55 protein-coding genes, 2 rRNA genes and 1 riboswitch (1 of these 58 running past the window's edge) are annotated in these 57,671 nt (G+C 42.0%); of the genes, 51 read left to right on the forward strand and 6 right to left on the reverse strand.

Going from position 1 to position 57,671, the window contains the following annotated elements; translation table 11 throughout:
- Together M3226_RS15565 and rrf are read left to right on the forward strand one after the other, a co-directional pair.
- Positions 1-173: ribosomal RNA gene (locus M3226_RS15565) — 23S ribosomal RNA — on the forward strand; the annotation flags it as partial.
- A gap of 206 nt (positions 174-379) precedes the next feature.
- Positions 380-496: ribosomal RNA gene (gene rrf, locus M3226_RS15570) — 5S ribosomal RNA — on the forward strand.
- A 257-nt stretch (positions 497-753) separates the two neighbouring features.
- Here rrf and M3226_RS15575 read toward each other — a convergent pair.
- Entirely contained in the window at positions 754-1,983 is a 1,230-nt protein-coding gene (locus tag M3226_RS15575) for a TolB family protein (RefSeq protein WP_251566632.1), read from the reverse strand.
- A 394-nt stretch (positions 1,984-2,377) separates the two neighbouring features.
- On the opposite strand from M3226_RS15575, the gene M3226_RS15580 reads away from it, so the two are divergent.
- The 13 genes from M3226_RS15580 to purD all read left to right on the forward strand — a co-directional run bounded on the left by M3226_RS15580 (position 2,378) and on the right by purD (position 15,575).
- Positions 2,378-2,575, forward strand: coding sequence for an NETI motif-containing protein (locus M3226_RS15580; protein ID WP_251566634.1), 198 nt, complete (start codon positions 2,378-2,380; stop codon positions 2,573-2,575).
- Between the two features lie 88 nt (positions 2,576-2,663).
- Positions 2,664-2,765: riboswitch (purine riboswitch) on the forward strand.
- Positions 2,766-2,887: 122 nt separating this feature from the next.
- Entirely contained in the window at positions 2,888-3,376 is a 489-nt protein-coding gene (gene purE / locus M3226_RS15585; RefSeq protein WP_251566636.1) for a 5-(carboxyamino)imidazole ribonucleotide mutase, read from the forward strand.
- Entirely contained in the window at positions 3,369-4,517 is a 1,149-nt protein-coding gene (gene purK / locus M3226_RS15590; protein ID WP_251566914.1) for a 5-(carboxyamino)imidazole ribonucleotide synthase, read from the forward strand. The genes purE and purK overlap by 8 nt, the downstream gene beginning before the upstream one ends.
- 4 nt (positions 4,518-4,521) lie before the next feature.
- Positions 4,522-5,820, forward strand: a complete 1,299-nt coding sequence (gene purB / locus M3226_RS15595) for an adenylosuccinate lyase (protein ID WP_251566638.1) — start codon at positions 4,522-4,524, stop codon at positions 5,818-5,820.
- 80 nt (positions 5,821-5,900) lie between these two features.
- Positions 5,901-6,614, forward strand: a complete 714-nt coding sequence (purC, locus tag M3226_RS15600; protein WP_251566640.1) for a phosphoribosylaminoimidazolesuccinocarboxamide synthase — start codon at positions 5,901-5,903, stop codon at positions 6,612-6,614.
- Positions 6,607-6,861 carry a phosphoribosylformylglycinamidine synthase subunit PurS gene (gene purS / locus M3226_RS15605; protein WP_160724240.1) on the forward strand — a complete coding sequence of 85 codons (255 nt, stop codon included), beginning with the start codon at positions 6,607-6,609 and terminating at the stop codon, positions 6,859-6,861. Before purC ends, purS begins: the two co-directional genes overlap by 8 nt.
- Entirely contained in the window at positions 6,858-7,541 is a 684-nt protein-coding gene (gene purQ / locus M3226_RS15610) for a phosphoribosylformylglycinamidine synthase subunit PurQ (protein WP_205179713.1), read from the forward strand. The genes purS and purQ overlap by 4 nt, the downstream gene beginning before the upstream one ends.
- Positions 7,525-9,741: a phosphoribosylformylglycinamidine synthase subunit PurL gene (gene purL / locus M3226_RS15615; RefSeq protein ID WP_251566642.1), complete on the forward strand. Its 2,217-nt coding sequence runs from the start codon at positions 7,525-7,527 to the stop codon at positions 9,739-9,741. Before purQ ends, purL begins: the two co-directional genes overlap by 17 nt.
- Entirely contained in the window at positions 9,726-11,129 is a 1,404-nt protein-coding gene (purF, locus tag M3226_RS15620; RefSeq protein ID WP_251566644.1) for an amidophosphoribosyltransferase, read from the forward strand. Before purL ends, purF begins: the two co-directional genes overlap by 16 nt.
- 12 nt (positions 11,130-11,141) lie before the next feature.
- Positions 11,142-12,176 (forward strand): phosphoribosylformylglycinamidine cyclo-ligase, encoded by a 1,035-nt coding sequence (gene purM, locus M3226_RS15625; protein WP_251566647.1) that lies wholly within the window; start codon positions 11,142-11,144, stop codon positions 12,174-12,176.
- Positions 12,173-12,775: a phosphoribosylglycinamide formyltransferase gene (purN, locus tag M3226_RS15630; RefSeq protein ID WP_251566649.1), complete on the forward strand. Its 603-nt coding sequence runs from the start codon at positions 12,173-12,175 to the stop codon at positions 12,773-12,775. Before purM ends, purN begins: the two co-directional genes overlap by 4 nt.
- Positions 12,750-14,288, forward strand: coding sequence for a bifunctional phosphoribosylaminoimidazolecarboxamide formyltransferase/IMP cyclohydrolase (gene purH / locus M3226_RS15635; protein WP_251566651.1), 1,539 nt, complete (start codon positions 12,750-12,752; stop codon positions 14,286-14,288). The genes purN and purH overlap by 26 nt, the downstream gene beginning before the upstream one ends.
- A 15-nt stretch (positions 14,289-14,303) precedes the next feature.
- The gene (gene purD / locus M3226_RS15640; protein ID WP_251566653.1) at positions 14,304-15,575 is read left to right on the forward strand and encodes a phosphoribosylamine--glycine ligase; all 1,272 of its coding nucleotides are present in this window, start codon (positions 14,304-14,306) and stop codon (positions 15,573-15,575) included.
- A gap of 84 nt (positions 15,576-15,659) precedes the next feature.
- Here purD and M3226_RS15645 read toward each other — a convergent pair whose 3' ends face one another.
- On the reverse strand, positions 15,660-15,953 hold the full coding sequence (locus M3226_RS15645; RefSeq protein WP_251566655.1) for a YgaP family membrane protein: 294 nt from the start codon (positions 15,951-15,953) through the stop codon (positions 15,660-15,662).
- A gap of 164 nt (positions 15,954-16,117) precedes the next feature.
- On the opposite strand from M3226_RS15645, the gene M3226_RS15650 reads away from it, so the two are divergent.
- The 18 genes from M3226_RS15650 (at position 16,118) to fosM (ending at position 39,161) form a co-directional block, all read left to right on the forward strand.
- Positions 16,118-17,863: an adenine deaminase C-terminal domain-containing protein gene (locus M3226_RS15650; RefSeq protein ID WP_251566657.1), complete on the forward strand. Its 1,746-nt coding sequence runs from the start codon at positions 16,118-16,120 to the stop codon at positions 17,861-17,863.
- 71 nt (positions 17,864-17,934) lie between these two features.
- Positions 17,935-18,987 carry a DUF3048 domain-containing protein gene (locus M3226_RS15655; protein WP_251566659.1) on the forward strand — a complete coding sequence of 351 codons (1,053 nt, stop codon included), beginning with the start codon at positions 17,935-17,937 and terminating at the stop codon, positions 18,985-18,987.
- A 26-nt stretch (positions 18,988-19,013) separates the two neighbouring features.
- On the forward strand, positions 19,014-19,325 hold the full coding sequence (locus M3226_RS15660) for a YerC/YecD family TrpR-related protein (RefSeq protein WP_251566661.1): 312 nt from the start codon (positions 19,014-19,016) through the stop codon (positions 19,323-19,325).
- A gap of 418 nt (positions 19,326-19,743) precedes the next feature.
- On the forward strand, positions 19,744-20,427 hold the full coding sequence (locus M3226_RS15665) for a heptaprenylglyceryl phosphate synthase (RefSeq protein WP_251566663.1): 684 nt from the start codon (positions 19,744-19,746) through the stop codon (positions 20,425-20,427).
- Positions 20,428-20,498: 71 nt separating this feature from the next.
- On the forward strand, positions 20,499-22,784 hold the full coding sequence (gene pcrA, locus M3226_RS15670) for a DNA helicase PcrA (RefSeq protein ID WP_251566665.1): 2,286 nt from the start codon (positions 20,499-20,501) through the stop codon (positions 22,782-22,784).
- A 47-nt stretch (positions 22,785-22,831) separates the two neighbouring features.
- Positions 22,832-24,838: an NAD-dependent DNA ligase LigA gene (ligA, locus tag M3226_RS15675; protein ID WP_251566667.1), complete on the forward strand. Its 2,007-nt coding sequence runs from the start codon at positions 22,832-22,834 to the stop codon at positions 24,836-24,838.
- A gap of 13 nt (positions 24,839-24,851) precedes the next feature.
- Positions 24,852-26,012: a CamS family sex pheromone protein gene (locus M3226_RS15680; RefSeq protein WP_251566669.1), complete on the forward strand. Its 1,161-nt coding sequence runs from the start codon at positions 24,852-24,854 to the stop codon at positions 26,010-26,012.
- 300 nt (positions 26,013-26,312) lie between these two features.
- Positions 26,313-27,860, forward strand: a complete 1,548-nt coding sequence (gene pruA, locus M3226_RS15685; RefSeq protein ID WP_251566671.1) for an L-glutamate gamma-semialdehyde dehydrogenase — start codon at positions 26,313-26,315, stop codon at positions 27,858-27,860.
- Between the two features lie 320 nt (positions 27,861-28,180).
- Positions 28,181-28,408 carry a hypothetical protein gene (locus M3226_RS15690; RefSeq protein WP_251566673.1) on the forward strand — a complete coding sequence of 76 codons (228 nt, stop codon included), beginning with the start codon at positions 28,181-28,183 and terminating at the stop codon, positions 28,406-28,408.
- A gap of 94 nt (positions 28,409-28,502) precedes the next feature.
- Positions 28,503-29,489 carry a hypothetical protein gene (locus tag M3226_RS15695; RefSeq protein WP_251566674.1) on the forward strand — a complete coding sequence of 329 codons (987 nt, stop codon included), beginning with the start codon at positions 28,503-28,505 and terminating at the stop codon, positions 29,487-29,489.
- 238 nt (positions 29,490-29,727) lie between these two features.
- On the forward strand, positions 29,728-32,151 hold the full coding sequence (nirB, locus tag M3226_RS15700) for a nitrite reductase large subunit NirB (protein ID WP_251566676.1): 2,424 nt from the start codon (positions 29,728-29,730) through the stop codon (positions 32,149-32,151).
- Positions 32,148-32,468, forward strand: coding sequence for a nitrite reductase small subunit NirD (gene nirD / locus M3226_RS15705; protein WP_251566678.1), 321 nt, complete (start codon positions 32,148-32,150; stop codon positions 32,466-32,468). Before nirB ends, nirD begins: the two co-directional genes overlap by 4 nt.
- A 24-nt stretch (positions 32,469-32,492) precedes the next feature.
- A complete protein-coding gene (cobA, locus tag M3226_RS15710; protein WP_251566680.1) occupies positions 32,493-33,947 on the forward strand; it encodes a uroporphyrinogen-III C-methyltransferase in 1,455 nt (484 codons plus the stop codon).
- Positions 33,944-34,561 (forward strand): NAD(P)-binding protein, encoded by a 618-nt coding sequence (locus M3226_RS15715; RefSeq protein WP_251566682.1) that lies wholly within the window; start codon positions 33,944-33,946, stop codon positions 34,559-34,561. The genes cobA and M3226_RS15715 overlap by 4 nt, the downstream gene beginning before the upstream one ends.
- Positions 34,562-34,800: 239 nt before the next feature.
- The gene (gene aceB, locus M3226_RS15720; protein ID WP_251566684.1) at positions 34,801-36,393 is read left to right on the forward strand and encodes a malate synthase A; all 1,593 of its coding nucleotides are present in this window, start codon (positions 34,801-34,803) and stop codon (positions 36,391-36,393) included.
- A 50-nt stretch (positions 36,394-36,443) separates the two neighbouring features.
- Positions 36,444-37,727, forward strand: a complete 1,284-nt coding sequence (gene aceA / locus M3226_RS15725; RefSeq protein WP_251566685.1) for an isocitrate lyase — start codon at positions 36,444-36,446, stop codon at positions 37,725-37,727.
- Positions 37,728-38,038: 311 nt separating this feature from the next.
- Positions 38,039-38,470 carry a YueI family protein gene (locus M3226_RS15730; protein ID WP_251566686.1) on the forward strand — a complete coding sequence of 144 codons (432 nt, stop codon included), beginning with the start codon at positions 38,039-38,041 and terminating at the stop codon, positions 38,468-38,470.
- A gap of 271 nt (positions 38,471-38,741) precedes the next feature.
- Positions 38,742-39,161: a FosM family fosfomycin resistance protein gene (fosM, locus tag M3226_RS15735; protein ID WP_251566687.1), complete on the forward strand. Its 420-nt coding sequence runs from the start codon at positions 38,742-38,744 to the stop codon at positions 39,159-39,161.
- 27 nt (positions 39,162-39,188) lie between these two features.
- On the opposite strand, the gene M3226_RS15740 is transcribed toward fosM, so the two are convergent.
- Positions 39,189-39,641 (reverse strand): OsmC family protein, encoded by a 453-nt coding sequence (locus M3226_RS15740; RefSeq protein ID WP_251566688.1) that lies wholly within the window; start codon positions 39,639-39,641, stop codon positions 39,189-39,191.
- 90 nt (positions 39,642-39,731) lie between these two features.
- Here M3226_RS15740 and M3226_RS15745 point away from each other — a divergent pair, with 90 nt between their 5' ends.
- Positions 39,732-40,217 carry a VanZ family protein gene (locus M3226_RS15745; protein ID WP_251566689.1) on the forward strand — a complete coding sequence of 162 codons (486 nt, stop codon included), beginning with the start codon at positions 39,732-39,734 and terminating at the stop codon, positions 40,215-40,217.
- 7 nt (positions 40,218-40,224) lie between these two features.
- Here M3226_RS15745 and M3226_RS15750 read toward each other — a convergent pair whose 3' ends face one another.
- Positions 40,225-40,884 carry a lysozyme family protein gene (locus M3226_RS15750; RefSeq protein ID WP_251566690.1) on the reverse strand — a complete coding sequence of 220 codons (660 nt, stop codon included), beginning with the start codon at positions 40,882-40,884 and terminating at the stop codon, positions 40,225-40,227.
- A 205-nt stretch (positions 40,885-41,089) separates the two neighbouring features.
- On the opposite strand from M3226_RS15750, the gene gatC reads away from it, so the two are divergent.
- The 3 genes from gatC to gatB are packed head-to-tail and all read left to right on the forward strand — an operon-like array spanning position 41,090 to position 44,293.
- On the forward strand, positions 41,090-41,383 hold the full coding sequence (gatC, locus tag M3226_RS15755) for an Asp-tRNA(Asn)/Glu-tRNA(Gln) amidotransferase subunit GatC (protein WP_251566691.1): 294 nt from the start codon (positions 41,090-41,092) through the stop codon (positions 41,381-41,383).
- 12 nt (positions 41,384-41,395) lie between these two features.
- Complete coding sequence (gene gatA / locus M3226_RS15760; RefSeq protein ID WP_251566915.1) at positions 41,396-42,853, forward strand: Asp-tRNA(Asn)/Glu-tRNA(Gln) amidotransferase subunit GatA; 1,458 nt, start codon at positions 41,396-41,398, stop codon at positions 42,851-42,853.
- A 12-nt stretch (positions 42,854-42,865) separates the two neighbouring features.
- Positions 42,866-44,293, forward strand: coding sequence for an Asp-tRNA(Asn)/Glu-tRNA(Gln) amidotransferase subunit GatB (gene gatB, locus M3226_RS15765; protein WP_251566693.1), 1,428 nt, complete (start codon positions 42,866-42,868; stop codon positions 44,291-44,293).
- A 740-nt stretch (positions 44,294-45,033) separates the two neighbouring features.
- Here gatB and M3226_RS15770 read toward each other — a convergent pair.
- Positions 45,034-45,465 (reverse strand): VOC family protein, encoded by a 432-nt coding sequence (locus M3226_RS15770; RefSeq protein WP_251566694.1) that lies wholly within the window; start codon positions 45,463-45,465, stop codon positions 45,034-45,036.
- A gap of 211 nt (positions 45,466-45,676) precedes the next feature.
- Between M3226_RS15770 and M3226_RS15775 the strand changes: the two genes are divergently transcribed.
- Positions 45,677-46,213 carry a DUF1697 domain-containing protein gene (locus tag M3226_RS15775; protein ID WP_251566695.1) on the forward strand — a complete coding sequence of 179 codons (537 nt, stop codon included), beginning with the start codon at positions 45,677-45,679 and terminating at the stop codon, positions 46,211-46,213.
- An 18-nt stretch (positions 46,214-46,231) separates the two neighbouring features.
- Positions 46,232-46,783, forward strand: coding sequence for a thioredoxin family protein (locus M3226_RS15780; protein ID WP_251566696.1), 552 nt, complete (start codon positions 46,232-46,234; stop codon positions 46,781-46,783).
- A 108-nt stretch (positions 46,784-46,891) separates the two neighbouring features.
- Here M3226_RS15780 and plsY read toward each other — a convergent pair whose 3' ends face one another.
- Complete coding sequence (plsY, locus tag M3226_RS15785; protein ID WP_251566697.1) at positions 46,892-47,521, reverse strand: glycerol-3-phosphate 1-O-acyltransferase PlsY; 630 nt, start codon at positions 47,519-47,521, stop codon at positions 46,892-46,894.
- Positions 47,522-48,046: 525 nt separating this feature from the next.
- Here plsY and M3226_RS15790 point away from each other — a divergent pair.
- The 12 genes from M3226_RS15790 to M3226_RS15840 form a co-directional block, all read left to right on the forward strand.
- Entirely contained in the window at positions 48,047-48,592 is a 546-nt protein-coding gene (locus M3226_RS15790; protein WP_251566916.1) for an RNA polymerase sigma factor, read from the forward strand.
- The gene (locus M3226_RS15795) at positions 48,589-49,125 is read left to right on the forward strand and encodes an anti-sigma factor family protein (RefSeq protein ID WP_251566698.1); all 537 of its coding nucleotides are present in this window, start codon (positions 48,589-48,591) and stop codon (positions 49,123-49,125) included. Before M3226_RS15790 ends, M3226_RS15795 begins: the two co-directional genes overlap by 4 nt.
- Complete coding sequence (locus M3226_RS15800; protein WP_251566699.1) at positions 49,122-50,207, forward strand: DUF6677 family protein; 1,086 nt, start codon at positions 49,122-49,124, stop codon at positions 50,205-50,207. Before M3226_RS15795 ends, M3226_RS15800 begins: the two co-directional genes overlap by 4 nt.
- A gap of 87 nt (positions 50,208-50,294) precedes the next feature.
- The gene (locus M3226_RS15805) at positions 50,295-51,212 is read left to right on the forward strand and encodes a hypothetical protein (RefSeq protein ID WP_251566700.1); all 918 of its coding nucleotides are present in this window, start codon (positions 50,295-50,297) and stop codon (positions 51,210-51,212) included.
- A 94-nt stretch (positions 51,213-51,306) separates the two neighbouring features.
- Positions 51,307-52,248: a diacylglycerol kinase gene (locus M3226_RS15810; protein ID WP_251566701.1), complete on the forward strand. Its 942-nt coding sequence runs from the start codon at positions 51,307-51,309 to the stop codon at positions 52,246-52,248.
- A gap of 84 nt (positions 52,249-52,332) precedes the next feature.
- The gene (locus M3226_RS15815; protein ID WP_251566702.1) at positions 52,333-52,878 is read left to right on the forward strand and encodes a cysteine hydrolase family protein; all 546 of its coding nucleotides are present in this window, start codon (positions 52,333-52,335) and stop codon (positions 52,876-52,878) included.
- 64 nt (positions 52,879-52,942) lie between these two features.
- Positions 52,943-54,412 (forward strand): nicotinate phosphoribosyltransferase, encoded by a 1,470-nt coding sequence (locus M3226_RS15820; RefSeq protein WP_251566917.1) that lies wholly within the window; start codon positions 52,943-52,945, stop codon positions 54,410-54,412.
- A 257-nt stretch (positions 54,413-54,669) separates the two neighbouring features.
- Positions 54,670-56,049, forward strand: a complete 1,380-nt coding sequence (gene rlmD, locus M3226_RS15825) for a 23S rRNA (uracil(1939)-C(5))-methyltransferase RlmD (RefSeq protein WP_251566703.1) — start codon at positions 54,670-54,672, stop codon at positions 56,047-56,049.
- Positions 56,050-56,278: 229 nt separating this feature from the next.
- The gene (locus tag M3226_RS15830; RefSeq protein ID WP_251566705.1) at positions 56,279-56,386 is read left to right on the forward strand and encodes a type II toxin-antitoxin system Phd/YefM family antitoxin; all 108 of its coding nucleotides are present in this window, start codon (positions 56,279-56,281) and stop codon (positions 56,384-56,386) included.
- Positions 56,387-56,565: 179 nt separating this feature from the next.
- Positions 56,566-56,778, forward strand: a complete 213-nt coding sequence (locus M3226_RS32745) for an IS1096 element passenger TnpR family protein (RefSeq protein ID WP_374110617.1) — start codon at positions 56,566-56,568, stop codon at positions 56,776-56,778.
- Positions 56,779-56,867: 89 nt separating this feature from the next.
- Positions 56,868-57,434: a DUF4256 domain-containing protein gene (locus tag M3226_RS15835; RefSeq protein ID WP_251566707.1), complete on the forward strand. Its 567-nt coding sequence runs from the start codon at positions 56,868-56,870 to the stop codon at positions 57,432-57,434.
- Between the two features lie 228 nt (positions 57,435-57,662).
- A protein-coding gene (locus tag M3226_RS15840; protein ID WP_251566709.1) for a macrolide family glycosyltransferase crosses the window boundary here: on the forward strand, positions 57,663-57,671 show its beginning. It continues 1,200 nt past the right edge of the window; 9 of the gene's 1,209 nt are visible here — the first part of the coding sequence; the start codon lies at positions 57,663-57,665; the stop codon falls past the right edge of the window.

A 57,671-nucleotide genomic window follows, 5' to 3' on the forward strand; every position in this document is an offset into this window, starting at 1 on the left:
TGCGGACGGGATAAGTGCTGAAAGCATCTAAGCATGAAGCCCCCCTCAAGATGAGATTTCCCATAGCGTCAAGCTAGTAAGATCCCTGAAAGATGATCAGGTTGATAGGTCAGAGGTGGAAGCATGGTGACATGTGGAGCTGACTGATACTAATCGATCGAGGACTTAACCAAAACGAAAAGCGAAGGCGACTGTTCAACTTCGACGAACGCTTACGAGCCGCGCTCTGCAAATCCTGGTTTTGGATTTGTAGGGACGGATCGAAACGGCCGAGAAGTTAGGAGCCGCAGCTAGCCAAGTTTTAAAGCGAATTAACTCGTTTTTACTTCTTCTATATATTATCTAGTTTTGAGAGAACGAACTTCTTTCAATTAAATAGTCTGGCAATAATGGCGAGAAGGTCACACCCGTTCCCATACCGAACACGGAAGTTAAGCTTCTCAGCGCCGATGGTAGTTGGGACGCGAGTCCCTGTGAGAGTAGGACGTTGCCAGGTACAAAAGACAGTCTTAAGTGACTGTCTTTTTTTGTCGTTAAGGAAATTATAAAATTTTAGCTTTTGGATAACTATTAAAAAGCGGACTACCGACGTCCAGCTCCTGCGCCTAGCCCCTTGATCCTCGATGGTCTACAGCCACTCTTGGAGGGAAAGGCAAAGAACGCCTTTCTTCCCTGAGCGTCTTATGCTTGTCGAAGCTGTTCAAGGCGCTTAAGCTTTTGTTCTTTTTCTCATGCAAATGATTCCAATGTTAATTAGCGACCGCTGTAAATACTAAACACCTCATCCCAATTCCAACGATCATAATAACTACTAGCTATATTTAAATTTTTAATCCACTTAACCCCGATTTTTTCATTTGACCTAAATACAGTGGCAGAATATTTATTGGTCCTTATCCAAACAAGTGTATCACCTATATAATGCGGAGCAAAATCTCCTTCTTGTATAGTCGGGAAGGATACCTGATTTTGCCGACCAGAGGAAAGAGTAATTTGATAAATACTGGGCAGTGGCCTTTTATGTAAATCGGCCTGAGTGTCTTCTTTGGCGCGGGTGACATAAATAACCTTGTTATTTTTCCATGAAATGTCTCTATCTACATAACCTTTTGGGGTAAGTAGGATTTTTTTCAGAGAAGGGACATTAGCAACCTCTATCTGCTTATTTAGATTGGCTTCCCTTCCAACGCCATTAACATACCCAAGAATATTTTTCGAAGGGGCCCATTGAAACCATTCTTCCTCTTTTAACATATTGGCTACCCTTTGAAAAGCTCGTCCATCCCTAGATAACAAACATAAGGTGTTACTATCAGCTGATAAAGACGCTGTCGGAATTAATAAAAAACTAAGCCATTTTCCATCGTATGACCATTTAAATGGACTTGTACTGACATAGTATTCATCTTCATTAACAGGAATAGTGTAAAGAGGCTTAACTACAGGTTTGGTTGTTTGACGAAGAATAATCTTTGATAAGATGAGATCCGAATGAATCTGCTGACTTATCTTTTGCGAAATTAGCATTTCATGACCATCTGGAAGCCAAGCGAAATTTTCAATATTTTCCGCTATTTCTGAAATTAAAAAGGGAATTGCAGGATCGAGGTGAAGCACGTATAATTCTTTATTAATTATAAAACTTATTCGATTATTATTCGGGGACCATTGGAAGTTGTTATCCACATTGGTTCTAACCTTATATTGATGATTGATTTTTAAGTTATACAACCAAAGCTCACACACCCCGTCTTTTTTATTTCCTTTTAAATAGGCGATCCAATTACCATCATGAGACCACTTAGGATAGCTTATCTGCTCTCCAACGGTAACCTGCTGTTCCTTATCTCCAGTTTTAATCCATAAATCGTGATTACGGATAAAAGCTGCCTTTAACTCTTTAGACGTGTTTTGGGCGTAAGCAGTGTGGCATGTGGGAATAATAATAATGAAGAGCATTAAAACTAGAATATTTTTTAACAAAGAAGACCCTCCTTTTTATGATTGTCTAGCTCCAGCGCCTAGCCCCTCGATGGTCTACAGCTTATCCAGTTGCGGCTCCTTGGGACTCGAGTCATAAGCCATCCCCTGAAGAAGGCAAAAAGCGCCTTCTTGCAGGGTACGTCTTAGCCTAGAGTCCCAGGACAGTCGCCTCCACATTTAGGACAATCCGTCCAAAAGGTTATATAGCAAACCTTTCGGCCGGCTCGTCTTATGCTTGGCTACTGAAAGCTATCGCTTTCTGTACGCATTAAGGGCGACTAGTCTTTGACCCTACTTTCGTCGGCAGTCGACAAGTCGCCCTATATCGGGGCTGACCAAGGCGCTTACGCTTTTCCTTGTATATTGTGTACAGAAATTAGAAAGAGGTTTTGATATGAGCAAAAAGAAACTGCAATTTGAGGTACAAGAAAATGAAAGTATTGAGGAGTGCCTGAATAGGATGAAACAGCAGGGATATGCTCCGGTCCGGCGGACAGAGAAGCCAATATTTCAAGAGGTAAAAATTGCCGGTGAAACCATTTATGAACCTATAGGCCGTCAAATTGTCTTTGAAGCAAGATTAATTGAGTAAAACACGAACATTATAGTTGTATTTAAAAATAATGTTCGACAAATTTATTGACATACTAAGGTGATGGTTGGTAAGATAAAGCTATCAGATCAAACACAATTTTTACCCTCGTATATCCATGGGAATATGGCCCATAAGTTTCTACCCAATAACCGTAAATTATTGGACTATGAGGGAAAGTCAATATGTTCGGAGTAAGGGCTTGTCCCTTTATTTCCAATGTGTCATCATGCCCGGACAAATGGCTTTCTCTTACAACGAGAAGCTATTTGTTACGGGCATTTTATTTTGCCTAATAAAGGGGGATCTAGGATGACTACACTTGTTGGTGTCATCATGGGAAGCAAATCAGATTGGGAAACCATGAAATATACATGTGAAGTTTTAGATCAGTTAGAGGTCGCCTATGAAAAAAAGGTCGTTTCCGCACATCGTACACCAGATTTAATGTTCACATATGCAGAAGAAGCTAGAAACAGAGGGCTAAAGGTGATTATCGCTGGAGCCGGCGGTGCGGCCCATCTTCCTGGAATGGTTGCAGCCAAAACAACCTTGCCGGTCATTGGGGTTCCTGTTCAAACCCAAGCGTTAAAGGGGATAGATTCCCTGCTGTCCATCGTCCAAATGCCGGGCGGTGTGCCAGTTGCCACTGTGGCAATTGGAAAAGCTGGTGCAGTCAATGCGGGATTACTAGCTGCACAAATTATCGCAACGGAAGACCAAGAACTTGCCGGCAGATTAGAGGCAAGAAGAGAAGCCACTAAACAAGAGGTATTGGAAAGTAGTGATCAACTTGGATAAGCAGACCATCTTACCAGGTGCAACGATTGGAATCATCGGCGGAGGGCAGCTTGGGAGAATGATGGCTTTAGCAGCAAGAGCACAAGGCTTTAGAATTGCGGTTTTAGAACCGTCATCGGATTCCCCGTGCGGACAAGTCGCTGATATAGAAGTGATCGGCGCCTACGATGACCGCGAGGCAATCAGCCGTTTGGCTGAAGTGAGTGATGTCATTACGTATGAATTTGAAAATATAGATGCAGATACGTTAAGCTGGATTTGTGAACAAGCCTATGTACCGCAGGGGCCAAAGCTGCTCACAATCACGCAGGATCGGATTAAGGAGAAGGCAGCCATCCAACAAGCAGGTGTGGAGGTGGCACCATATGCAGTCATTAGAACCTCTCAGGATTTATTTTTAAAAATAAACGAGATTGGGTATACAGCTGTGTTAAAGACGTCAAGGGGCGGTTATGATGGAAAGGGCCAGCTGGTCATTAGAGAAGAGCAGGACTTAGAGAAGGCCGCGCCGCTTCTAGCGCATGGTGACTGCGTGTTAGAAAAATGGATTCCTTTTGAAAAAGAGATATCAGTCATTGTCTCGCGGACGCTTGATGGAGAAACAGCGATTTTTCCAGTGGCTGAAAATATTCACAAAGAAAATATTTTGCATAAAACGATTGTTCCGGCGAGAATTTCGGAGGCAACTGAGATAGATGCGATTCAAAAGGCAAAGCAACTTGCGGATTCGCTAAAGGTTGTTGGGACACTGGCTGTCGAGATGTTTGTGAACAGCGATGGGACCATTTTTATTAATGAGTTGGCACCACGGCCTCATAATTCCGGCCATTATACAATTGAGGCCTGTGAAACGTCGCAGTTCGAGCAGCATATCCGGGCGATCTGCGGGTGGCCGTTAGGAAGTACAGAGTTGTTAAAACCGGCCGTAATGGTCAACCTATTAGGTGAGCATCTAGAGGACCTGTATAAGGAAATTCCGGACTTGAATGGCTGGAAAGTTCATTTGTACGGCAAAAAGGAAGCGAAGGTTAAACGAAAAATGGGCCATGTGACTATTTTACGTGAGAACGTTGAGGTGGCACTTAAGGAAATTGATGTAAGCAGCATCTGGGAAACTGCTAATGAAAAGATCGGGGGATAAATGAATGATTGATCGTTATACAAGACCAGAAATGGGAGCTATTTGGACAGAAGAAAATCGTTTTAATGCTTGGTTGGAAGTTGAGATTCTTGCTTGTGAAGCATGGGCTGAGTTAGGGGAAATCCCTAAGGAAGATGTAAAGAAATTACGTGAGAATGCTTCTTTCAACATTGACAGAATCAAAGAAATTGAAGAGGAAACAAGACATGATGTTGTGGCCTTTACCCGCGCGGTTTCGGAAACATTAGGTGAAGAACGGAAATGGGTGCATTATGGCTTAACTTCAACAGACGTGGTGGATACGGCGTTATCCTATCTTTTAAAACAGGCTAACACCATTCTTTTGAAAGATATCGAAAACTTTATTGAGATCCTAAAAAATAAAGCCATTGAACATAAATTTACGGTTATGATGGGCCGGACACATGGGGTTCATGCTGAGCCAACCACTTTTGGTTTAAAGCTTGCATTATGGTATGAAGAAATGAAGCGCAACCTTGAGCGTTTTAAACAGGCAGCTGCAGGGGTTGAATTTGGTAAAATTTCCGGTGCGGTCGGAACCTATGCAAACATTAATCCATTTGTTGAGCAATATGTTTGTGAGAAATTAGGAACGAGCCCCGCGCCAATCTCAACACAAACCTTACAGCGTGACCGTCATGCCCACTATATGTCTACGCTTGCTCTGATTGCGACTTCAATTGAAAAGTTCGCGGTTGAAGTTCGCGGCCTGCAAAAGAGTGAGACACGCGAGGTGGAGGAGTTCTTTGCAAAGGGTCAAAAGGGTTCTTCCGCAATGCCGCATAAACGGAATCCAATTGGTTCAGAGAACATGACAGGATTGGCACGCGTGATTCGCGGCTATATGATGACTGCTTATGAAAATGTGCCGCTATGGCATGAGCGTGATATTTCACATTCGTCGGCAGAGCGGATTATCCTTCCGGATGCGACGATTGCATTGAATTATATGTTAAACCGCTTTGGTAACATTGTGAAAAATTTAACGGTGTTCCCTGAGAATATGAAACGCAATATGGATCGTACGTTAGGGTTGATTTACTCTCAGCGTGTCCTATTGGCTTTAATTGATAAGGGGTTATCACGTGAAGAAGCGTATGATACGGTACAGCCAAAAGCGATGGAAGCATGGGAGAAACAAGTTCCATTCCGCGGTTTGATTGAGGCGGAGAATAAGATTACCTCATTGCTTTCACCAGAAGAGATTGCGGATTGCTTTAACTATAACTATCATCTTCAGCATGTGGATACAATATTTGACCGCTTAGGGTTAAACGGATAAAAAAAGTGGATAGGAAGGGCGCAAGTCAGCCCTTCCTATATCCCGAAGATTCCCAATATTAAGAATAGAGGTGCGTTAGGATGAGTGAAATGCTTTACGAGGGCAAAGCTAAAAAGATTTTTACAACCGACGATGAACAAGTTGTACTGGTTCAATATAAAGATTCTGCAACTGCTTTTAACGGTCAAAAGAAGGCGACTATTACCGGAAAAGGCCGTTTGAATAACGAGATTACTAGTTTGTTATTTTTAAAGCTGAAAGAGCAAGGCATTGACTCACACTTTATCAAGCGAGTCTCAGAAACCGAGCAGCTGGTGAAGAAAGTAACGATTATTCCTCTTGAAGTTGTTGTACGCAATGTCGCAGCAGGAACACTTTCTACTCGTTTAGGAATCGAAGAAGGAAAAGAACTGTCTACACCACTCGTTGAATTTTATCTTAAAGACGATGCTTTGGGCGACCCGCTTGTGACAGTTGATCACATTCTCGAACTAAAAGCAGCAACCGTCAAGGAACTTGAAATCCTAAAGAATAAAGCACTTGAAATCAATACAATTTTATCAAGCTTTTTCAATGAGCTCGGGATTCGCTTAATCGACTTTAAGCTTGAGTTCGGCAAAGACAATGAAGGGCAAATTTTACTTGCCGATGAGATTTCTCCAGATACCTGCAGACTGTGGGATAAAGAAACCAATGAAAAGCTCGATAAGGATGTATTCCGCCGGGATTTAGGAAGTTTAACAGAAGCCTATGAAACTATTTTAGCGAAATTGGGAGGACATCAGCATGTATAAAGTAAAGGTGTATGTAACATTAAGAGAGAGTGTATTAGATCCACAAGGTAAAGCCGTAACTCATTCCTTACATTCTTTAAACTATAAGCAAGTAACAGATGTCCGAATCGGAAAATTCATGGAGTTAACGATTGAAAAATCAGATCGTGACATTAATGAAGTCATTAATGAAATCTGTACGAACCTATTAGCCAATCCGGTTATTGAAGATTACCGTTATGAAGTAGAGGAGTGTGTGACACAGTGAAGTTTGCGGTGATCGTATTCCCAGGATCGAATTGTGACGTTGATATGTTTCATGCGGTTAAGGATGAACTTGGCGAAGAAGTAGAATATGTATGGCATGATGCTGATAACCTAGACGAGTTTGACGCCATCTTGCTGCCTGGAGGTTTCTCTTTTGGTGACTACCTGCGCACAGGCGCGATTGCCCGTTTTAGCCCCGTGATGAAAGAGGTTGTAAAAGCAGCGGAGGCGGGGAAGCCAGTCCTTGGTGTTTGTAATGGATTTCAGATTCTTCTTGAAGCAGGATTGCTTCCGGGGGGAATGAGACGGAACGAAAGCCTATCGTTCATTTGTAAACCCGTTGAGTTAAAGGTGGAAAATAATCAGACGATGTTTACAAACGCATATGGCGAAGGGGAAAGCATCATGATCCCTGTCGCACATGGAGAAGGAAATTATTATTGTGATGAAGAAACACTTGCTAAATTGAAAGCAAACAACCAAATTGCTTTTACCTATAATCAGAATCCGAACGGAAGTCTAGCGGATATCGCAGGAATCACGAATGAAAAAGGCAATGTCCTAGGAATGATGCCGCACCCAGAAAGAGCGGTTGATGAATTATTGGGCGGTGCCGATGGTTTAAAAATGTTTCAATCGATTGTAAAAGCTTGGAGGGAAGCACATGTTGTCAACGCTTGAACCAAATCCTACTCAGATTAAAGCAGAGAAAGTATATCAGCAAATGGGTTTGTCCGACGAAGAATTTGCACTGATTGAAAGTATTCTTGGGCGTACACCAAATTATACCGAAACGGGTCTTTTCTCGGTCATGTGGTCGGAACACTGCAGTTATAAAAATTCAAAGCCTATTCTAAAAAAATTCCCTATTACAGGTGAACGAGTTCTTCAAGGTCCAGGGGAAGGCGCAGGGATCGTTGATATCGGTGACGAACAGGCTGTTGTTTTTAAGATTGAGAGTCATAACCATCCATCCGCAATTGAGCCTTACCAAGGTGCAGCAACAGGTGTAGGCGGCATTATCCGTGATGTTTTCTCGATGGGAGCCCGTCCAATTGCAATGCTGAACTCACTGCGTTTTGGGGAACTAGATTCGGCACGCGTACGCTATTTATTCAAAGAGGTAGTTGCTGGGATTGCCGGCTATGGTAACTGTATTGGTATTCCGACGGTTGGCGGAGAGATTCAGTTTGATCCGTGCTATGAAGGAAATCCATTAGTTAACGCGATGTGTGTTGGACTCATTGACCATAAGGACATTAAAAAAGGCCAGGCACACGGTGAGGGCAATACGGTAATGTACGTAGGAGCAAAAACAGGACGCGACGGAATTCATGGTGCCACGTTTGCTTCTGAAGAGTTAACGGAACAATCTAATGAGGACCGTCCAGCCGTTCAGGTTGGTGACCCATTTATGGAAAAGCTTCTGTTAGAAGCATGTCTAGAATTGATTCATTCTGATGCACTTGTTGGTATTCAAGATATGGGCGCAGCTGGACTTATCAGTTCGTCTGCCGAAATGGCCAGCAAAGCTGGAATGGGACTTGAGATGAATTTGGACTTAGTTCCACAGCGGGAAACAGGCATGACTGCTTACGAAATGATGCTGTCTGAATCCCAAGAACGTATGTTGATTGTTGTTAAAAAGGGCAGAGAGCAAGAAATCGTTGATCTTTTTGAAAAGTACGGATTAGAAGCAGTAGGTATTGGAAAAGTTACTAGCGACAAACAGGTTCGCCTTTTCCATAAAGGAGAAATCGTGGCAGATGTTCCAGCTGATGCATTAGCGGAAGATGCACCGGTTTATCACAAGCCATCTAAAGAACCAAGCTATTTCGCAGAATTCCAAGCAATGGAGAATGAAGTTCCGCAAGTGGACGATTTGAAAGAAACATTAGTAAGTCTTTTAAGCCAGCCAACAGTAGCCAGCAAGGAATGGGTTTATGAGCAGTATGACTATATGGTTCGTACCAATACAGTTGTTGCTCCAGGATCAGATGCAGCAGTTGTTAGAATCCGTGGCACACGAAAAGCGCTGGCAATGACAACAGATTGTAATTCACGTTATGTCTATTTGGATCCGGAAGTAGGCGGAAAAATCGCCGTAGCTGAAGCAGCACGTAATATTGTATGTTCTGGTGCAGAGCCTTTAGCCATTACAGATAACCTAAATTTCGGTAACCCAGAAAAGCCAGAAGTGTTCTGGCAGATTGAAAAAGCAGCAGATGGCATGAGTGAAGCCTGCCGTGTCCTTGAGACACCAGTTATCGGCGGAAACGTTTCTTTATATAACGAAACTAGTGGAACTGCGATCTATCCAACACCAGTAGTAGGGATGGTTGGTTTAGTAACGGATCTTGACCATATTACAACACAGCACTTCAAACAAAACGGCGACCTTATCTATCTTGTAGGGGAAACGAAGGACGAATTTGGCGGCAGTGAGCTTCAAAAGCTTCTGAACGGACGTGTATTTGGTAAGGCACCTGAATTAGATGTAACAGTGGAAAAGGAAAGACAAAATCGAGTACTTGCGGCAATTCGTGCAGGAGTCGTGCAATCTGCCCATGACCTATCAGAAGGCGGTCTAGGTGTGGCATTAGCAGAAAGTCTATTCGCAAATGAAAGGCTTGGAGCAGAAGTAACGGTTGCAGGAAATTCAGTCTCTGCTTTATTCAGTGAGACACAATCACGTTTCTTATTGACTGTAAAACCAGAACATAAAGATGAGTTTGAAAGATTAGTAGAAGCAGTACAGATTGGCACTGTCACTGAAACCTCAACATTGGTAGTCAAAAATGATGATGCATCAGTGCTTGAAGCTTCAGTTGCAGAACTGAAAGCTGCCTGGAAAGGAGCTATCCCATGCTGCCTGAAATAAAGGGATTAAACGAAGAGTGCGGTATCTTTGGTGTCTTTGGACACCAGGATGCTGCACAGTTAACCTATTACGGACTTCACAGCCTTCAGCACCGCGGCCAGGAAGGAACAGGCATTGTTGTTTCCGATGGAAAAAAGCTTACAGGTGTAAAAGGTGAAGGGCTAGTATCGGAAATTTTTACAACTGAAGCAATGAAGGACTTAGAAGGTAGTGCTGCTATTGGGCACGTTCGGTATGCTACGGCAGGCGGCGGAGGCTACGAAAACGTCCAGCCGCTCCTATTTCATTCACAAACCGGAAGTCTGGCGCTTGCCCATAATGGTAATCTCGTTAATGCTAATTCCCTAAAGTACCAGCTTGAATCCCAGGGAAGTATTTTTCAAACAAGCTCTGATACAGAGGTTTTGGCTCATCTGATTAGAAGAAGCGGTTATCCTCATTTGAAGGATCAAGTGAAAAACGCTTTAGCGATGTTAAAGGGTGCTTACGCGTATTTAATCATGACAGAAACCGAGCTTATGGTTGCTCTCGATCCGCATGGTTTACGTCCTTTGTCCCTTGGCTGCCTGGGGGATGCTTATGTTGTGGCATCAGAAACCTGTGCCTTTGATGTAATTGGCGTTGAATATATCCGTGATATTATGCCTGGTGAACTTTTAATTATTAATGAAAATGGTTTAACATCCGAGCGGTTTGCCATCAGTACCACAAAAGCGATTTGTACGATGGAATATATTTATTTTTCAAGACCTGATAGTAACATTCAAGGAATCAATGTTCATACAGCCCGTAAAAATATGGGGAAACAATTAGCAGTAGAAGCACCATTTGAAGCGGATGTTGTGACCGGGGTTCCTGATTCTAGTATTTCAGCAGCCATCGGCTATGCAGAAGCAACAGGGATTCCATATGAAATGGGTTTAATTAAAAACAGATATGTCGGCAGAACCTTTATCCAGCCGTCGCAATCGCTTCGGGAGCAAGGGGTAAAAATGAAGCTTTCCGCAGTCCGCGGTGTTGTGGAAGGAAAGCGTGTTGTCATGGTGGATGACTCAATTGTACGCGGAACAACGAGCAGACGAATTGTGAACCTGTTGAAGGAAGCCGGAGCAACAGAGGTTCATGTTGTGATCAGTTCACCACCAATTAAAAATCCATGTTTTTATGGTATTGATACATCGACAAAAGAGGAATTAATTGCCTCTGATAAAAGCGTTGAGCAAATTAGAGAACTGATTGGTGCCGATTCATTAACCTTTATTAGTGTCGAAGGGATGATGAAGGCACTCGGCCAGGAAGGAACGAATGGCTATTGCCTCGGTTGCTTCACAGGGAATTATCCAACAGAAATTTATCCTGATACACTACAATACTATTATCAAAAATAAGGTGGGAGACTCTTGGCTAAAGCATATGAAGAGGCTGGCGTAAATATTGAAGCGGGCTATGAGGCTGTTTCACGAATGAAAAAGCATGTCCAAAGAACAGCACGGGCTGGTGTTATTGGCGGATTGGGCGGTTTTGGCGGCATGTTTGATTTATCATCACTGCAATTAAAGGAGCCGGTATTGGTGTCAGGCACCGATGGAGTGGGCACGAAGCTGATGATTGCATTTTGGATGGATAAACATGATACGATTGGGATTGATGCAGTGGCTATGTGTGTGAACGATATCGTTGTTCAAGGGGCAGAGCCATTGTTCTTTTTAGATTATATTGCGTGTGGAAAAGCCGAGCCTGAAAAAATCGAGGCCATTGTAAAAGGTATTTCCGACGGCTGCGAGCAGGCTGGATGTGCGCTGATTGGCGGCGAAACAGCTGAAATGCCGGGCTTATATAGCCAAAGCGAGTATGATCTTGCGGGATTTACGGTAGGAGCTTGTGAAAAATCACAGTTAATTACAGGTGAAACCATCCAGGCTGGTGATGTTCTGATTGGTTTAGCTTCAAGCGGTATCCATAGTAATGGTTATTCCCTTGTACGTAAAGTTTTTAATAATTGGTCATTGCTAGATTTTGTTGATGAGCTCGGCTGTACATTAGGAGAAGAGTTATTAAAACCTACGAAGATTTACGTTAAACCGATTCTGTCGGCATTGAAAAAGTTCCCGTTAAAAGGAATGGCCCATATTACCGGAGGCGGTTTTATCGAAAACATCCCGCGGATGCTGCCTGAGGGTCTTGGGGCAAAGATAGATGAAAAAAGCTGGCCGATTCCACCAGTGTTTCAATTGATTTCTTCTCATGGGCAAGTTGACTATGCGGAGATGTATAACATTTTTAACATGGGCATTGGAATGGTCATTGCTGTGGATCGTGAAATTGCCTCCGATGTGCTTCAGCATTTCGAACAGTGCGGTGAAAAAGCGTATCAAATCGGTGTTGTGACGGATCAGGCTGGGATTGAGATTAAGGGCCAAGGTGGACGGCTATGAAAAAAATAGCAGTGTTTGCCTCTGGTAATGGGAGTAATTTCCAAGCTATCATCGATGTAGTCAAGTCAGGCGAACTAGAGACGGAAATTTCCCTGTTAGTCTGTGACAAACCAGGTGCCTATGCGGTAGATCGTGCCAATGCAGCGGAAATTCCAAGCTTTATTTTTCAAGCAAAGGATTATACTAATAAGGAAGAATATGAGCAAGCAATCTTAGCGGAATTAAAAAGATATGATGTGGAGTTCATTGTCCTTGCCGGATACATGCGCTTGATAGGCTCAACCTTGCTAAGTGCCTATCAAGGCCGGATCGTCAATATTCATCCATCACTGCTTCCAGCTTTCCCAGGTAAGGATGCCATTGGTCAGGCCCTGGCAGCCAAAGCAAATTGGAGCGGGGTTACCATTCATTATGTGGATGAAGGTATGGATACGGGTCCCATTATTATTCAAGAACGTGTAAGATTGGAAGAAAATGAAACAAGAGACAGCCTGCAAAAGAAAATACAGCAAATCGAACACAAACTATATCCAGAGATACTTCAAATGCTATTAACACAAGGAGATGTAATCAATGTCACAAAAGCGCGCGCTAATTAGTGTATCTGATAAAAATGGAATTACCGACTTTGCGAAAGAACTAGTAAGCCTAGGGTTTGAATTGATCTCAACCGGCGGTACAAAAAAGGCTCTTCAAGAGCAGGGAATCCCTGTACTTAGTGTTAGTGATGTAACAGGTTTTCCGGAAATTTTAGAAGGCCGTGTAAAAACGTTAAATCCATTTATCCATGGCGGCTTACTTTCTAAGCATGATAATCCTGATCATTTAAAACAGCTGGACGAGCACGGAATTCAGCCTATTCAACTAGTTTGCGTCAATCTTTATCCATTCCAGCAAACAATCGCAAAACCAGATGTTACGGTAGCAGATGCGATTGAAAACATTGATATTGGCGGTCCGTCTATGCTGCGCGCTTCAGCTAAAAACCATCAATATTTAACGGTTGTCGTTGATCCTGCAGATTATGCAACGGTGATTGAGGAGTTAAAAGTAGACGGTACAACGACGCTCGAAACAAGAAGAAAGCTGGCAGCTAAGGTATTCCGTCATACAGCCGCTTATGATGCTTTAATAGCTGAATACATGACAAACCTTGCACAAGAAGAAACACCTGAAACCTTAACGGTTACATATGACCTTAAGCAGACACTTCGTTACGGAGAAAATCCTCATCAAAAGGCTGCTTTTTACAGAAAGCCGTTAGGTTCAACCTTCTCGATTGCCAATGCCGTTCAGCTTCATGGAAAAGAACTTTCATACAACAATATCAATGATGCAGATGCTGCTTTGCAAATCGTAAAAGAATTCTCAGAACCTGCAGCTGTAGCGGTTAAGCATATGAATCCATGTGGTGTTGGTACTGGTCAAACCGGCTTTGAAGCATTTACCAAAGCATTTGCAGCTGATCCTGTTTCTATTTTTGGCGGCATTATTGCCTTTAACCGGGAAGTAGACGGTGAAACAGCAGGCAAACTTCATGAAATTTTCTTAGAGATTATCATTGCGCCATCTTTCTCAGAAGAAGCATTAGCGATTTTAACAGGCAAAAAGAATCTTCGTCTGTTAACGATTCCGTTTAATGATGTGAAAAAGCCTGAGTTGAAAATGACGACAATTGAAGGCGGATTGCTTGTTCAAGAACAAGACCGTTATTCATTAGAGGATGCAACCATTACTGTTCCGACTAAGAGACAACCAACTGAAGAAGAGTGGGAAGCTCTAAAACTTGGCTGGAAAGTGGTTAAACACGTAAAATCCAATGCCATTGTTGTTTCAAGTAAAGATATGACGCTTGGGGTTGGCGCGGGTCAAATGAACCGCGTTGGTTCAGCGGAGATTGCTCTTAAGCAGGCGGGTGAAAAAGCAGAAGGAGCGGCCCTTGCATCTGATGCCTTCTTCCCAATGAATGATACCGTTGAAGCGGCAGCAAAAGCAGGAATTACTGCCATTATTCAGCCTGGCGGATCGATTAAGGATGCTGATTCGATTAAAAAAGCAGACGAATACGGAATCGCCATGGTGTTTACGGGCGTTAGACACTTTAAACATTAAAATGAGGTGTAATGGATGAAGGTACTAATCATTGGCCGTGGCGGACGCGAGCATGCGATCTGCCGAAAGGTCAGCGAAAGCACGTTGGTTGAAAAGGTATTTGTTGCTCCAGGTAACGCTGGAATGGTAGATGTGGCGGAACTGATCGCGCTTGAGGAATCACAGCATGATCAGCTTATTGCCTTTGCGAAAGAGCAAGAGGTAGGCTTAACGATTATTGGACCGGAAGTTCCTTTACTTGAAGGGCTATCCGATAAATTTGAGGCAGCTGGTTTGGCTGTGTTCGGACCGCGGAAGGCAGCAGCTGAAATTGAGGGAAGCAAGTCCTTTGCCAAGGATTTAATGAAGAAATATCATATTCCTACTGCAGATTATGCTGTTTTTACCTCGATCGAAGAGGCGCGTAGTTATATCCAGAAGAAAGGCGCTCCGATTGTGATTAAAGCAGACGGGTTGGCTGCTGGAAAAGGTGTCACGGTTGCCATGACTTTAGAAGAAGCACTTGCGAGTGTGGAAGAGATGCTCGTTGGTGCAAAATTTGGAGCCGCTTCTTCAAGTGTTGTGATTGAAGAGTTTTTAGATGGCGAGGAATTTTCGTTGATGGCATTCGTGAATGGGGAAGTAGTCATCCCGCTTGAAATCGCTCAGGATCATAAACGTGCGTATGATGGCGACAAAGGTCCGAATACTGGTGGAATGGGTGCTTACTCCCCGGTTCCGCAAATTGGTGAGGACACGGTAGCAACTGCTGTTGAGACGGTTTTGATTCCAGCGGCAAAAGCAATGGTTCAAGAGGGACGAAGTTTCTGTGGCATTTTATATGCTGGGTTGATTAAAACGGCTGCAGGTCCAAAGGTAATTGAGTTTAATGCCCGTTTCGGCGACCCGGAAACACAGGTTATTTTACCAAGGCTGCATTCTGATTTGGTTCAGGTTATCTTAGCTCTTTTGAATGGCGAGCGGCCAGAACTTGAATGGGATCCGCAGGCAATGGTTGGTGTAGTGGTTGCGGCAAAAGGGTATCCTGGGGAGTATGAGAAGGGTGCTGTGCTTAAGGGATTAGCAGATTTTTCTGAGGAAGTCTATACCTTCCATGCGGGTACGATTCAAAATGACGCAGGTGAGTTTTTGACAGCAGGCGGCCGAGTGCTTCTTGTTGGGGGCAAGGCTGAGACTCTTGCTGATGCACAAGCGAAGGTTTATGTGGAGTTAGAGAAATTGGATTGTGATGGCGCCTTTTATCGCAGGGATATTGGTGCGAAGGCGATTGTATCGGTGGTTCGTTAAATTTTGATGGAATAGGGAATGTCCGCATGAAAGGTTCATGCGGACATTTTTATAAATATTGACCTCAAAAGCTCTCAATGAAGTTCAAGTCGGATTATAAGGCACATCCAAATCCACTAACCCTTCCGTCCCTTCCCCAGAATCAGTCGCATTCTGATGCTCTTTCACCATATCCGACCACCGTTCGCATAAAGCTGTCACAGGACAATAGCGGACAATACCCTCAGCAACCTTCATCGCGCCACAAAAAGCAGCGAGCAAATAAGAATCTCTCCAAGGACGCTTGACCATCTTTGAGGTACTCCAAGCCACAATCGTTAACCCCAAAGTGATCCGAATTAATGCATTCAAAATCCCGATGTTTGGTGAAATTTTCAACTTGTTCACTCCTTCACAACATTTTTACAATTTTTATCAATACTTTACTGCTTTAAAAAGTAAAATATGATAAGATAGGTATCAAAGAAGTTTTGTAAGGGCTTTCTTTATTGTTAAATCAACTTATTATTATATAGATAGTTTTATTAGAGGAGGGACATGGTATGCTGGAACAACGCTACCGCTGGAAAAACAAACAATTACGCATTCATGTATCCGTTTTAGAAGGGAAAACATCCCCAACAATATTATTGAAAAATGCATTGTACTTAAATCAGACCTTTCGCCAATGGATGAGAGCGAACATCTGGATTTATGAAGACCGCATTGTTTATGTTGGCGATAATATGCCTTCTTATATCGAAGACTGTGAAATCATTGATTGCACCAATGAAATCATTGTACCAGGATACATTGAACCACATGCACATCCATTTCAATTATATAATCCCCTGACATTAGCCGCCTATGCATCCCAATTTGGAACGACGACGTTAATTAATGATAATATGGCGCTAATTTTACATTTGGAAAAAAGGGAAGCGTTTTCACTGCTTAGAGATCTTCGCTCAATCCCATCTTCCATGTATTGGTGGAGCCGGTTTGATTCACAAACTGAATTAATGAATGAAGAAGAGATTTTTTCACATAGTAATGTAAAGGCATGGCTTGAGCACGACGCAGTCCTTCAAGGCGGCGAATTAACAGGCTGGCCAAAACTCCTGGATGGCGATGATATGATGCTTCATTGGATTCAGGAGGCCAAACGGATGCGTAAGCAAATCGAAGGACATTTTCCTGGCGCTTCCGAAAAAACATTAGCAAAAATGATGCTGCTAGGAGCCGATAGTGACCATGAGGCCATGACCGGTGAAGAAGTTTACAGCAGGCTTATGCAAGGCTATATGGTTTCACTACGTTATTCATCGATTCGGCCTGACCTTCCGGAGATCTTAGATGATATGAAACGATTAGGAATTGAGGCCTATGACAGGCTCATGTTTAATACAGACGGTTCCTCCTCCACTTTTTACGAGCAAGGGATTATCGACCAAATGATTAGAATTGCGATTGAAAAGGGAGTTCCTGTTATAGATGCCTATAATATGGCAACCGTAAATATTGCTCGATACTATAAAATTGAGCATCTTCATGGTGCAATTGCAACCGGACGTATAGCCAACATTAACTTCCTATCAAGTATTGAAAATCCAACTCCGGTCTCTGTTTTAGCCAAAGGTAAATGGGTAAAGCGTGACGGTGTTAAAGTAGAAGGAATGTATGGTGAAATTAACTGGAATGAATATGGATTTAAGCCAATGGAAATGGATTGGCAGTTATCGCTTGATGACCTGCAATTTTCCATGCCATTTGGGATTAAGATGGAGAATTCCGTCATCATGAAGCCTTATTCGATCTCAATTGATGCTTCTGCAGACCAACTGCCAGAAGAGTCTGATGAATGTTACTTTATGCTGGTTGACCGTTATGGGAATTGGAGAATAAATACGCTTTTAAAAGGGTTTGCAACAAACCTATCAGCTCTTGCCAGCTCTTATTCTAATACCGGAGATATTATTTTAATTGGGAAAAACAGGCATGATATCATTAAGGCTTTTAATAGAATGAAAGAATTAGGCGGGGGAATTGTGATGATGGAGGACGCTCAAGTGGTTTGTGAAGTACCTCTAAACTTAAGCGGAATCATGTCTAGCATTCCTATTGAAAAATTAATAGAACAAGAGAAAACATTATTAAAAGAATTGAAAGAACGCGGCTATAAATTTTCAGATCCAATATATAGTCTTGCCTTTTTCTCAGCTACACATTTACCATACATTCGAATCACTCAGCAAGGAATGTATGATGTTATGAACAAATCAGTACTCTTTCCGTCTATAATGCGTTAAACTGTAAGTAAGTAAAGAGTTAAAGCGTGAAAGTGATTTTGTAAAATGGATAAAATAGGGGTGTTCATTTAATGAAAAAATGGGCTGTTGCCATGGCAGCTTTCCTTTTACTGCTCTCAGGGTGTTCTAGTAAGGAAACGGTAAAAAGACCTGTTAAGGAACAAAAACCGGATACGGAACATGAGAATCAACCAGAAGATGTGGCAAAAGCCAACCCTTATTTTTATCCGTTAACAGGTATTGGTACTAATACGAAACCAGATCAACGTGCGGTTGCTGTTATGGTCAATAATCACCCAAAAGCTAGACCCCAATCAGGGCTGAACAAGGCAGATATTGTTTATGAAATTCTAGCTGAAGGGGATATTACCCGTTTCCTCGCAGTCTTTCAAAGTGAGAGGCCAACAAATATCGGTCCCGTGAGGAGTGCTCGGGATTACTATATTAAGCTCGCCAAAGGTTTAAATGCTCTCTACATTGCACATGGCTACAGTCCAGAGGCCAAACAATTACTCGAAAGTAATTATGTAGATAATTTAAACGGGATGGTATATGATGGAACATTATTTAAACGATCCAGTTCACGAAAACCGCCTCATAACTCCTATATCACCTATGAAAACATCTTAAAGGGTGCGGAGCAAAAGGGATATACGATGAAAAGCAGTCCGCCTGCCTTCACTTTTTACTCAGTGGAAGAAAGCAAAAAAATAACGGGGCAAGCGGCTAAGTCGGTCAGCATTACTTATTCAAAAAGCGGTACATTCAATTCAAAATTCGAATTTGATGAAACACTCGGCAAGTATAAGCGTTTTTCGGCTGGAGATCAAACCGTTGACTTGGAAACTGGCGACCCGATGTTACTAGACAATGTTTTTATTATAGAGGCAGTCCATAAAACCATTGATTCTTATGGCCTTAGAGACATCGATTTAGAGTCGGGCGGAAAAGCCTATTTGCTCCAAATGGGCAAAGTAAACGAGGTCGAATGGGCTAATAAGGATGGAAGAATTGTCCCGATGAAAAATGGGGAAGAAATACCCCTTGTTCAGGGGCATACATGGGTCAATGTGGTTCCGGCCAACCCTGGACTGCATACAAGTGTTTCACTTCATGCACAATAAATATACCAATTAAAGGAGTAAAGGATATGCAAATCAATAAATTACGTGGAAAAGAGCTTGATCAATTATTTCAAGCGGTACTTTCCTTACAAGACCTCGAAGAATGCTATCGCTTTTTTGATGATTTATGCACGATTAACGAAATTCAATCGTTAGCACAGCGTTTAGATGTAGCCAGAATGCTGCGCGAAGGAAATACTTATCATAAAATTGAAACGGAAACAGGGGCAAGCACAGCAACGATTTCAAGGGTAAAACGCTGCTTGAACTTTGGGAATGATACCTATGAAATGGTACTTAAACGCATTAAGGAAGAAAGTAATGCTGAAAAAGAATAAAACAAACCGGAGACAAAAATCTTCGGTTTTTCTTTTTGCATCGTTATATTTAGTTCTTTGTTATACTTTTAGATGCGGCCATCTATGGCGCCTAGGGGCTCGGAGTCATAAGCCAATCCAGTTGCGGTGCTTGGGACGCAAGTCTAAGCCACCCCTTGAAGATGGAAAAAAGTTTCTTCTTGCAGGGTGCGTCTTAGCCTAGAGTCCCAGAACAGTCACCTCCACATTTAGTTCAATCCGTCAAGAAGGCTAAAGAACAGCCTTCTCGCCGCTCGTCTGTAGACTTGCGCCCCTGTTCAAGGCGCTTCCGCTTTTGATTGGATATGATTTCTATATATAGATTTATGGTTTTCTTTTTTTATTACAAACCGCTAATGCTATAATGATGTAATGGAAAGATGAATGGAGGAATGCTTCAATGTATGATATTCGCGAGTGGAAGCATGTCTTTAAACTCGATCCTAATAAAGAAATAACAGATGGCCAATTAGAAAAAATTTGCGAATCAGGGACAGATGCAGTGATTGTGGGCGGGACAGACGGAGTGACACTTGAGAATGTCCTCGATTTAATGGCTAGAATCCGCCGTTATACCGTTCCATGCGTCCTTGAAGTGTCTAGTATAGAGAGCGTAACACCAGGATTTGACCTTTATTTTATCCCTACTATTTTAAATAGCCGGGATCCTAAATGGATTACAGGTCTGCATCATCAAGCCGTTAAGGAATTTGGAGAAGTCATGGATTGGAACGAAGTCTTTATGGAAGGCTACTGTATCGTAAACGAGGATTGTAAGGCGGCAAAGCTGACTAAAGCGGATGCCGATTTAGCAGCCGAGGATGTTAAGGCATATGCGATGATGGCTGAAAAAATGTTTCAACTCCCTATTTTCTATTTAGAATATAGCGGTAAATATGGTGAGCCGACAGTAGTAGCTGAAGCAAAAAAGGTGTTAGAGAAAACAACGCTTTTCTACGGGGGCGGCATCAAAAGCTTCGAACAAGCGGCGGAAATGGCCAAGCATGCCGATGTGATTGTAGTCGGAAACGTGATTTATGAGGATTTTCAAAAAGCCCTTGAAACTGTAAAGGCAGTTCGATAGAAATTTGCTTCACAATGATAAAAACGCTAAAATAAAAATAAGAACAAATGTTTGTAATGGTGGTGGAAAAAGTGCAATTTTTGACAGATAAGCTCCTAAATGGATTGAACCCAGAGCAGCAAAGTGCTGTTAAGGCAACGGATGGTCCACTTCTTCTAATGGCAGGTGCCGGAAGTGGGAAAACAAGAGTATTAACGCATCGAATTGCGTATTTAATAGTGGAAAAACGTGTAAACCCTTATAATATTCTAGCAATCACTTTCACGAATAAAGCAGCAAGGGAAATGAAGGAACGTATTGCTAAAATGATGGGCGGAGCTGCTGAGGAAATATGGATATCCACTTTCCACTCGATGTGTGTCAGGATTTTACGGCGCGATATCGATCGGATGGGCTTTAACCGGAACTTTACTATCCTAGATACAACTGACCAACAATCAGTGATTAAAGGGATCCTCAAAAATAAAAATCTCGATCCGAAAAAAAATGATCCGCGTGCAATCTTAGGATCCATTAGTTCAGCCAAAAACGAACTCATTGGTCCGGAGGAATATGAGAAAACTGCCGGTGGTTATTTTGAACAAACGGTAAGTGAAGTTTATAAAGACTATCAAAAGCAGCTTAGAAAAAACCAAGCGCTCGATTTTGATGATTTAATTATGATGACGATTCAATTATTCCAGCGGGTGCCGGAAGTCCTTGAATATTATCAGCGCAAGTTTCAATATATTCACGTCGATGAATATCAGGATACAAACCGGGCGCAGTATATGCTGGTAAAAATGCTTGCCAGCCGGTTCCGTAATCTTTGTGTTGTCGGTGATTCCGATCAGTCCATCTATAGATGGCGCGGCGCCGATATTGCCAATATCTTATCCTTTGAAAAAGACTATCCGAACGCAACGGTTATTCTTCTCGAGCAGAACTACCGTTCAACTAAACGGATTCTTCTTGCGGCCAATAAAGTAATTGAAAATAACCTAAACCGTAAAAAGAAAAATCTTTGGACGGAAAATCCGGAAGGTAACAAGCTTGTCTATTACCGTGCTGATAGTGAGCAAGGCGAGGCACAGTTCGTAGCTGGAAAAATTAAAGAAATAACGCGCGATAAAAACTATCAACTATCCGACATAGCGATTCTTTATCGGACTAACGCACAGTCCCGTGTAATGGAGGAAGTACTTTTAAAATCAAATATTGATTATTCTATTGTTGGTGGAATCAAGTTCTATGACAGAAAAGAAATCAAAGATATGCTTGCCTATTTACGTTTAATCTCTAATCCAGACGATGACATCAGCTTACGGCGTGTGATTAATGTTCCGAAACGCGGGATTGGTTCAAGCTCAGTAGATAAAATTGCCGACTTTGCTGCAATGCATGATATTTCTTTATATCAGGCTTTAGAATCAGTCGAATTGCTTGGGTTGAGCCCAAAAATTACGAAGGCAGCCGCTCAGTTTCGTGATTTAATTCGTAACTATACGAATATGCAGGAATTCCTATCCGTAACAGAATTAGTTGAAGAAGTTCTGGATAAATCAGGATACAGGGAAATGCTGAAGGCAGAAAAGTCAATTGAGGCTCAAAGCCGGCTCGAAAACCTTGAGGAATTATTATCTGTAACGAAAAATTTTGAGGACTCAAGTGATGATAAAACTCTAGTCGCCTTCTTAACAGATTTGGCGCTCGTTGCTGATATTGATTCACTTGATGAGGATGGGGAAAAGGTTGACTCCATTACCCTCATGACGTTGCACTCCGCAAAAGGACTAGAATTCCCAGTTGTCTTCTTGATTGGAATGGAAGAAGGCGTATTCCCGCATAGCCGTTCCTTAATGGAAGAAGCCGAAATGGAGGAAGAACGCCGACTTGCTTATGTAGGTATAACAAGGGCAGAGCAGACCCTATTTTTAACCAATGCCCAAATGAGAACTCTGTATGGTAGAACAAGTATGAACCCTGCCTCTAGATTTATCTCGGAAATTCCCGAGGATTTAATTGACGGCGTGGTACCGGAACAACGGACGGGCAGTTCTTTTAGCTCCGGCGGAAGATCATTTGGATCTTCAGGAACCTCATTTGGCTCCTCAGGTACTTCATTTGGTTCGCCAAGGAGTACGTTTACCACACCAACTGCACCAAGAAAACCTGTCATGCGTCCTGTTTCCTCAGCATCTGGCGGAGAGGATATTGGCTGGAAGGTTGGCGATAAAGCTGAACACGGTAAGTGGGGGACTGGGACAGTTGTTAGTGTAAAAGGACAGGGTGAGGGAATAGAGCTGGATATTGCTTTTCCAAGCCCTGTGGGGATTAAGCGTCTATTAGCTAAATTTGCGCCAATTACTAAGGCGTAAGGCTTGCTTGGACAATGAGAGATTACCTTTGTGAAAGGGCTGAATATATGGATCTTCAAACCGCTGCGAAAAAAATTGAGGAAATAAGAGGCCTCTTAAATCTATATGGTTATGAGTACTATGTGTTGGACAATCCTTCGGTACCTGATGCCGAATACGACAAGCTCATGCAGGAGCTGTTAGAGCTGGAGGAAAAGTACCCAGAGCTAAAAACTCCTGATTCTCCGTCGGTCCGTGTCGGCGGTCCGGTCCTTGAGTTATTTGAAAAGGTCGAGCATCGTGCACCGATGTTAAGTTTGGGCAATGCCTTCAACGAGGAAGACTTAAGGGATTTTGACCGCAGAGTCCGTCAAGCTGTAGGCGGCAATATTTCTTATGTGGCTGAATTGAAAATTGATGGACTTGCTGTTTCATTGCGTTATGAAAATGGTTTATTTGTTCAAGGGGCAACCCGCGGCGACGGTACCATTGGGGAAGATATAACGGCAAATCTAAAGACGATAAAAGCCATCCCGCTTCGTCTGCGGGAAAATGTTTCGCTCGAGGTGCGCGGTGAGGCCTACATGCCAAAGCGTTCGTTTGAAGCATTGAATCATCTGCGGGAAGAACGCGGAGAGGAGCTGTTTGCCAACCCGAGAAATGCGGCAGCTGGATCCCTCCGGCAGCTAGACCCGAGAATAGCCGCCTCAAGAAAGCTCGATGTGTTTTTATATGCGATCGGCGATACCGGTCAAACCGGGGTGGTAACCCATAGTGAAGGACTTGATTATTTAGATCATCTTGGCTTTAAAACCAATAAAGAGCGCAGGAAATGTGCAACAATCGAAGAGGTTATTGAATTCGTTAACAGCTGGGTTGATAAGCGGCCGCACCTTCCATATGAAATTGATGGAATAGTTATTAAAGTAGATTCGCTTGAGCAGCAGGCGGAGCTTGGTACCACGGCAAAAAGTCCACGCTGGGCCATTGCTTTTAAGTTTCCGGCTGAAGAAGTGGTAACGACTCTTTTAGAGATTGAGTTAAGTGTAGGGAGAACCGGTGTCATTACGCCGACAGCCATTCTCGAGCCTGTTAAGGTAGCAGGAACAACCGTACAGAGGGCTTCCTTGCATAATGAGGATTTAATCCGTGAAAAAGATATTAAAATCGGTGATAAAGTAGTTGTGAAAAAAGCCGGTGATATCATTCCAGAAGTTGTCAACGTTTTGGCTGACCAACGAACAGGTGAAGAAGTGGATTTCCACATGCCAACACATTGTCCAGAATGTGAAAGTGAACTTGTGCGACTAGAAGGGGAAGTGGCCCTCAGGTGTATTAACCCAAAATGTCCTGCGCAGATTCGAGAGGGCTTGATTCATTTTGTTTCTCGTGATGCCATGAACATTGAGGGTCTTGGAGAAAAGGTGATCAGTCAGCTTTTTGCTGAAAAATTAATTGGTGATGTGGCGGATATTTATAAACTAACACGTGAACAGCTGTTAGCCTTGGAAAGAATGGGTGAAAAGTCTGTCACCAATTTGCTTAAAGCGATTGAAGCTTCGAAAGCTAATTCCCTTGAAAAGCTGTTATTTGGATTAGGTATCCGCCATGTTGGAGCTAAGGCTGCAAAAACACTCGCCCAACAATTTATGACCATGGAAAAATTAGCCCAGGCTGACAAAATGGAGTTAATCCGTATCAATGAAATCGGGGATAAGATGGCAGACTCGATTGTGTCATTTTTTGAACAAGAAGAAGCGATGGAGCTTATAAACGAGTTAATGGCGGCTGGCGTTAATATGGAATATAAAGGGGCAAGACCTATTTCTGTAGAGGAATCTGATAGTGTGTTTGCTGGGAAAACGGTTGTCCTAACAGGAAAAATGGAACAGTTATCCCGTAATGAAGCAAAGGAAAAAATTGAAGCACTTGGCGGTAATGTTGCCGGAAGTGTTAGTAAAAAAACAAATCTCGTAATCGCCGGTGAAGATGCTGGTTCTAAGTTAACGAAAGCACAGGAACTGGGTATCGAAGTGTGGGACGAGGAGAGGCTTTTAGTAGAATTAAATAAATAAGAGGTGGATCGACGTGAGAAAAATCTCATTGCTCGCTCTCTCCATGGTCTTTTTGCTTAGTGCTTGTGCACCTAACTTCCAAAAGCAAAATGAAACAGTTCAAACAAAGGAGAAGACAACTGGGAAAGCGATTATTCCAAAATATAATATCTCGAATAATTATTACCGGACGATCCTTCCATTTGAACCAGGGGAAGCTCGCGGATTGGTCGTTAACAATATCAATACCAGATATGACTTAAATGAATTTGAAATGGGTTTAATGAGAATCGCCCAGAACAGTTTTGACACGGATAAGTATTATTTTCAAGAGGGCCAGCAAATTAAGGCTGCGGTCATAAAACAGTGGTTAAGCCGTCAGTATACCGCTGCACAGCTTAAGGATAATAAAATAAAAGCAGCGGACAATATTGGTTTAAATCCAGTCAATACAAGTCCGGCTGGAAGTACGCCTTCAAGCCCGGTTTATCTTGCCCATGTTTTGGAACATGATTATCTGACAAAAGACGATAAGGGTAATGTTTCTCTGGCAGGAATCACGATTGGTCTGGCATTAAATTCGACTTACTATTATAAATTACAATCAGACGGGGATACCTTAGAGAAAAAAATTCCGTTTGCAGAAATGGAACAGGAAGGCAAGAAAATGGCCGCAGAAGTAGTAAAACGTATTCGGTCCATGAAGAATTTAGGTGATATCCCAATCACAATTGCTTTATTTGAGCAGCAAAGCAAGACATCCGTGGTACCAGGCAATTTCTTTGCGTATTCAACTGTGGATCAAGGCAGTTCCGAGCTAAATAGCTGGGAAAAGGTTAATGAAAAATACTATTTGTTTCCTTCCACCGACGCTGAAAACGACCATCGTGATGATACGATAGCTTTCCTAAACTTTAAGCAAGATGTAGAGGAATACTTCCCTAATTATAATGGGGTAATTGGTAAAGCCTTTTATGTAGGTGACCAACTCCAGGACTTGAATATCACCATTCCAATTCAATTTTATGGAAAGACAGAGGGGATTGGTTTTACCCAATATGTGACGGGGCTTGTGATGGAGCATTTCCCTAAATATCTTTCTGTTTCGGTTAGTGTAACGTCCGTGGATGGTCCTGAGGCACTCATTGTCAAAAAGGCTGACGCAACGGAACCATTTGTCTATATCTATCAATAAGACCTAGCTTTTTGCTGGGTCTTTTTCAAATTTTAGGCGCTGATAAACAAATTGTTGTCTTTTATACTCTGTTGATTGGAGCGGAAGGCGTTCCTGCGGGAGTACGGGGCCGAGGAGGCTCCCCGGCAAGTCCGCGGGTTTGCTGAGCGCCTGGAGCGGAGATCAACAGCCCCATTTAAAAGAACCAATTTTTAAAAAGATAAGTACATCTAAATCTACATTCATTGTAGTTCCTAATCATTCTTAATCATGTTAGAATTAACCTGTATGTAACCGTTTTATTACATAGGAGGGGTAGAAATGATACAGCCATACAAGCATGAACCGTTTACTGATTTTTCAGTGGAAGATAACCGTCAGGACTATCTACAAGCATTAAAAACAGTAGAAGGTTATTTGGGGCAAGATTATCCTCTGGTCATTGGCGGAGAGAAAATCACAACAGAAGAGAAAATCATTTCCTATAATCCAGCAAATAAAGAAGAAGTAATTGGCCAGGTTTCAAAGGCTAACCAAGAGCTTGCGGAAAAAGCTATACAAGCGGCGGTAGAAGCATTTAAAACTTGGAAAAAAACAAAACCTGAAGTGCGCGCAGATGTCCTCTTTAAGGCAGCATCAATTATTCGCCGCCGCAAGCATGAGTTTTCAGCTTTAATGACAAAAGAAGCAGGAAAGCCATGGAAAGAGGCCGATGCAGATACGGCTGAAGGGATCGACTTCCTTGAGTATTATGGACGGCAAATGCTGTCTTTAAAAGATGGGGTTCCTGTACAAAGCCGAGCGAATGAATTTAATCGCTATGATTATATTCCACTTGGTGTCGGCATTATTATTTCACCATGGAACTTTCCATTTGCCATTATGGCAGGCACAACGGTTGCAGCCATTGTCTCAGGCAATACCGTTTTATTAAAGCCAGCATCTACCACTCCGATTATCGCAGCCAAATTTGTTGAAGTAATGGAGGAAGCAGGCCTGCCAAAAGGAGTTTTAAACTTCGTTCCAGGCAGCGGTGCTGAAGTCGGCGACTATTTAGTGGACCATAAAGATACTCGATTCATCAGCTTCACAGGCTCTCGTGATGTGGGGCTTCGGATATTCGAACGTTCTTCTAAATTAAGCCCCGGTCAAATTTGGATGAAACGCTTAATTGCAGAAATGGGCGGAAAAGATACTATTGTAGTCGATAAAGAGGCGGACCTTGAGCTCGCAGCCCAATCCATCGTTGCTGGGGCATTCGGCTTCTCTGGCCAAAAATGTTCTGCTTGTTCTCGCGCGGTAGTCGTTGAGGATGTCTATGAACAAGTATTAAATCGAGTTGTCGAGTTAACCAATCAATTAACAGTAGGAAATCCTGCTGAGCAAGGCAATTTCATGGGGCCTGTTATCGACAACAATGCATATAAAAAAATACTTGATTATATTGAAATTGGGAAACAAGAAGGTAAGTTGCTGACTGGCGGCGAAGGTGATAATTCAAAAGGATATTTCATCAAGCCAACTGTTTTTGCAGAACTTTCCCCTACATCCCGAATTATGCAGGAAGAAATCTTTGGCCCTGTGGTTGGGTTTACTAAAGCAAAGGATTTCACCGAAGCCATTGATATTGCCAACAATACGGAATATGGATTAACTGGGGCTGTTATTACTAATAACCGTGCCCACTTAGAACAGGCTCGTGAAGACTTTCATGTTGGTAACCTTTATTTCAACCGTTCATGTACAGGTGCCATTGTTGGGTACCAGCCATTCGGCGGCTTCAATATGTCTGGAACTGACTCGAAAGCGGGCGGACCTGACTACTTGCTTCTTCATATGCAGGCAAAAACAACTTCAGAAATGTATTAGTTCAAATAATAGAATGAAAAAACCCCTTCTCTTAAGCGAGGAGGGGTTTTTTCATTGAAATGTTATAAATAAATGGATAGAGATAACAATATGTATAGGATATTTTTAAAGTGTTATCTATAACTAATAGCAATCCGCCTAAAAAAACCAACTGAAGAATTTTATGTAAAAATTTATACCCGCTATGATAATATTAAGAAAGCAAGATGAAAAGGAAACATTTTTAAAAAGAAATACGTCATTAATAAAGAGTATAGTATAAAAATATCATCACAAAAAAGACCTAGTTAGTATATCGTCTTCTTGGAGGTTTTGGACCTTTGATCCCATTATATTTGTTTCATGTTACCGCAGTACCGCATAGTGAGAGATTGCTTTGGACCTTTTTAACCTGTAATGCTTTTGTCGTCATCTCTGGTATTGTCTTTATGTATAAGCTGTTTACGCAAAAAAAGGTAAAGATAGCTGGTATACTTTTTGGAATGGCATTAGCGATAAATTATATCTTAATAGCCATAATTGGAGACCCTTTTGACCTGTTGGGATAATTGAATGAACCGAAGTTGTATCTGAAAGCAAACTTCACTACGTGCCTGATTAATGGAACAAAACACAGATAAAAGATTGAGAGGGGATGAAATATTGAAATATTACCGTTTATGGGTCCTTGCTTTCTTATTAAAATTTATTGGGTCGGCTTGGGATGCATCTTATCATTTTAAATATTTATTTGAGGAATACTCTATTCCCCATATTGTTAATACCATGGGTTTTGCCTTAGGGGGCATCCTGTTATTTAAGGAGTGGAGACGCTCTACTTACATGGACGGTTTTTCAAGGAATCTCATTACAATCGGATATGGGCTGTTTCTTATCGGTATTCCCCTTGATTTTACCTACCATATTGCCTATGGGATTGATTTAACGACATGGAGTCCAACTCATTTTATTTACTATATTGCCACAGACATCATGATATTTGGAGTATGGCGTGGGTTTAATTTGTATACATGGCATACAGTACCGACATGGAAGTCGATGCATACGTGGTTTATGATGTTCTTGCTGGAATGCTTGTTATTTCCGAATATGCAGCAGGAAAATGGAGCCATCTCTTATGACCAATACATTCATGGAAAATCGATTGCTTCGAAGGAAATTCTTGAGTTAATCTCTGATCCCGCCTCACAAATCTTCGGCGGAATCCCAGTATATGTGTATCCGATTTATTCTGTCTTAATGGTAGGGCTATTAACGGTTGTGACGATTCGTATATTACATGATTTTACTGTTCCAATTATGGGAACCCTACTATACATTAGTTTAAGATTCATTGGAAAAGCTATCTTTGCAGCAGTAGAATATCCTACCTCGTACGTACCGATAACAATCATCCTAATTCCACTTGCCTTTCTATTGTTTAGACGAACCAATTGGTTCGCTGGATTCATCGGCAGTTTAGCCTATTTTCTCAGCCTTTATGCTATTCACAAGTCTGGAATCCTTATCACACCACCGTTGGAATTATGGGAGCTAGTCCCTGTAGTCCTAATCGGCATATTAGTACCCGTCCTCAATGCCATCATCAACCCCCATCTCGCACTAAGAAAAAATAAACAACCTGCATAACGTAAAAAGGGTGCCTGTCACCCTTTTTTGTTTTGGCCGTTTTATTACGGTGGGTATGGTAGATATGGTGGTCTCTCGCAATTGGGCATTTACATTTACTAGAAATGTTCACATTTAACGTGTGAGATGTGATGAACGTCACAAATTTTTAGGGGTGTTCCCTTTACAATCTATCTATAGAGAAAACCATTAATTAAAAATTTAACACAATTATTAACGATAAAGGAGCCAACCACATATGAAGAAACTAGTAATGATTGGTAACGGAATGGCTGGAGTAAGGACCATTGAGGAAATTCTTAAACTGAAGACCGAGCAATTTGAGATTACTATCTTTGGGGAAGAACCATATCCAAACTACAATCGTATTAAACTATCAAACATCCTACAAGGTGATACAAACTTTGATGATATTATTATTAACCCGCTTGAATGGTATAAAGAAAATAATATACAGTTGCACACAGGGGAAGCTGTTGTAAACATCGATGTAGAAAGTAAGCGCGTCATCAGTAATCAAGGCCGAGAAGTAGAGTATGATGAACTCATTATCGCAACAGGATCTAACTCATTTATTTTGCCTATTCCCGGTGCAGACAAAATCGGTGTAACGGGTTTTCGTGATATCAAAGATTGTGAAATGATGATCAAATCAGCAGACCAATACCAAAAGGCGGTTGTCATTGGCGGCGGTCTGCTTGGTCTTGAAGCAGCAAGAGGGCTGCTAAACCTTGGCATGAAAGTCGATGTTGTCCACCTTATGCCGCATCTGATGGAACGCCAGCTTGACCCAATCGCCTCTTCTTTACTTAAAACAGAGCTAGAATCACAAGGCATGAACTTCTTAATGGAGAAACAAACCGTTGAAATTTTAGGCGATGAGCGCGTAACAGGACTTCGTTTTAAAGATGGTTCTGAGGTCGAAGCCGATCTTGTTGTTATGGCGATTGGAATTAAGTCTAACACACAAGTTGCAAAAGACAGCGGCATCTATGTGAACCGCGGAATAGTTGTGAATGACTATATGGAAACAAGTGTCCCTCATGTATACGCAGTCGGCGAATGTGCGGAACACAGAGAAATTGTTTATGGCCTAGTTGCCCCATTATATGAGCAAGGAAAAATCCTTGCCAGTCATATTTGCGAAAACAAAACGAACCCATATGAAGGTTCTGTAACTGGTACACAGCTAAAAGTTGCTGGCGTGGACCTATTCTCTGCAGGCGAAATTTTTGAAGATGGCACTACTAAATCTATTATGGTTTACAATGAGTACGAGGGACTCTATAAACGAGTACTAACTAGAAACAACACAATAGTAGGAATTGTTCTTTATGGTGATACAAAAGATAGTACTAGATTATATAGAATGCTGACCAAAAAAGAAGATATCAGCGGTGTTTCTATTTTCCATACAGAATGTACGGGTGAAGCTGGCAGTGATGATATTGCTTCCATGCCTAATGATGAACTAGTCTGCGGCTGTAACGGTGTCACAAAGGGCGCGATTGTCGAAGCAATCCAAACACAAGGTCTAACAACACTTGACCAAGTCAGCCATTGTACAAACGCAGGCCGTTCTTGCGGACGCTGCAAACCAATGGTCAGCCAAATTCTTGCCCATACATTAGGTGATCAGTTTGATGCGGCCGCAGCTCAGAAAACTAGCATTTGTGGATGTACTACAGTAAGCCGTGAGGAATTGGTAGCTGAAATCAAGGAAAAAGGCCTAACAAGTGTAAAAGAAGTCATGAACGTACTTGATTGGAATAATACGGAAGGTTGTACCAAATGCCGTCCGGCGATCAACTACTATCTTGGCATGATTCATATGGATGAATATAAGGATGACCGTGATTCCCGCCTTGTGAATGAGAAGATGCATGCTAATATTCAGAAGGATGGAACATATTCTGTTGTTCCAAGAATGTATGGCGGTGTTACAACCGCAGCAGATTTGAAAAAAATAGCTGAAGTTGCTGAAAAGTATAACGTTCCTTTAGTAAAATTAACAGGGGGACAACGAATCGGTTTGTTCGGTGTGAAAAAAGAAGACCTTCCGGCAATGTGGGATGAGCTTGATATGCCATCTGGTTATGCTTATGGAAAAACATTAAGAACGGTTAAGACTTGCGTTGGCGCCCAGTTCTGCCGCTATGGTACACAAGATTCAATGGCACTTGGCATCCAGCTGGAAAAGAAATTTGAAAGGCTAGATACACCGCATAAGGTTAAAATGGGCGTATCTGCATGTCCAAGAAACTGTTCAGAAGCAGGAATCAAGGATATTGGCTTTGTTGGTATCGATGGTGGATGGGAAATTTATGTGGCTGGCAACGGCGGTGTAGACCTTCGCGCCGGAGATCTGCTATGTACTGTGAAAACGGAAGAAGATGTAATGGAAATGACAGGTGCATACCTCCAGTATTACCGCGAAACAGCTAGCTACATGGAGCGGACCTCTAAATGGGTAGAGCGGATGGGACTGGATCATGTCAAGGAAGTATTAGCAGACGAAGAAACCCGTAAAGCCCTAAACGAAAGAATGGATCAAACCTTAAAAAAATATATTGAGCCATGGAATGAAGCAATTCAAAATGAAGAAATCAAGAATAAATATTATACTAGACATAACATTTCAGTCGGGAGTGAATCCAAATGATCGAAACTATCACTCGTATTCCCGTAGCACACTATAAAAATGTAAAAGCAAGAGCTGGATACTCTATCAAGGTTGACGCGACAGAAGTAGCTCTATTTAAAACAACAAAAGGTGAGGTTTATGCATTAGAAAACCGCAGCCCCCATCCAAAGGGCGGGGTCTTGTCTGAAGGTCTGATCAGCGGCGATTATGTGTATTGTCCGGTCTATGATTGGAAAATCTCATTGGTAGATGGTAAGGTTCAGGCTCCTGATGAAGGTCAGGTCCGAACCTTTAAAGTAGAAGTTAAGGAAGATATCATCTTTATTGTTTTATAAAAGGGGAAGGAAGGCTGCAGCGGAATGAAAACAGGAAAAGTATTTTTAGTAGGAGCAGGACCAGGAGATGTGGGCTTAATCACAGTGAAAGGATTAGAGGCGATAAAGCAAGCCGAGGTCATACTTTATGACCGGCTTGCCAATCCCAAGCTATTAGAATATGCCAGCCATGATTGTGAACTCATCTATTGTGGGAAGCTGCCTGACCGTCATACCTTGCGCCAAGAGAGCATTAATGATTTACTAGTGAAAAAGGCATTAGCAGGAAAAAACGTGGTGCGGTTAAAAGGCGGCGATCCTGGCGTATTTGGCAGAGTAGGTGAGGAAGCTGCAGCCCTGGCTGAATACCAAATTCCTTTTGAAATCGTTCCTGGCATTTCATCGGGGATTGCAGCCCCCCTTTACGCAGGAATTCCTGTTACCCATCGGGAGCATGCGGAATCCTTCGCGGTTGTTACAGCCCATGACAAATCTCAGGACGGAAAGCCGCTCCTTGATTGGGAAGGACTTGCCAGAGGTGTGGACACGATTGCTTTTTACATGGGGGTTGGGAATTTACCGTTTATTTGCGGAAATCTCATCAAGCATGGGAAGCCTTCGTCTACACCTGTGATATTGATTCACTGGGGTACCTTTGGCCGGCAAAAAACCATGCAAGGAACATTAGCTGATATTTCCAAGAAAGTATTAGAGGCAAAGTTTAGCAATCCATCAATTATTTTGGTCGGTGAAGTTATTTCCCTTCGTGCAAAAATCAGTTGGTTCGAGAAAAAGCCTTTGTATGGCCGGCAAATTCTGCTTGCTCGGACGAGTACCAGCCCAAGTGAATTAGCAAAGGAATTACTTGTACAAGGGGCAGATGTAATTGAGTTTCCAAAGTGGAAAGTAACAAAGATACCGCTTGATCTCCGAGGGGTTACTAGCTTTGAAAAAATATTATTTACATCACCAGAAAATGCGGTGGAATTTTTTACAGCTGTTATTGAACAGGAAATCGATGTTCGCAGTATACGTGCGGAACTTTTTGCGATGTCTAGCAAAACGCTAAAGGCATTACGTGAGCGAGGATTGAACGGGAAACTGGTTTCGGAAATTGTCGACTCAGAAAAAATGCTGATTGTCGGTGATGATCAATTGTTACAGAAAAACTTTCATAAAGCAGAGGTTATGGCAACAAGCAACAAGGAGTTGGATCGCCAATTCCTGCCGATTTTTCAACGAATGCTTAAGGAAGCACAGATCAATACGATGATTTTCCCAAGCAGTGCCTCCGTTAAACCGTTCATAACGGCACTTGCAGAATGTGATATAAATGCAGGGCCGCTGTTGAATGGTAAGCAGGTAATCGCTATGGGAGAATTAACACAAGCCGCTGCGATAAATGCTGGACTTGGTTCTCCCGAGGTGCCAAACCGCCCTTCGAAGGAAGCGTTAGTAAATTATTTGGTAGAGCATCCATTACAGGGAGTACAGGAATGAGGACAAACTATCCGATTATGTTACAACTTGATGGAAAAAAAGTAGTAGTGATTGGCGGCGGTAAGGTGGCCGAGCGAAAGGTCCGCGGCCTGCTTGGCACGGGTGCTCATGTGGTTGTGATCAGCCCGGAAGCAACCGACGAGATCCAAACTTTTTTTCTCGATGGAAAAATTTTATGGAAAAAAAAGTTCTTTTCAGCGGAAGACCTTCGGGGTGCGGCGCTTATCTTTGCAGCAACTGACGATAAGGACATCAATCAATCCGTAAAATCCTCGGCAGGTGAGCATCAGCTCGTGACGGTTGCGGATGACCCGGACATTTCCGATTTTCACCTGCCAGCACATGTGCAGCGGGGCCGGTTAAGTATAGCGATATCGACAGGAGGGGCAAGTCCAACACTTGCCAAGAAATTACGCGCGGAGTTAGAACAGCTATTTGATGAACGATATGAAGAATACCTTGAATTTCTTCTTACCGCGCGGCAATGGATTCTGAAGGAAGTGAAGGATCCAGCTTTAAAAAGAAAATTACTAACAGCAATGGTTAGCGAGGACTTTTTAAACAGTCAAGATCGCGCGGAGGATTTCCAGCGTTTATATGAGGAATTAAAGTAAAAGCGGGTGCCTTTTTTTAAAGGCACTGTTTTTTGTCGTGGGCAGGAAAATATACCTAGTGAATAAACGTATAAATAACAAGGTTTTGCTCCGCTCTATAAAAGTTACCCCTACAAGTGCAGGGGATAATTACCTATTTTAAAAAATTTTCAGAAAAAATGGTTCACTTTTCCAAAATACTGTTATATAATACAAAACGAAGGTAAGCACTGTATTATAACAAAGAGGTGAACGAGTACATGTCGACGCAAACTACAGGTATTGAAGTAGTTGGGGCTTTAAAAGCCCAGTATGATGAGATTTTGACACCCGGGGCATTAAACTTAATCGAAGAGTTAGAGCGTAAATTTGGTCAACGCAGAATCGAACTGTTGCAGTACAGGGATAAACGCCAAGAGGAAATGAATAAAGGCAAGCTTCCTGATTTTCTTCCGGAAACCAAGCATATTCGGAACAGTGATTGGACAGTGGCGCCACTGCCAAAGGATCTCCAAGATCGCCGGGTAGAAATAACCGGGCCGACTGACCGCAAAATGGTCATCAACGCGTTAAACTCAGGTGCAAAATTGTTTATGGCTGATTTTGAGGATGCCACATCACCGACATGGGAAAGTATTATTGAAGGACAGATTAACTTAAGAGATGCGATAAACCGGACAATTTCGTTTGAAAATCCAAATGGAAAAACATATGAGCTTAAAGAAGCAACAGCGGTGCTCATCGTTAGGCCACGTGGACTGCATCTCGAAGAAAAACATGTGCTCTTAGATGGCAAGCCCATCTCTGGAAGCTTTTTCGATTTTGGAATTTACTTTTTCCATAATGTAAAAACATTGCTAGCAAACGGTTCAGGCCCCTACTTTTATCTGCCAAAGCTTGAGAGTCACTTAGAAGCACGGCTTTGGAACGATGTGTTTGTGTATACACAGGAGAAGCTGGGGATTCCTCAAGGAACCATCAAAGCAACGGTATTGATAGAAACGATCTTAGCTGCGTTTGAAATGGATGAAATACTTTATGAGTTAAAGGAACACTCCGCAGGATTGAACTGCGGCCGTTGGGATTATATTTTCAGCTATATTAAAAAGCTTCGCCACCAAAAGGAAGTTATTTTACCGGACCGCTCTCAGGTAACGATGACTTCACCGTTTATGCGTTCCTATTCACTATTAACAATTAAAACTTGTCATCGCCGCAAGGCACCCGCAATGGGTGGGATGGCCGCGCAAATACCGATAAAAAATAATCCGCAGGCCAATGAGAAAGCTTTTGCTAGTGTTCGTGCCGATAAGGAACGTGAGGCCCGTGATGGTCATGATGGAACATGGGTTGCACATCCAGGACTAGTGCCGGTGGCGATGGAAGTATTCAACCGTGAAATGCCAACGCCGAACCAAATCCACACTGCTAAACAGCAGAAGGTAACCATTACAGCACAGGATTTACTAGAAGTACCAAACGGGACAATTACGGAAGCAGGAGTCCGTACAAATATCAATGTTGGCATTCAATATGTGGCATCTTGGTTAAATGGCAGAGGTGCCGTCCCAATCCATAATTTGATGGAGGATGCAGCCACTGCTGAAATCTCACGTGCACAGCTGTGGCAATGGATCCGCCATCCAAAAGGTATCTTAGACGACGGCAGAAAAGTGACTGCCGAAATGTATGAGCAATTAAAGCAAGAAGAGTTGGAGAAGATTAAGCTCGAAGTCGGTGCTGAAAACTTTGAAAAGGGCAGATTCACCGAAGCTGTTCAACTATTTGACCGCTTGATCTTGAATGATGAATTTATCGACTTCTTAACACTGCCAGGGTATCAGCAGTTATAAGGGATTCTTTTTATAAAAATATCTAAATAGATTAATAGGAGGAATTTTAAATGACAGATTCAAGAGCTGCGAAATTACAAGAAAGCTGGGAAATGGATAGTCGTTGGAAAGGAATTACTAGACCGTACACGGCAGAAGATGTGATCAAACTCCGAGGTTCAATTGATATTGAACATACTTTGGCCCACAGGGGTGCTGAAAAGCTTTGGAAGCTATTAAATGAAGAAGATTATGTTAATGCCCTTGGAGCATTGACAGGAAATCAGGCTGTCCAGCAAGTAAAGGCAGGATTAAAAGCTATTTACTTAAGCGGCTGGCAGGTGGCGGCCGATGCAAATCTATCAGGACATATGTATCCGGACCAAAGCCTGTATCCAGCAAACAGTGTACCAAGTGTGGTAAAGAGGATTAATCAAGCCCTGCAGCGGGCAGACCAAATTCATCATTCGGAAGGCGATCATTCCATTGACTGGTTTGCACCGATTGTGGCCGATGCTGAAGCTGGTTTTGGCGGACAGTTAAACTGTTTCGAATTGATGAAAGGGATGATTGAAGCAGGTGCTTCAGGTGTTCACTTTGAAGACCAGTTGTCTTCTGAAAAAAAATGCGGACATTTGGGCGGAAAAGTGCTGCTGCCAACACAAACGGCAGTTCGCAACTTGATTGCGGCTCGTTTGGCTGCAGACGTGATGGGGGTTCCAACTGTACTAGTTGCCCGGACGGATGCGAATGCGGCGGATTTGATTACGAGTGATATCGATATGAATGATGCTCCGTTTATTACAGGTGAACGGACACCGGAAGGCTTCTTCCGTACTAGTGCAGGAATTGATCAGGCGATTGCCCGCGGTTTAGCTTATGCTCCATATGCCGACTTAATTTGGTGTGAAACTTCTGAGCCGAATATTGAGGAAGCTAGGAGGTTTGCGGAAGCGATTCATGAGAAGTTCCCTGGTAAACTATTAGCCTATAACTGTTCACCATCTTTTAACTGGAAGAAGAAACTGGATCAAGAAACAATTGCGAAGTTCCAAGAGGAGCTTGGCGAAATGGGCTACAAGTTCCAGTTCGTTACGCTTGCCGGCTTCCATGCTTTGAATCATAGTATGTTTGAACTTGCCCGCGGCTATAAGGAGCGCGGTATGGCTGCTTATTCGGAGTTGCAGGAAGCTGAATTTAGCAGCGAGCAATACGGCTACACGGCGACACGCCATCAGCGTGAGGTTGGTACGGGTTACTTTGACCAGGTATCGATGGTTATTACAGGTGGAACGTCGTCGACTACGGCCTTGAAGGGGTCAACAGAGGTAGAGCAGTTTAGTAATAATCAATAAAGTAGTGAGTGGGTCCTGACCTCCGTTTGGAGGGGAGGACCCTTTTTGTTAAGGTCTAAGGATGTTACTGGTGTATGGGTGGAGATAACTGGCGGATGGATGGAGATAACTAGCGGATGTCGGAGATAACTGGCGGATATCCTGAAGTTACTGGCGAGGGCAAAATTAACTGGCGGATAAATCAAATTTACTGTCTTATAAGCAAGCATTGCTTAAATTCGGAAACCGGATTACATAACCAATTTTGGAACAGCACGTTTTTTAAGGTATTATCATACATAATAATAGCCTTTTAGATGGAGTTGATATGCTTGGAAAGGAAAACTGTTGAGGATGTCCTGCAGCAAGGGATCTATGGGCCTTTAGAAACAAAACCAGAAGAGCGGCGGAAATACCTAGGAACCTTACGTGAACGAATCATAGTCGCTCTAACCAAAAGCCAGGTAGCGGAAGCAAAAATATACCCTCAAGTAGAAAGATTCATGAAGGAATACCCTGAGGCGCAGCTTTTATTAAATGGAAACATGGCCTATGAAGAGTTATCCAAATATGTAAAATTAGCAGCCAAAAATAAAATGGAACATAAGATTGTGACCAACAAAGAGCATAATACAGACATCGGTTTAGTATTAGCCATGAACATTGCAATTGACAAGGAACATATATTTATTAGCCAAAAAGTCCAGATACCTGAAAAGCTTCCAGAGAAAAAAAGCCTATTTGCTAAATTGTTCAAGCGGTGAAACCAAGTGTGTGGTTCAAACATGGATCACACACTTTTATTTTTTAGGCTGCGTTAAAGGGTTATTGTTGATTTTTAGCATGTTGATTGGAGCGGAAGGCGCGCAGACTCCTGCGGGAGTACGGGGCTGGGGAGACCCCACAGGGCATAGCGCCGAGGAGGCTCCGACCGCCCGCGGAAAGCGAAGCGCCTGGAGCGGAAATCAACACTCAAGTTTAACACAGCCATTTTTCAAAGATAGGCAATAAAATAAAATTTAAAAAGGTGAATGTATGACAATCAAAGGAATAAATCACTTACTTTTCTCGGTGTCTGATTTAGATAAAGCAATTGAATTTTATCAAAATGTACTTGAGGCCAAACTATTAGTTAAAGGAAAGAACACAGCTTACTTTGATTTAAATGGTCAATGGCTTGCCCTTAACGTTGAAAAGGGCATTCCCCGTAATGAGATCAACCTATCTTATACCCATATTGCATTTTCAATAGATGAGGCGGATTTCTCAAAAATGTGCAATAAACTTGAGAATCTAAACGTGAATATTTTGCCTGGCCGGCAGCGGGATGAAAGGGATAAGAAATCTATTTATTTCACCGACCCAGATGGGCATAAATTTGAATTTCATACTGGTACGCTTCAAGATAGATTGGATTACTACCAACAGGAAAAAGGACATATGGAATTTTACTAGAAAAAAGGGTGCTCGGCTCAGGAGCACCTATCCAATTGCAACTTCAACCAATGCCTCAAGCTCCATCTCCACATTCCCTTGAATCGCGCGACTAATCATACAAGAAGTTTCCGCTTTTCGAGCAAGCCTCTCAGCCATTGCCACCTCTTTTTCGGTCGCATTGCTTTTCAAAACTACACGTGGGCGATGAATAATTTTTTTATAGGTAAAAACGCCGCTAGTCACATCAACAATAGCCTCTGAATCCATCGTTAATGATTCCTTTTCCAGACCAGAACGCTCCAGCATCGCAGCAAGCGTAATAATGTAACAGGTTGCCGCTGCTCCAAGAAGCATTTCATCCGGATTTGTACCGACACCGGGCCCGTCCATTTCGGGCGGAATGGATATCTTTGTTTTTAAATTTCCAGCCTCAATCTCGCCAATATCATTACGCAGGCCCGGCCAGTTCGCTCTTAAGTGAAAGTGATGTTCTGCCATGCAAATTCCTCCAATTATTTATTTTTTCACCAATTTAGCTTAAAACTATGGTATGGTAGAGTTTGACACTTTAAAAATGGAGCAGTGATAATGAAGCTGATTTTCAAACTAATCCTGACACTTATCCTTTGTGTTTATATTGCTATTCTTTCAAAATTAATCCTTTTTAAATATATTCCGTTATCGCAAATTATTGAACATTTTAACTTTACATACGATGGTTACCACTGGCGTGACAATAACTTCGTTCCTTTCAAAACCATTTATTTCTACATGTATTTAGCCGATATTAATTTAAATATCCGAATTGAAAATTTAGTAGGAAACATCATCGGATTTGCCCCATTCGGATTTATTTTACCATTGCTCTCAAAGGGGTTTCAAAAACTTAGCACGGTTACCATTGCCACCTTTATCTTGAGTTTAACGTTTGAAATCATTCAACTAGTATTTGAATTCGGCAGCTTTGATGTCGATGACCTTATTTTAAATACCCTTGGTGGGATATTAGGTTATATCCCGTTCAAAATCCTTCAAGTCACAACAGTGAAAAGTATACAAAACAAAAACACCTAATGATTCTTTAAAAAGATCCACTAGGTGTTTTTTCGCTGTTTGTTACAGGAATACTATCCACTAATAATTGAATATTCTTATTTACCTTTGTGCTGTAGGTAAAATCACCATAGCAATATGGATAGCGGAAATTATCCTTGTCTCCGCGGCAATTATATAGCGTTGGTTTTTGTTTTACCTGTAGAAGGGAAAAATCCTTTGCTAGTTGCTCACTATGTTTCCCGCCATGCTGCGCTACATAGTCAATATATCCAGCCCCCATGTTATATGCCTGTATAATCGTTGGGAAATCTACCTTTTTTTGAGTTCCATATGCTAGGACACGTTGAAAATGCTTTACTCCAACCTGGATACTCTGTTTGGGATCAGTAATCGTATTTTTAGCCAAACCGGCCGATTCAGAGGCCTGCATCGGATCTCCGCCAAGGCCGTGACTTTCCTGCTGCATCAGGGCAGCAAGTACAGGGGTGTGCTCCTCAAGCTGATATTTTGCTAATTCGTCATGGATATAAGGCGTATATTTTTTTACCTTTGCAAAAGGATCAGTTTTCACGAGCGGAGGGGAATTTTGTTTTTGAAAGTGAATTTGAACCCAAGCCAATCCGCAAAAAAGCAAAAACAGCACGAAAAAGGTTTTCCATTTCTTCCGTTTTCGTTTCTTTTTCATTACAATTACTCTCCCAAATTCTTAGCTTATTTGAATATTATAAATGACGTCTCTTCGTGCTGTCAGGTTTCATTTTTGTTAAAATGTTAAATGATAATCTAAAACTCTCTTTGTTTGTTAATAATGAAGAAGGAATCATTGCGGTAAAGCGAAAAAGTCTGGTATTATCAATTATAAAATAACATTGGGATTGGGGGTCAAAATAATGTCACGAATTTCAACGGATCAGGTAAAACACGTTGCCAACTTGGCGCGATTAGCCGTTACGGAGGAAGAAGTCGAAAAATTTACAAAACAGCTGGACGCAATCATAACTTTTGCAGAACAGCTAAATGAATTAGATACGGAAAATGTGAAGCCTACATACCATGTCCTTGATATGAAAAATGTATTGCGCGAGGACGTTCCACAAAAAGGTTTGCCTCGTGAAGAGGTACTAAAAAATGCACCTGAGCATCAAGATGGTCAAATTAAGGTACCATCGATTTTGGGAGAGTAAGGAGTGAAAAAATTGAGTCTATTTGATTATAAAGTTTCGGACCTTCATGAGTTATTACATAAGAAGGAATTAACCGTATCCGATCTCGTAGAAGAATCATATAAACGTATTGGACAGGTTGAAGACAAAGTCAAGGCCTTTTTAACCTTAGATGAAGAGAGAGCCCGGTCAACCGCTAAATTACAAGATGAGAAGTTAAGCTCAGGCGATTCAAGAGGCTTGTTATTTGGTATGCCGATTGGTGTCAAAGATAACATTGTCACCAAAGGTTTGCGTACTACTTGTGCGAGTAAAATTCTAGAAAATTTTGACCCGATTTATGACGCAACCGTTGTTCAAAAACTGCAGCAAGCAGAAACCGTTACAATCGGTAAACTAAATATGGACGAGTTTGCAATGGGATCCTCAAATGAAAACTCCCATTACCAAAAAACTCGCAATCCATGGAATCTTGAAAGAGTGCCTGGCGGTTCTTCAGGCGGCTCAGCTGCATCTGTAGCATCAGGTGAAGTACTTTTCTCTTTAGGATCTGATACCGGTGGTTCTATCCGGCAGCCGGCGTCTTTTTGTGGCGTCGTCGGAATGAAACCTACATACGGCCGTGTATCTCGTTTTGGTCTCGTCGCCTTTGCTTCATCGCTTGATCAAATCGGTCCAATCACAAGAACGGTTGAGGACAATGCTTATTTATTACAAGCTATCTCTGGTTTAGATCCAATGGACTCAACTTCTGCCAATGTTGACGTTCCAAATTTTGCTTCTTCTCTAACAGGCGATATAAAGGGGCTAAAAATTGCCGTACCAAAAGAATATTTAGGCGAAGGTGTAACAGATGCAGTCCGCCAATCTGTAATGGATTCATTAAAGGTCCTTGAGAGTCTTGGCGCTGTCTGGGAAGAAGTTTCCCTGCCGCATTCGAAGTATGCCCTAGCAACTTATTATTTGCTGTCCTCATCAGAAGCATCAGCCAACCTTGCTCGTTTTGATGGGGTGCGTTATGGCTATCGTACACCAGATGCCGAAAGTTTAATTGAATTATATAAAAAGACACGTGCAGAGGGCTTCGGTGATGAAGTAAAGCGTCGGATTATGCTTGGTACTTTTGCACTTAGCTCCGGTTACTATGATGCTTATTATAAAAAAGCACAGCAGGCCCGGACGTTAATTAAAAGGGACTTTGAAGATGTTTTTGAAAAATATGACGTCATTGTTGGACCAACAACACCAACACCCGCGTTTAAAATTGGCGAAAAGATCGATGATCCGCTAACTATGTATATTAATGATATTTTAACGATTCCAGTTAACCTGGCGGGTGTACCGGGAATCTCGATTCCATGCGGCTTTGATGCAGGACTTCCGCTTGGATTACAAATCATTGGCAAGCATTTTGATGAAGCAACCATTTATCGTGTTGCCCATGCGTTCGAGCAGGCAACGAACTTTCATAAACAGAAGCCAGAATTGTAGGGGGTGGAAACGATGGAATTTGAAACAGTAATCGGACTTGAGGTCCATGTTGAGTTAAAAACAGAATCGAAGATCTTCTCAGCAAGCCCAAACCATTTTGGGGCGGAGCCGAATACCAATACTAGTGTAATTGACCTTGGCTATCCGGGTGTACTGCCTGTCCTCAACAAAAAGGCAGTTGAGTTTGGCATGAAGGCAGCGATGGCTTTGAATTGCCAGGTTGCCACACATACAAAATTTGATCGGAAGAATTATTTCTATCCGGACAACCCGAAGGCCTATCAAATCTCCCAATTTGACCAGCCGATTGGTGAGCATGGCTGGATCGAAATTGAGGTAAATGGTTATACGAAAAAGATCGGGATTACTCGGATTCATTTAGAGGAAGATGCCGGTAAGTTGAACCACGAGAAGGGATATTCGTTGTGTGATTACAACCGCCAAGGAACGCCGTTAGTCGAAATCGTTTCTGAGCCGGATATCCGCACTCCTGATGAAGCCTATGCTTACCTTGAAAAATTAAAATCGATTATACAATATACAGGTGTTTCCGATTGTAAAATGGAAGAAGGCTCGCTTCGCTGTGATGCCAATATTTCCATCCGTCCATTCGGACAAGAAGAGTTCGGAACGAAGACCGAATTAAAGAACTTGAATTCATTCAACTTTGTCCGTAAAGGTCTGGAATATGAAGAAAGACGCCAGCGGGAAGTAGTATCTTCAGGCGGCACGATTGATCAGGAAACACGCCGTTTTGATGAAGCTACAGGGACAACAATTTTAATGAGGGTAAAAGAAGGTTCAGATGACTATCGTTACTTCCCAGAGCCAGATTTGCTTGATTTATATATAGATGAGGATTGGAAAGCACGGATTCGTGCTGAAATCCCTGAGCTTCCGGACCAGCGCCAAAAACGTTATATTGAAGAGTTAGGCTTGCCTGTCTATGATGCCAAAGTATTGACGGTAACGAAAGAAATGGCTGATTTCTTTGAGGCAACTGTTAGCGGCGGTGCTGATGCGAAGCTTGCTTCGAACTGGGTTATGGGTGATGTGTCTGCATACTTAAATGCTGAGGGCAAGGAACTTGATCAGGTGGCGTTAACTCCGGAAGGGTTAGCAGGCATGATTAAGTTGATAGAAAATGGAACGATTTCTTCTAAGATTGCCAAAACTGTTTTTAAAGAGTTAATTGAGCAGGGCGGCGATGCGGAGCAAATTGTGAAGGATAAAGGACTTGTGCAAATTTCTGATGAAGGAACACTTCTTAAGATTATTGCAGAAGTACTTGATGCTAATCCAAAATCAGTGGAAGATTTCAAGGATGGAAAAAATAAGGCCGTTGGATTCCTTGTTGGTCAGCTGATGAAAGCTACAAAGGGACAGGCTAATCCACAACTGGTCAATAAATTGTTGCAGCAGGAATTGCAAAAACGATAATTGGAAGCTGGCAGATGTATTCTGTCAGCTTTTTTATCGTTAAAGAAATTAAAAACTTTCGCTTGTGGATAACTATTAAAAAACGGACTATCGACATCCAGCTCCAGCGCCTAGCCCCTCGATGGTCTACAGCCAATCCGTCCAAAAGGTTAAAAAGCAACCTTTCGGCCAGCTCGCCTTATGATTGTCGGGGCTGACCAAGGCGCTTGCGCTTTTCTTATTATGGGGAAGTGTCGAAACACGTCTCGACATTATTTTCCCGGGAAATCGAGTGGGAATCCTTTGATTGTATGGATTGAATGGATTTCTAATCAAACGTTTAGTTGGTAGGGGATTTTTGGGGAGTGTGTCGATGAGTGTCGTTGATGACTAATCTCGACAGTGCTCTTATTAGTTAATGCTGGCATCAGTTTACTAAAAGGCACTTGAATTCAAGTTTTGTAAGGCTTAAAACCAATTTAATTAAACGTTTGTTTAGTTTCTATATTTCAACAAAATTTTTATGGTTTTGGTACGAAAAATCTATATGTGCCAGAGTTTTAATGGATTTTAATTAAACGTTTGTTTAGTTATAAATAAAATTAATCAAACGTTTGTTTAGTTTTTTTAATTACATAAGATTATAGGGTTTTGTGGTAAAAAAGCCTTTGCTCTTAAGAAAAACCTGAAAATTAATCAAACGTTTGTTTAGTATGAAATGTTTATGACAAAGAAAACGAGGATAGCTATGCATCCTCGTTTTAAAAGGAAACCATGGCTCCCCGTTCATCAAAAACAGCACTCGGATTCCATGCAACTTCCCAAAGGTTTTTTTCAGGGTCGGCAAAGTAAGATGTGCGTCCACCCCAGAAGGCGTCACTTGGTTCTCTTAGAATGGCCCCGCCAGCTTTACGGATTAGCTCGATCGTTGAATCTACTTTTTCTGGCTGCTCTACATTTATAGCAAATGTCACGGGATGAAAAGTTCCAGGTGATTTTGGCAGTTCAATGCCAGCATCCTTTGCCAGCTCTGCTATTGGAAAAAGTGTAAGCAGGACGCCTGCAGTTTTAAAGACAGCATAAGTATCAGAGCTGGTCTCCGTTTCCTCCCAGCCCAAGGATTTGTAAAAAGAACGTAGAACCGGTAAGTCATATGCACCGATCGTTAGTAAGCTAACTCTTTGCGGGACCATTGTGTATTCCTCCAATTTTTAATTGTTATTATTATTGTTCTTCATTTGCTGTTTGTCTCCTTCTTATTTGGCCTAATGATTTATTACATAGGGAAACCTCGCCGTAGAGAAAGCGATAAGTTTTTAAAATATAAATCTTTTCGATAGTTTATACTTGAATCTAAATGGTAAGATTTAGGTAAGGGATATCATATGGATGCGAGGCTGAGGAATGACTATTTATATTGGGCTGTTACGGGGTATTAATGTTGGCGGGCACCACAAAATTAAGATGGCAGACTTAAAAAACCTATTAGAATTGATGGGTTTACAAAAAGTGAAGACATATATTCAAAGTGGTAATGTTTTATTTGAATCAGTAGAGGAAGCACAACAACTTAATAAGAAAATTGAGGACGAACTAAACCATACCTTTGGTTTTTCGGTACCGGTTGTTATAAGAACCGCGGGAGAACTACAACAGATTATCCAGGACTGTCCATATTCAACGGAATCGTTAAGCGAAGGAGAAAGTGTCCAAGTTGCTTTTTTAGGAGGAGAACCTACTATAGAAGGTATCAACCATATGTACAGCTATAATAATGATCTAGAAGAGTGTAAAATTAAGGGGAAAGAAGTATACTTCTATTTCCGCCAAAGTATCAGGGATTCTAAGCTGGCAACACAGCTTCCCAAACTCCGCGTACCGGCAACAGTTCGTAATTGGAAGACGGTTGTGAAGCTGGAGGATCTGTCAAAATCATTTTAAAAAGAGGTGCATACGAACATGAATTTAAATGAATGGTATCAAAAAGGGTTGAGTGCCGACGAGTACATCCACTCCATGAAGCAAAATAAAGACGAAATGCTGACTATTTATGAGAAGTTTAACTTGACTGCCGAGGATCAAAGCAAGCTGGGAGCTTTAAAGGAGCAACACTTAAGAGTTATTGCGCTGTCAGAGGATTGGTGCGGTGATGCGCTGCTCAATAACCCTGTTTTGATGAAGATAGCCGAGGCGGCGGGGATGGAACTTCGTTTTGTCCTCCGTGATCAAAACCTAGAGTTAATGGACCAATACTTAACCAACGGAACATCCCGAGCGATTCCTATTTATATTTTTATCAATAAGGAAGATGAAGAAGTGGCGGTTTGGGGGCCGAGGGCAGCAGAGATGCAGGCGCTTGTGATGGAAAAGCGTGCAGGACTTCCGGACAAGGACGCACCAGATTTCCAAGAGAAGCAAATGGCGATGTATAAGCAGCTAAGAGAATCATATCTAACCGACGCTGGCATTTGGCAAACGGTTGCTGATAGCATCATATCAAAACTTTTATAAAAAGAGCAAGGGGGGACTTCAATTAGAAGGCCTCCTTTGTTTTTTAAAAAAATCATTTTTAGAATTGTCTAGTTCCAGCGCCTGGTCAAGGCGCTTCCGCTTTTCTTATTACATCTTATAGCCGCCGCCGTTCTTTGGTGGAATGCGGTCGCTTATCAGGTTTTTATCATTAATCTTTGGTTCAATGCCAAGGATGAAATTACGTATGTTGGAGCGGTGAAGATACAGTAAAAATAGTGAAAATACTAAGAAGATAAGTTCTAATTCCAGTTTAGGGGAGATAAGGGCATAAGCTAACATGCTAAGGCCAACAGAGATGGAGCCAATAAATACATATTTCGTTAGAAAAATCACTAAGAAGAAGCTTACGTAGGCAATGACAAGTAAAGGGATGTTCGAAATCAATAGAGCACCAGCGGTAGTTGCAATCGCTTTACCGCCTCGAAAACCTGCAAAAATGGGAAAGCTATGACCAACCACTGCCAATAGGCCGAAGTATAGGGGTTCTGCATCAAGATGATAGTAGATTGGCAGATATGCTGCTAAGGAGCCTTTTGCCAGATCGATAAGGAGCACGAACACGGCCCATTTCTTACCGAGAACTCTCAGAGTGTTGGTGGCGCCGGGATTCTTACTTCCGAGCTCGCGGATATCGACTCCAAAGAATAGCTTGCCCACAATCAGTGCGGTGGGAATGCTTCCAATTAAGTAGGAAGCCAAGAGTAGCAGCCAGAACATTTGCATCATTCCCTCATAAAATATTTTCTATTAGCATTCTAACATACTAAAATGGTATTATTTTGATAAGTTATCACAATTAGGAACAAAAGGGAGCGCTCGATATGAAGCGACAGATTTTGGCCAAGTTGCTAATAGCTATGCGCGTTCAAGAGAAGATATACCTGTGAAATTAATGGATAGTCTCTAGTTGTAGAGTTGGTTTCTTGGATGGGATATCTGGATGAGTCAGCACGAAAAGAAGCTCTCCAAGGACCTGTTTAGCCCATTTTCTAAGAAGGAACCGCTTAAGATATCGCATGAATGTAATGTTTGTATTTACGATTATCAGAATAGGAACGTTTGAAGCGTGTGGGGATATCCCTCCACGTTTTTTTATTTGGGTTACTCAATAGGGAGATAAGGATTTTTACAGTCGTCCTGGTATAAGAAAAAATCTTAAAAATTTTTTAGAATATGTGTAGGGGTAATTCAGATATGTTTCGTCTATTGTTGTGAAAAGAAAAAAGAAAGGGGGAGAGAACGATTAGTGACACAGTCTTAATTGAAAAAGTACTCGAGGGCAATGATCATGCCTTTCGTCTGTTGGTCGAGAAGTATCTGAATGATGTGTTCAGGGCCGTCTATGCGGTTCTTCGTGATAAAAAGGAAGCAGAAGACGCTGCCCAAGAAGTGTTTATGAAAATTTATTCCTCTCTCTCCCAGTATGAAAACCAAGGGTTTAAAACGTGGATAACACGGATTTCTGTCAACCATGCGATAGATGTTAAACGAAAACAGGTAAGGCGAAAAGAGGATGTTGTGGATGTACTCGAACAACAGGTCCTGGGGACTCCAAAGGATAGCGTGGAGAAGGAAGTCATCGCCCAGGATCAGCGCCGGCTGGTTCAAAGGAAGTTAAATGAAGTGCCGGAGAATTACCGGGAAGTGATTTACGGATTCTACATAGCTGAAAAAAGCTATCAGCAAATGGCTGAGGAACAAAAAGTTCAGGTGAAAACGATTGAGACCAAGTTGTACCGAGCGAGAAACTGGATGAAAAGGAATTGGAAGGAGGACGATTTTTCATGAAGCATTACAGTTACGAAGAATGGCAGCATTATGTGAAGGACCAACTTAGTGAAGACCGCCGCGAAGATTTGGAAAGTCATCTCTATACATGTGATCAGTGTCTAGAAGTTTACTTACAAGCTGTAACAGCAAATGAAACCTCCCTGCCAGTCCTTCCAGACGAATCAAATTTCACCGACCGTGTAATGGAAAAGGGACCTTTCACTAATAAGAACGTTAACAATGTGGAAATAGTTTCCCCAGTGCCTGTCACCGATAGCACTTTTAAGGATGTAGAAATGGTGAATTCGGTGCCTGGCACCGAAAGGAAGACGTTGTATCAGCGGGTAGGTTTTCATTATTTGTTGGCAGCGGCTGTGACTTTGCTTTTGATGTTTTCGGGGGCGTTTCAATCGCTTGCAACGTATGCTGGTTCTTTAGAGAAACCGATGATTCAGGAAAGGAAGCCTAAGCCTTCTGTGACGGAAGGAGTTATTAATAAAACATTTGCATGGATGGATTCACTAGAAAAAAAGGAGGCAATTAAGAAATGAAAAGTTCAACCAAGGCATTAACACTATCCCTTTTTCCCGGCCTCGGACATATTTATTTCGGTAACAAGGTTCGCGGGGTTCTGTATTTACTGTCGGTTGTTGGCCTGGCATTCGTTACCGTAATAGCCTTAATGAATAACACCCCAGAGGTGGCCATCTTAGCATTCATGGCGGGAATCTTTATTTATTTGATCAGCTTTATCGATATGGGCGTACAGGTTTCAAAACAAAAGAAAGCCCAGCTAGCTGTAGGTGACACTGACCCTCAGAATCGTAACAAGGCTGCCCAGGATTCAGAACGCTTTTACACCATCGTTCTTTCCTTCATCCCAGGACTTGGACACTTCCAAATTGGCCTTATGAACAGAGGATTAACGCTGCTAGGGGCATTTCTAGGCCTGGCCGTCATGGTCATCTTTGTAACAGCCATGTCCAACCGCAGCGAGTTTTTGGTTTTCTTGGCGGGACTGCCGATTATCTGGGTATATGGATTTTTTGATGCCGTTCAGCAGGTGAATAAAAAGCAGCGTGGGGAAGAGCTGATTGACCGAACAATCTTTGAGGACTTTGAAATGCGCCGGGAAGATGGCAAAAAGAGTAAATCGATTGCCACCTTTCTCTCCATCTTCCCTGGAGCAGGACACCTATATTTAGGCTTGCAGCGCCGTGGAATTCAGTTAATGGCAGCATTCTTGTTCTCGATTTATATTCTAGACGTATTAAGACTGGGAATCTTCTTGTTCTTAATCCCAATCATCTGGTTCTATAGCTTCTTTGATGCCATGCAGAAGGTTTCAAGGTATGGGGTAGAAAAAGTCGAAGATGAACCGATTATCGCTTACTTCCTTAACCATCAAAAGTGGGTTGGAATCGGGCTTGTCTTGTTAGGGGTTTATTACTTAATGATGAACATCCTGCTGCCGGCCCTCTCACCGATTATTAATCGATTAATCAATGTAGATATCATGTATTGGATTCAGGGCTATTTCCAAACCGCACTTGTCTGTGTCTTGTTAATTGGCGGCGGGATCAAGCTTTTATCTGGCAGTAAACAAAAAAGGGAGGCAAAAAGCCATGAGTAAGTGGGGAAACAGGATGACTGGTGTAGTGCTGATTGGGGCCGGAATTGGGTGTTTCTTTTTAGAAAAAGAAAGGGGCGAGAATAAAGAATGAGGACTTGGCGTGTTGGAACGTTTTCAATGGGGGCCTCGCTTATTTTCCTAGGCCTCTTCCTTTTCTTTTCAAAGTTTCTCGGCTTAAAATTAGCGGAGGTGCTGATGGCTTGGTGGCCGGTATTGCTAGTGGTGTTAGGGGTTGAAATTTTAGTCTATTTATTTCTATCAAGACAGGAACAGCCCATATTAAAATATGATTTTCTAAGTATCTTCTTTGTCGGATTAATTGGTACTACAGGTATTATCTTTGCGGTTCTTAGCTCAGCAGGTGTGATGGGCAAGGTAGAAGAGGTCATGGCAAAAGAAGTCCGTTCCTATGATCTCCCGGCTTTTTCGTATAAAACGGATGACAGTATAAAGCGTGTAGTAGTAAGATCTGTTGGGTATGATATGACGGTTGAGGCAACAGAAGACAAAGAGGTCTCAATGTTTGGAACGTACAGGGTAGAAACGGCGAAAAAAACAGCGCTGCTAAAGAATGCAGACGATATTGTCACGGCCAATCAGAAGGGGGACACGCTCTATCTGAATTTTAAAATGCTGCCTGACGAAATGGGTCCGTTTAATTCACAGGGAATCGTGGCAGCAACTATCCTGGTTCCCAACGATGTAAAACTAGAAGTGGTAGGAAATAATGATTCACTTAGTCTTAAACCTCGGACACTGGTGAACGACTGGAATATTGAAAGTTCATCAGCTGTAACGGTGGATGTGATGAAAAATAGTAATATGACGGTAAAGACCGTTGGTGTTGACCAACTGAGTGGGAAAGAGTGGAAAATTACAGAGGAACCGAAGGGCGAAGAGCTTGATGCTGCTGGGCCCAAAAATGCGGTATATCAATCTGGTGATGGAAAATACCTGATTCATATTAGCAATGCGTATGAGGTTAAGCTGAACATAAATCAATAATCAGTTTACCAATATATTTGTAAGCTTGAATAATAATTGGTAGAATATAGAACTGACAACGCCAATTGTTATTTAATAAATAGGATGATGATTAATGAAAAGAGCACGACTGATATATAATCCTACTTCAGGACGGGAAATTCTGAAGAAGAATTTACCGGAAATCCTTGAAAAACTAGAAATCGCCGGCTATGAGGCATCCTGTCATGCTACAACTGGTGCAGGAGATGCAACGCAGGCGGCACGGCTGGCAGTAGAACGGCAGTACGATGTGGTCATTGCGGCAGGCGGCGATGGGACGATACATGAAGTAGTAAATGGCCTCGCTGAACAAGAATATCGACCGAAATTAGGGATTATTCCAGCAGGAACAACCAATGATTTTGCCCGAGCCCTCCAAATTCCAAGAGATATCGGAACGGCAGTGGATATCATCACAAAAGGGGAACTAATTCCCGTAGATATTGGCCGGATTAATGATCGTTATTTTATTAATATTGCTGGCGGCGGCCGGATAACCGAGATTACATATGAAGTGCCAAGCAAACTAAAGACCATGCTCGGGCAGCTAGCCTACTATTTAAAAGGAATGGAAATGATTCCATCCATTAAAGCGTCAGATTTTCGGATTGAATATGATGGAAAGCTGTTTGAGGGGGAAGCCATGATGTTCCTTGTCGGGCTGACCAACTCAATCGGTGGATTTGAAAAGCTGGCACCGGACGCTTCGATTAATGATGGCTTATTCTCCCTATTAATTTTGAAAAAAGTAAATCTGGCTGAGTTTATTCGGATTTCGTCACTAGCAGTCCGCGGTGAACATGTAAACGATCCAAATGTGATTTATACACAGGCTAATCGAATTAAGGTTTTTTCCAGCGAAAAGGTCCAATTAAATTTAGACGGTGAATTTGGCGGTCTGCTTCCGGCAGAGTTTGAAAATCTATACCGTCATTTAGAAGTGTTTGTGCCTCTAAATGATATCCGTCCAAATGATCGTCCGACAGATTGGGTTACAGGTCAAAGATATAGCTAAGAAAAGTCCGTTCCTCGTGGAGCGGACTTTTTTCCACATTCTGTGTATAATGAGTGAAAGACTTTTTTAAGGAGGAATCCGGAAATGAAAGCCTTACTTAATATTGATTATACATATGACTTTGTTGCAGATGCCGGGGCGTTAACCTGCGGGGTACCTGGGCAGCAGATTGAAGGTAAAATTGTCGGGCTCACCAAGGAATTTATTGAAAATGGCGATTATGTGGTATTTGCCATTGATGTACATGACAAGGGTGATCAATACCACCCGGAAACGAAATTATTCCCGCCCCATAATCTGAGAGGAACGTCTGGCCGTGATTTGTTCGACGCTCTTCAGGGGGGGTACGATGATAATAAACAGCTTGAGAATGTGGCCTATATGGATAAAACCCGTTATTCCGCCTTTGCGGGAACAGACCTTGAAATTAAACTGCGTGAGCGTGGAATCACTGAGGTGCATCTTGTGGGTGTTTGTACAGATATCTGTGTGCTTCATACCGCTGTCGATGCCTATAATAAGGGATTCAATATTGTTGTCTATAAGGATGCTGTTGCATCTTTTAATCAAGCGGGTCATGAATGGGCACTCGAGCACTTCGCACAATCCCTCGCTGCTATGGTGAAATAGATTTTTAAATGTTATGATAAGTTATATTTTTATTAAGCTGTAATAGTATTCCGGAGGTTTTATGATGAAACACATTTATCATGATGATAGTTTATCTCTGCATACCGATTTGTATCAGATTAATATGGCAGAGACGTATTGGAGAGATGGCATACATAATAAACGAGCGGTATTTGAGCTGTTTTTCCGCAAGCTGCCATTTGGGAATGGCTATGCTGTTTTCGCCGGTTTAGAAAAGGTAATTCAATTTATCCAAGGGTTTCGTTTTAGTGAAGAAGACCTTGAGTATCTGAAAAATGAAGTGGGTTACAAGGATGATTTCCTCGACTATTTGAAAAATATGCGCTTCACCGGGACGATTCGTTCTATGCAAGAAGGCGAGCTTGTCTTTGGTAATGAACCTATTTTACGGGTAGATGCACCTCTAGGCGAGGCACAAATCATTGAAACAGCGTTACTTAACATTGTGAACTATCAAACATTAATTGCGACCAAAGCATCTAGAATGAAGCAGGTTGTTGGTGATGCGGTGGCGATGGAATTTGGAACAAGACGGGCTCAGGAGATGGATGCAGCCATTTGGGGAACGAGAGCAGCCTATCTAGCAGGCTTTGACTCGACCAGTAATGTGCGGGCAGGAAAACTGTTTGGAGTTCCGGTTTCTGGGACACATGCACATGCTATGGTCCAAGCCTATAAGGACGAATATACAGCTTTTCACAAATATGCGGAAACACATAAAGATTGTGTCTTTTTAGTGGATACATATGATACCCTTCGCCTTGGAGTGCCAAATGCCATCAAGGTGGCGAGAGAGTTGGGCGATAAGATTAATTTCATCGGCATTCGCCTTGATAGCGGTGACCTTGCATATCTTTCTAAAGAGGCTCGTAAAATGCTGGATGAAGCAGGTTTCCCAGATGCAAAAATTGTAGCATCAAGTGACCTTGATGAGTATACGATTATGAGTTTGAAAGGGCAAGGGGCAAGGATTGACAGCTGGGGAATTGGGACCAAGCTAATCACCGCCTATGACCAAGCAGCCCTTGGTGCGGTTTATAAGATTGTGGCGATTGAAGATGAAAATGGAAAATTAGAAGATACCATAAAAATCTCCTCTAATCCAGTGAAGGTAACGACTCCGGGGATGAAAAAAATTTACCGGATTATTAATAATACCAATAACCATGCCGAGGGGGATTATATTGCGATGGAAGATGAAGTGCTGCCGGAAAAGCGGCTGCGCATGTTCCACCCAACCCATACGTTTATTAATAAAGTGGTAACGAACTTTACGGCAAAGGAACTCCATGTAAAAATATTTTCCAACGGTGAATTAGTATATGAAGTCCCCTGTTTGGAAGAGTCTCGTGCCTACTTAAAGCAAAATCTTGATAGTCTTTGGGATGAATATAAGCGTACGATGAATCCGGAAGAGTATCCCGTTGACTTAAGTCAGAAATGCTGGGATAACAAGATGAGAAATATTGAAGAGGTAAAAGAAAAAGTGGCTGCGATGAAAGCAGAGGAGTAATTTTTAGGGCGTCCTGAAATTGGGGCGTCCTTCTTAATGGCTTAAAAATACGCATTTTCGCGGAATTATGGACAGATTCAGCGGGAAAAATAAAACATTAGTCGGAATTAAAGGTAAAATCCGCGGAATTAATAAAGATTGACGCTGAATTATCACTAAAACCCGCGGAATCGCACCACCTCATAAGCCTCATTTCGTGTTCCAACCCATTGTATGTTACAATCTTTCTAGTCAATTCGGAGAAAAGGAAGAAATAAATGAACAAAACAATTCCAGTAACTAAAAATGAATTTATAGATGTAGTATTTGAGGATTTAACCCATGACGGGGCAGGAGTAGCAAAGGTAGATGGGTATCCACTATTTGTCCCAAACGGTTTGCCCAATGAAAAAGCTAAAGTGAAGGTAATTAAAACCGGTAAAAGCTATGGTTTTGGACGATTAATCGAGCTTTATGAAAAAAGCCCGTACCGGGTTGAAATTCCGAGTAGTGAACGTCATAAATACGGCGGCTGCCAGCTCGAGCATATCAGCTATGAAGGCCAGCTAAAATATAAGGAAAATCAGGTCCGTGAAGTGCTGACCCGAATCGGCAAACTCGAAGATGTCATCGTTCATCCGATTCTCGGCATGGAAAATCCTTGGCATTACCGTAATAAAGCACAGGTGCCTGTTGGTGAAAAAGACGGCAAACTGATTGCTGGTTTTTTTAAACCAAGAAGCCATGAAATTGTCGATACCGATGAAAGCCTCATTCAACTGCTGGAAATTAATGAGGCCGTTCAGACAATCAAAGAGGTCTGCAGCAAGCTTGCTATACCGGCTTATCAGGAGGAATCACATAAAGGGGTCCTCCGTCATATTATGGCACGCTACGGGAAGCAAACTGGCGAGCTAATGGTTGTATTGATTACGAGAACCGAAGATTTACCACAAAAGGAAAAGCTGGTTGAAGAAATCGTTGCCCGGCTACCTAAGGTGAAATCAATTATTCACAATGTAAACTCTAAACGTACTAATGTTATATTGGGTGAAAAGACGAAGGTTTTATGGGGAAGTGAGATCATTTACGACTATATTGGCGAAGTGAAATTTGCCATCTCCGCTTTGTCGTTTTACCAAGTTAATCCGGTCCAAACAAAGGTGCTTTATGACAAGGCCCTGGAGTATGCTGATTTGAGCGGTGAAGAAACCGTAATTGATGCTTATTGCGGAATCGGGACGATTTCCTTATTTTTAGCACAAAAGGCTAAGAAGGTTTTCGGTGTAGAAGTGGTTCCGGAAGCAATTGAAGATGCTAAGCGAAATGCGGAGTTGAATGGACTAGCCAATGCTGAGTTTGCTGAGGGAGAAGCAGAGGTTGTGATTCCAAAGTGGTACAAGAAAGGTAATACGGCGGACGTGCTCGTGGTAGACCCGCCCCGTAAAGGCTGTGATGAGGCGTTGCTGCAGACAATTATTGATATGAAGCCTAAGAAAGTAGTCTATGTATCCTGTAATCCTGCGACGCTCGCCAGGGATTTACGAATCCTTGAGGATGGCGGCTACAAAACGGTTGAGGTGCAGCCGGTTGATATGTTCCCGATGACTACACACGTGGAGTGCGTCTCGAAACTCATATTAAAAGAAGGCCACTAATTGTTTAATGTTGGAGGTACAAATCGCAAATGATTTAGTACCTCCTTTTTTATCGATATTTCAATTCTTAACTATTTTTAACATTGTATTGGCTCACCAATTCAGCAAACAATTTAACTAAAGAACAAAAACCTACGTGCAGTTGCCGTCAAGCATAAAAGCAAAGCAATTGGAACATTTAGCATAATCATGATAATATAATGCTAAAAAAGAATGTGGGGGTGTTTACATGCCGCACATTAGACCAGTTTTTGATTTACGGAACAACTTTACTGATATTCCAAGAACCGTTCATGAAACAGCTGAACCAGTATTTTTGACTAAGAATAGATATTAAAGTACCACTAATCAATTATTTCAGTGGTACTTTTTTATTGGAAGAGTTTTTTGAAGCATGGAGAAAGTATTATGCAAGGTATACTAAAAATATGTAGTTGAGATTTAAGTAGGGAGAAAAGTGAACGAACAAAGACCATTTTATCAAGTGTTGATTACGATACAAAATATTACCCTCCCATATGGAGAAGATTGCTCTTTCCCAGTGGCATAACCTTTCAAAAAATAATTCAGGCAGCATTTGATTTGCAAATTCAAAGGGCATTTGATTTTGATGACGCTCATTTGTACGATTTTTATATGGATGGAAAAAAATATAGTAAACGCTTTTATAATTCTCCAATGGATATTCATGGACCATTTGTTAATGAAGTTACAATTGATAGGCGATAAATAACCATATAGTTTCGTGTGTTTTAAGTCAGAAGAAACAGAAAATCTTAAAACACTAGTCTTAACATAATAGATGATGAGGTTTTAGTATGACAAATGAAAAAAAACAGTTGTTACCAGAACAACGTGAAGAAATAATCAGAACATTGAAGGATCGTTTTGAAAAAAACATGAATCGCCATCAAGGAATTGAATGGGCTAACGTACAAGCAAAGCTAGAATATAATACTGAAAAACTGTGGTCGCTTAATGAAATGGAAAGAACTGGTGGTGAGCCAGATGTTATTGTTCATGATAAAGAGGCGGGTGAATACATTTTTTATGATTGTTCAGCGGAAAGTCCTAAAGGCCGCAGAAGTGTTTGTTACGACCGTGAAGCGCTGGAGTCAAGGAAACAACACAAACCACAAAACAACGCTATAGATATGTCTGCTGACATGGGCATTGAGATTTTATCGGAAGAGCAATACCGGGAGCTGCAGAAACATGGAAATTTTGATACTAAAACATCAAGCTGGGTGAAAACACCTCCTAATATTAGAAAACTCGGTGGGGCCATCTTTTGTGATCGTCGTTACGACACTGTTTTTGTGTACCACAATGGAGCAGAATCCTACTATGCTGCCAGGGGTTTCCGTGGCTCGCTAAGGGTCTGAATTTTGGTGTGAAACGCTGTCCGGTGAGGGGAGTAGGCGGTTTATACCTCCAAGGGATAGAATATGCACGCCCGAGTGTGTATCACAACTCATTTTAAGAAAGGCACTGAACCATTTGGGTGTTGCCTTTCTTCGTTTCCTTTAACGGATTATCATGGCAATGGCATGGAGCAGTGATTTCTTACTCATACCCAAACTAGAAAACATTATAGCTAAGGAATGATGAAAATGGCTCGT

Source organism: Neobacillus cucumis, from assembly GCF_023715505.1.

Coding starts and splice junctions, on each gene's coding strand:
- M3226_RS15580 (WP_251566634.1), top strand. CDS start 2,378: ATGAGCAAAAAGAAACTGCAATTTGAGGTACAAGAAAATGAAAGTATT.
- purE (WP_251566636.1), top strand. CDS start 2,888: ATGACTACACTTGTTGGTGTCATCATGGGAAGCAAATCAGATTGGGAA.
- purB (WP_251566638.1), top strand. CDS start 4,522: ATGATTGATCGTTATACAAGACCAGAAATGGGAGCTATTTGGACAGAA.
- purC (WP_251566640.1), top strand. CDS start 5,901: ATGAGTGAAATGCTTTACGAGGGCAAAGCTAAAAAGATTTTTACAACC.
- purS (WP_160724240.1), top strand. CDS start 6,607: ATGTATAAAGTAAAGGTGTATGTAACATTAAGAGAGAGTGTATTAGAT.
- purL (WP_251566642.1), top strand. CDS start 7,525: ATGTTGTCAACGCTTGAACCAAATCCTACTCAGATTAAAGCAGAGAAA.
- purF (WP_251566644.1), top strand. CDS start 9,726: ATGCTGCCTGAAATAAAGGGATTAAACGAAGAGTGCGGTATCTTTGGT.
- purN (WP_251566649.1), top strand. CDS start 12,173: ATGAAAAAAATAGCAGTGTTTGCCTCTGGTAATGGGAGTAATTTCCAA.
- purH (WP_251566651.1), top strand. CDS start 12,750: ATGTCACAAAAGCGCGCGCTAATTAGTGTATCTGATAAAAATGGAATT.
- purD (WP_251566653.1), top strand. CDS start 14,304: ATGAAGGTACTAATCATTGGCCGTGGCGGACGCGAGCATGCGATCTGC.
- M3226_RS15650 (WP_251566657.1), top strand. CDS start 16,118: ATGCTGGAACAACGCTACCGCTGGAAAAACAAACAATTACGCATTCAT.
- M3226_RS15655 (WP_251566659.1), top strand. CDS start 17,935: ATGAAAAAATGGGCTGTTGCCATGGCAGCTTTCCTTTTACTGCTCTCA.
- M3226_RS15660 (WP_251566661.1), top strand. CDS start 19,014: ATGCAAATCAATAAATTACGTGGAAAAGAGCTTGATCAATTATTTCAA.
- M3226_RS15665 (WP_251566663.1), top strand. CDS start 19,744: ATGTATGATATTCGCGAGTGGAAGCATGTCTTTAAACTCGATCCTAAT.
- ligA (WP_251566667.1), top strand. CDS start 22,832: ATGGATCTTCAAACCGCTGCGAAAAAAATTGAGGAAATAAGAGGCCTC.
- pruA (WP_251566671.1), top strand. CDS start 26,313: ATGATACAGCCATACAAGCATGAACCGTTTACTGATTTTTCAGTGGAA.
- nirB (WP_251566676.1), top strand. CDS start 29,728: ATGAAGAAACTAGTAATGATTGGTAACGGAATGGCTGGAGTAAGGACC.
- nirD (WP_251566678.1), top strand. CDS start 32,148: ATGATCGAAACTATCACTCGTATTCCCGTAGCACACTATAAAAATGTA.
- cobA (WP_251566680.1), top strand. CDS start 32,493: ATGAAAACAGGAAAAGTATTTTTAGTAGGAGCAGGACCAGGAGATGTG.
- M3226_RS15715 (WP_251566682.1), top strand. CDS start 33,944: ATGAGGACAAACTATCCGATTATGTTACAACTTGATGGAAAAAAAGTA.
- aceB (WP_251566684.1), top strand. CDS start 34,801: ATGTCGACGCAAACTACAGGTATTGAAGTAGTTGGGGCTTTAAAAGCC.
- aceA (WP_251566685.1), top strand. CDS start 36,444: ATGACAGATTCAAGAGCTGCGAAATTACAAGAAAGCTGGGAAATGGAT.
- fosM (WP_251566687.1), top strand. CDS start 38,742: ATGACAATCAAAGGAATAAATCACTTACTTTTCTCGGTGTCTGATTTA.
- M3226_RS15740 (WP_251566688.1), bottom strand. CDS start 39,641: ATGGCAGAACATCACTTTCACTTAAGAGCGAACTGGCCGGGCCTGCGT.
- M3226_RS15745 (WP_251566689.1), top strand. CDS start 39,732: ATGAAGCTGATTTTCAAACTAATCCTGACACTTATCCTTTGTGTTTAT.
- M3226_RS15750 (WP_251566690.1), bottom strand. CDS start 40,884: ATGAAAAAGAAACGAAAACGGAAGAAATGGAAAACCTTTTTCGTGCTG.
- gatC (WP_251566691.1), top strand. CDS start 41,090: ATGTCACGAATTTCAACGGATCAGGTAAAACACGTTGCCAACTTGGCG.
- gatB (WP_251566693.1), top strand. CDS start 42,866: ATGGAATTTGAAACAGTAATCGGACTTGAGGTCCATGTTGAGTTAAAA.
- M3226_RS15770 (WP_251566694.1), bottom strand. CDS start 45,465: ATGGTCCCGCAAAGAGTTAGCTTACTAACGATCGGTGCATATGACTTA.
- M3226_RS15775 (WP_251566695.1), top strand. CDS start 45,677: ATGACTATTTATATTGGGCTGTTACGGGGTATTAATGTTGGCGGGCAC.
- M3226_RS15780 (WP_251566696.1), top strand. CDS start 46,232: ATGAATTTAAATGAATGGTATCAAAAAGGGTTGAGTGCCGACGAGTAC.
- plsY (WP_251566697.1), bottom strand. CDS start 47,521: ATGTTCTGGCTGCTACTCTTGGCTTCCTACTTAATTGGAAGCATTCCC.
- M3226_RS15795 (WP_251566698.1), top strand. CDS start 48,589: ATGAAGCATTACAGTTACGAAGAATGGCAGCATTATGTGAAGGACCAA.
- M3226_RS15800 (WP_251566699.1), top strand. CDS start 49,122: ATGAAAAGTTCAACCAAGGCATTAACACTATCCCTTTTTCCCGGCCTC.
- M3226_RS15805 (WP_251566700.1), top strand. CDS start 50,295: ATGAGGACTTGGCGTGTTGGAACGTTTTCAATGGGGGCCTCGCTTATT.
- M3226_RS15810 (WP_251566701.1), top strand. CDS start 51,307: ATGAAAAGAGCACGACTGATATATAATCCTACTTCAGGACGGGAAATT.
- M3226_RS15815 (WP_251566702.1), top strand. CDS start 52,333: ATGAAAGCCTTACTTAATATTGATTATACATATGACTTTGTTGCAGAT.
- M3226_RS15820 (WP_251566917.1), top strand. CDS start 52,943: ATGAAACACATTTATCATGATGATAGTTTATCTCTGCATACCGATTTG.
- rlmD (WP_251566703.1), top strand. CDS start 54,670: ATGAACAAAACAATTCCAGTAACTAAAAATGAATTTATAGATGTAGTA.
- M3226_RS15830 (WP_251566705.1), top strand. CDS start 56,279: ATGCCGCACATTAGACCAGTTTTTGATTTACGGAACAACTTTACTGAT.
- M3226_RS15835 (WP_251566707.1), top strand. CDS start 56,868: ATGACAAATGAAAAAAAACAGTTGTTACCAGAACAACGTGAAGAAATA.